Source organism: Acidimicrobiales bacterium (genome assembly GCA_036270875.1).
GTDB lineage: Bacteria > Actinomycetota > Acidimicrobiia > Acidimicrobiales > AC-9 > AC-9.
The window spans coordinates 1-40,689 of sequence record DATBBR010000097.1; the positions used below are offsets into that span (position 1 = coordinate 1).

Here is a 40,689-nt window from a genome sequence, read left to right on the forward strand (position 1 = left end):
GCTGATACAGCGCGCCCCAGGCCGAGTTGCTGTAGCGAGGTGGTCCCCCGAGCCATTCGGCAAAGAATCGCTTCTGCCTGTTGCGGCCATTCGCGAGGTCCCTGCCGAAGAACGGTCGGATCACGGCGTCGGCCTCGAAACGGTCGTAGAGGGAGTCCACGAGCCGGTCGACGGTGCCCTGTCCACCAATGCGGTCGAACAGGGCGCGGTCCTCGAGCGGCCGAAGGCCAGGCTCGAGGTCCAAGAAGCGACGGTGGCCCACCTCCGGGTCGACACTCAAGCCTTGTCGCATCACTCCGTGACGCTATCCCATCGGTGTTCGGCGCGGCCTCAGCGACGAAACGTTCGATGAAGTCGAATCCCCTCGACCCCGCCCATAACGTCGCGGCATACGCCCAACATGGCCACCGACCGAGCTATCCCACACCGCCGGCTGAGAGACGTATGGCAGTCGAAGCGATTCGGTAGGCTTCTGATAGTGAGAGTGTTCTTGCTGGGGGGGACCGGCGCAATCGGCCGCCACGCTCTGCCGGCACTCGTCGCGGCTGGCCACGAGGTCTCCGCGCTCGTGCGGACCGCAGAAAAGGCCGCAGCGGTCAAGGCCCAGAGCGCGACCCCGGTGTTGGCGTCGATCTTCGACCGGGCTGTCCTCTTCGAGGCCGTCCGCAACCACGAGGCGGTGGTGAACCTCGCCACATCGATGCCCTCTACGGCGGCCTTCGCGTTCCGACACGCCTGGGAGCCGACCGAGCGGGTCCGCATCGGAGGCTCGGCGGCGGTGGTCGACGCTGCGCTGGCCGCTGGCGTTCCACGCCTGGTGCAGGAGTCGGTCAGCATGATTTACCCCGACTCAGGCGACCAGTGGATCGACGAGGATACCTTGCCGGACCGGTACCCCAACACAAGCGGCAACCTCGGTGCCGAGGCCAGCGCGCAACGCTTCACCAAGGCGGGCGGCACCGGGGTCATTCTCCGGCTGGGCCTCTTCTACGGCCCAGGTGCCCGCCACAGTGAACAGTTCCTCGCAATGGCACGCCACCACGTCACGCCCCTCATGGGACACCCCGAGTCGTACGTGTCGTCGATCGACGTCGCCGATGGCGGGGCAGCAGTCGTAGCGGCGCTGCAGGTTCCCGCCGGTGTCTACAACGTCGTGGATGACGAGCCGCTCACCAAGCGCGAGTACGCACAGGCGTTGGCCACCGCGGCTAGCAAGCGGCCGTGGCTGCGTGGCCCGGGTCGGCTGGCGCTACTACTCGGCAATCGACTTACATCGTTGACCCGGTCTCTGCGGGTGAGCAATCGGAGGTTCTGCGAGATCAGCAGATGGCAACCGCGGTACCCAAGTGCCAGGCAGGGCTGGGTCGCCATGGCCGAGAGCATCTACGGGGCGTCCCCAAACGCGCGGACTATCAGCGCCAAGTAGCCCGCCACCTCACTCGCCCAGAACGCCGACGGTGGGCGGCATCATGGATCCGGACCTCAGCCCCGGGGGCGTCGTGCTCGCCAGTCGACGGCGGTCACGCGGTAGAGCACGAATCTGCGATGCGGATGCCCTACGGGATACCACGGCCCATCGAAGTCGTCGTCAGTGTTGTGGCGCATACCGAGTCGGCGCATGACTGCTTGGGACTGCTCGTTGGCACTCGTCGTGTGGGACACCACCTCAGGGAGTCCAACCACCTCGAAGACGTAGTCCAGAGCCCCCGTGGCGCCCTCTGTAGCGTAGCCGTATCCCCACGCATCACGATCCAGGTGCCAGCCGATATGAACCTGCGGCGAGAAGGGAGAGTCGTCGTCCGCGACTTCCAGTCCGATGAAGCCGATAACTCGCCGGTCCTCGATGCGCTCGACAGCCCACTGGCCGAAGCAGTGCTGGTCGAAACAGGCCTCAATGTTGTCGATCAGGTCGTAGCTCTCCTGGCGAGTCAGCGGCTTGAAGCGGTAGCGCATGACCTCTGGATCGGCGTTGATCTGCGCGAAGACCTCACGGTCGTCGCCCGCCCATCGGCGGAGCAGAAGACGCTTCGTGTGGAGGGTCGGGGGTTTCATGGGCCAGCAGCACGGTAATCCGATCTGGCTCACCGTGGTCTCCATTACCGCCGGGCTCAGCTTGGGACGACCACGGCCGCGCCGTATGCCCGATCCGCGCCCGGGGCCCCGACGTCCGCTGCTCGGTACAAAGGGACGTGGAAGGACGGTTCCCGCACGACCAGCCGACACGACCGGGGTGTCCCATATTCGCGGCCTATCTCCGTGGAGGTCAGGGCGCCCCGAACGCCGGCTCCGAGGCGCGTTACCTGACCGAATTGCTCATGACCGAGCGCGGCCCACGACCTGGCTACCACTCAGTCACTCCACGACTTGTGGTGACCGATGTGGCGGCACAGGTTGATTTCCTGCGCCGGGTCTTCGGCGCTCAGCGGGAGTTCGAACCAGGGCGCCCAGCCGAGGTCCACATCGGTGACTCACTGATCATGATATCCCCAGCGACCGAGCGAGACCCGTTCCCGGGCTTCCTATACGTCTACGTCGACGACGCAGACCGATCCTACGAGAATGCCCTGAACGCTGGCGCCGTCTCGCTGGAAGCGCCGCTCGACACTCCCTATGGCGATCGTCGGGCCATGGTGCGCGATTACTTTGGGAATGTGTACCAAATCGCCCGGCCCGCAGGAGAGACCTGAACCAACGCCTTCACAACGCCCGACTTGTCTTGGTGGGGCGCACATAACGTACGCCCGACCACGCGCGCGAACGCCCCAGTACGCCGGAACCTGGTGAGCACCGCTCGTTCTCAGGAGAACGATTATTACGCGTACGGTTGAAGCCAGGAGTCGATGGTGAGTTGCCTCCACCAGGCAGGTCGGTAGCGCTTGGCCGCCCATAATGGGGGATGGACGTCACGTCTGATCCGGCAGGAGGGTGATTCGTAATGTGCACTGACTACACGGACCCAGCGCACCTGCACCAGCCAGATCCAAAGGTGTTGCACGACTTCGAGCCCCGGGTGCTCTTCGACTTGGAGCCGGTCGACGCGGTCACCGTCACCACGCTCATGGACAACGTCACCGACATCTTCATGCCCGATCAGGGACCGGCCCACCGTGCACCGATTGGGGTCGGCGGCCGCCAGCCGGCCGCCATCATGGAAGGCGGAAACGCTCCTGTGGCGCTGCTGGCCGAGCACGGGTTCTCGGTCCTGGTGACGTTGACCAAGGACAGCGTCCAGCACCAGATCCTCTTCGACGCCGGCACAACCCCCGAGGGGATGGTCGAGAACATGGGCCGCCTGGAGGTCGACCCTTCGGGCATCGAGGCCATCGTCTGCAGCCACGGCCACTTCGACCACACCACTGGGCTCGACGGCCTGATCCGCCGGCTCGGGAGGGTCAACCTGCCGGTGCTCATCCATCCCCAGTTCTGGCGCCGGCGGCGGGTGAGCCTGCCCGGACGGGATCCGATGGAGATCCCGAGCACCAGCCGAGGGGCCCTGGTCGACGCTGGCTTCGAGGTGATCGAGGAGCAGCAGCCCAGCTTCTTGTTCGATCGCTCTGTACTGGTGACCGGCGAGGTGCCACGCACCACCGGATACGAGCCGGGCTTCCCCCCACAGCAGGCCTGGGTGGACGGGCGCTGGGAACCGGACCCCCTGGTCCTCGACGACCAAGGCTTCATCGTCGACATCAAGGACAAGGGGTTGCTGGTGATCACCGGCTGTGGCCATGCAGGCATCGTCAACATCTGCCACTACGCCCGACGGCTAACCAAGGACCGACCGTTGTACGCCGTCATGGGCGGCTTCCATCTCAACGGGCCGATCTTCGAACCTCTTATCCCCCGGGTCCTCAACGACCTGGGCGCCCTGGCCCCCTCCGTGGTCGTCCCGGCCCACTGCACCGGATGGCGGGCCCAGCACGCCATGAGTGCCCGCTTCGGCGATGCCTTCATCCCCAACAGTGTCGGGACCCGCTTCGCGTTGTGATGCAGTGCAACGAACCCAACACGAAACCCAACAAGGGGGGAGCGGGCCGATACGGCCTGACCAACATCAGAAACGGTCTGACTGGGCATTCGCGTGGGCGCTGAGGGACTCGAACCCCCGACCTGCTGGTTGTAAGCCAGCTGCTCTGACCAGACTGAGCTAAGCGCCCGACAATGTGACTCTGATCCGCACTGCGTCATACGCTCCCCACTGAGTTGGGGAGCGATCCACCAGGTTAGTAATGCAGTGCCATCGGCGAGAACCCCAGCAATCTTCGCACCACGGACGTTGACCACATGCATGAGGCTGACAAGTTGACGGGTCCCCTCCGACCAATAGCCCCGTTTGTGATCGCCTTTCGGCGCTACGACCGAAGCCAGGGCGATTCGTAGCTCCAGGCTCACGCGCGCGGGATGGCAGACGTGGCCGGCCCCCTTGCCGGGTGCAGCCGGGTGGCAACCGGCAACCGTGGCCCTCGCCGAGCTGGAGGTAGCGGTCTAACTGCCCACCGGGACCTCGAGGGCCTCGGTGCCCGTCAGCCACGGGCGGCCGGCGGCGGCCAGCTCAGACCACTTGCCGAGGTCGTCGCCGGTCTGGCCCAGGTCCTCCGGGGTGGGCCCGAAGCGGTCGGCCAGGGGGAGCAACGCCGCGGTGTCGAACTGGTAGCAGGAGGCGGCGTTTCCCCCCAGCATCTGCTGGGTCTCGTCCACGGGGATGTCGTGGAAGGCGCTCCGCAGCCATTCCCTCGTGTGTGGCCACGTGCCCTCGGGGTGGGGGAAGTCGTTGCCCCACATGAGGTTGCCGACACCGATCTCGTAGCGTCGGGCCAACTCCCGCCGGCGGGTGTTGGACGCCCCGATGAAGCAGTTGCGGTCGAAGTACTCGCTGGGGCGCATGCTCAGGTGCGAGGTCAGCTGCTTGCCCAGCTTCTTGGCCGCGTGCTCCCGGTCGTAGACGATGTCCGATGTCCACAACAGATCGGGTGCCCAGAAGGCTCCGCACTCGGTGGTCACGAAGCTCAGCGTCGGGAAGCGCTCGAAGACCCCGGCCCACAGCAGGAACCACAGAGGCCGGATCGACCACCACCGGACCTCTGCCACGTAGATCCCGACGTGCTCGCCGTACGACGCCCGGTCGGCCGCCCCCGAGTGTACGTGCACCGGCATCTGCAGGTCGGCGCACGCGGCCCAGACGGCGTCGTATTTCGGGTCGTGATAGGGCTCGTGGGGCTGCCACATCGACGGGATGAGGATCCCACCGCGCAGTCCCGACTGTCGTGCCCGATGGATCTCGGCCACCGCCGCCTCGACGTCGAAGATGGGCACGATGGCCACTCCGGCCCGGCGCGCCGGGTTGGTCGAGCACAGCTCGGCCAGCCAGCGGTTGTGAGCTCGGGCCCCGGCCATGAGCAGGTCGGTGGGCACGTCGGCGCTGGCCCCCAGGCCGGCGCCGAACGGTGCCGACGCCCCGCCCGTCACCGCGTCAGCGTCGGGGAAGATGACCTCGCCGACGACCCCGTCTGCGTCGAGCTCGCGGTCGCGCCGAGCGGCGTCCCAGCCCCCGTGCAGGCCTTCGGCGTTCTCGCTCTCCCACTCCTCGGCGAACTCTTCGTTGCGCAGCCCCTGCTCGGCCAGGTCGGCCTCGACCGCGGCGCGCGCCGTGAGGTACTGCCCGAACACCTCGCGATACGCGGGGTCCAACCATTCCCGGTACTCCTCGCTCGGCAGCCCGGCATGGCAGTCCGACGAGATCACCATGTACCTGCTCATCCATGTGCTCCTTCCGCCGACACCAGCGGCGTCGTCATCCCGGTACCGCCCGCAGGTAGGTGGGATTCTCCCGCTTGAGCATCGACTCGGCCCGACCCTGGATCTGGCTGTCGGTATGGGCGCTCGGTGGCAGGATCCAGAAGTCACCAGCGACGACAGCGGTGGCGACCTGCTCCGCGACCTCATCCGGCTCGGTGTAGTTGGGCTCGATGCCGGCGGCCCGCATCTGGGCCTCGATGTCCTCGATCGTGGCGTAGGGAGTCGCCCGCGGCCGCTGCTTGGCCAGCTCCGCCGGCCGGTTGCGCCATGAGGTGAAGATCCCGGTTCGCAGCATGTTCGGTCCGGGGAACAGGACCGAGGCACCGATCGGCGCCCCCGAGTCCTGCAGCTGGGCGTAGAGGCACTCGGTAAGGGTCACCACGGCAGCCTTCGTCACCGCGTACTGGGGAGTGCCAGGCAGCGGCGACACGCCCCCGTTTCCCGATGACGTGTTCACCACGTGGCCTGCCTCGCCGCCGGCCAGCATGACGGGCACGAAGGCGTTGATGCCATGGATCACGCCGTACACGTTCACGCCGAACGCCCACCGCCAGTCGTTCAGCTCGTGCTCCCACAGCGCCCCCTCGGCGCCGGCGCCGATCCCGGCGTTGTTGCACACCAGGTTGACTGAACCGTAGCGCTCGAGCGTGCGGTCGCGGAGCGCCTCGACAGACTCGTAGCGGGCCACATCCGTGAGGACCCCTGTCACCTCGAGTGACTGAGAACCCAGCTCAGCGACGGCCCGATCGAGGGCCCCCTGCTCGACGTCGGCGAGCACCACCTGCATCCCCGCCCGGGCGAACCGCTCTCCCATGGCCCGGCCGATCCCGCCGGCACCGCCGGTGACGACGGCGACCCCCTCCAGCTCCACCGCGCTACTCCTCGCCCACCGGCGACAGGTCGTCGTAGCGCTGGTGGACGAAGGGCCGGAGCCACTCCCCCGGCACCGTGCCGTGGATCTCGCCCCGCTGGACGCTGCTCCGCTCGCCGAGGAGGATCGGGCCAGGCCGGCGCACGGGCAGGTCCGCCACCGGGTCGAAGCGCGACTCGCGCAGGATGACCTCGCCGTCGACACCCTCGAGCTTGCGGGTCTGCTCTCGCCGATGGCAGTACACGAGCGCCGGGTCGGTATCGAAGCCCTTGCCGTCAGGCGACGGGAGGAACTTGAAGTAGAAATCTGTGCGGTTCTCCTCCGCCGGCGGCTCCAGCTCTCCTGCCACGTGCCCGGTCACGGTGACGATGTCCGCGCCCATGCGGGAGATGCGGCCCGTCACCCGGTCGCCGTCGCGCTCCAGGGTGACCTGTCCGAGCTTCTTGGGCTCACCGAAGGTCTCCCGTCCCCCGATCACGGACTGTTCGGTGGTCATGGGCATCAGCAGGGCGTAGTAGCCGTCGGTCCCCTCGTGCCGAGCGCGCACCGAGAAGCTGCCGGCGCCAAAGGTCGGATAGCCCGAGATGTCGACGGTGGCGATCGTCACCTTCACCTGCGGTTCGCCACCGGGCTCGATCGGCGGCGGCAGCACGGCGGCGATGACGTCGGGATCCGTCAGGTAGGTGGCGACGAGCGTCGTCGCCCACACGTCGACCGAAGTCGCCTCCACCTCCCGGTTACGCAGCTGCTCCTCCGACCTCGCTCCGTACCTGACCTTGGCCATCACGCCCCCTTGCGTCAATCAGCCGGCGAACGCCGGACACCGCTTGGCCTCTGCTGGGATCTCCTCGACCGGCAGGACCTGGTCGATCTCCTCGTGGGTCGGGCCCACACGCGCCCCCACCTCGGCGAGACGGGCCATATCGAACTGGTAGAGCTCGGCCGCGTTGCCGCCCAGCATCTGCTGCACCTCGGCCGGGTCGATGCCCGCAAAGGTACGCCGGAGGGCGGCCCGGCTGAACGGAAAGCTCGACTCCCTGTGGGGGTAGTCGCTTCCCCACATGATCTTGTCCAGCCCGACGACGTCGCGTAGCGCAGCCTCCGCCGGACGCATGAAGCTCGACCCGACATGACACTGCCGCGCCCAGTACTCGCTCGGACGGAGGGAAAGCTTGCCGACGACCTGGGCGCCCCACTCCTGCTCCTGCGAACCCGTCGACGAGCCCATGCGCGAGAAGAAGTAGTCGAGGGTTCCCAGCGTCTCGGGGATCCACGAGGTTCCCTGCTCGGTGAACACCAGCTGCAGCGAGGGGTGGTCCTCGAGGACCCCTCCGAAGATCAGGTGCCAGAGCGCGCGGTGGGCCCACCAGGTCACCTCGAGCAGGAACATCACGTTGTCGACGGGCTGGTCGCCCAGCGGCGGCACCGCGCTCCCGCTGTGATGGTTGAGCGGCAGACCCGTGTCGGCGCACGCCTTCCAAAGCGGCTCGTACACCGGTGAGTACAAGGGCTCGAGCCCCGATCCGGGGGGCGCGCCAGGAAGAAGTATGCCGCCTGTGAGCCCGGCCTCCGCCGCCCACTCGACCTCCCGAACAGCGGCGTCGACGTCGTGCAGCATGATCTGGGCGATCCCGGCCCGCCGACCAGGAGCGGCGGCGCAGAAGTCGGCCAGCCAGCGATTGTGGGCCCGCAGCCCGGCCCACCGCAGCCCGAGGTCGCCGTCGGTCGCCCCCGGCATCTGCACCTTGAGCGAGGGTTCGGGGTAGAAGGGTGGGATCGTGTTGGGGAACACGACCTCGGCGACGATGCCGTCGCGCTCGAGGTCGGCCAGCCGGCGATCGTGATCCCAGTTCCGGCCGCCATCGTCGCCCATGAGATCCTCGTAGGGGATGGCGTAGTCGCGGGCCCAGGTGTCGAAGCGCTCGTGGTAGCGGTGCTCCAGATAGTCCTTGTACTCGTGCAGCTCGGCTCCGCCATGACAGTCGGCCGAGATGATCACGTAGTGGTCCATGACAATGTAGCATTGTTACATGGGTGGTCGAAAGGGTCAACCCGGTCGAGCTCGAGGGCCGCGACCAGGCACCCGGGACGTCACGTTGTCGCGCGACCACGTCCTGGACACCGCCTTCGAGATCCTCGAGAGCGACGGGATCGAGCGGCTCACCGTCCGCGCGCTGGCAGCCAAGCTGGGGGTCGCCGTCACCGCCATCTACTGGCACGTCGGGGACAAGCAGGCCGTCCTCGACGGCCTCGTGGAGCGGATCATCGCCCAGCTGGGACCGGTCCAGGTCCGCGGCCGCGCCCCCGAGGCACGGATCATGTCGATCGGCCGCTCGCTGCGCCAGACGCTGCTGCGACAACCCGACCTGGTGGCTGTGGTCCATCGACAGGGCCGGACGGCGGCGCTCTTCCAGCCGGCCCGGCAGGTGCTGGTCCGCGAGCTCGCCGGGGCCGGTCTCCACGGCGCCGACGCCGCCCTGGCCGTCCAGGCCGTCCTCAACCTGATCATCGGCTCGGTCCTCGTCGACCGGCAGCTCGAACGCCAGCCGGCCCAACAGCAGACCCCCGAGGAGCTCTGGACAGCAGATGACGTACCCGACGCACCCGAGCTCCTCGAGCACCTCACCCACCCCGTCGACGAGGAGAAGGTGTTCGACTTCTCCCTCGGAGTGCTCGTCCGGACACTCGTGCGCGGGTGAGCGCCAGGCCGCTGGCGTCGGGCTCGATCTCGATCCGCCTCTACCCCCATACCGACCTGCCAGCATCAGCCATCGTCGACGAGCTCCGGGCCCAGGCCGCCCTGGCCGACGAGCGTGGTTTCGACGGGGTCATGACGAGCGAGCACCACGGTGGGCTCGCCGGTTACTCGCCCAATCCGCTCCAGCTCGCCGGGTGGCTGCTCGAGGCCATGCATGGCGGCTGGGCGGCGGCGTGCCCCCTCCTGCTCACCCTGCGGCCAGTGGCACTGGTGGCCGAGGAGGTGGCCTGGCTCGCCGCCCGCTTTCCCGAGCGGGTCGGCGTCGGGGTGGCGGCGGGTGCCCTGGCGAGCGACTTCGAGATCATGGGCGTGGCCCATCATGACCTCGCGGCGCGGTTTTCCAGGTCGCTCGGCGAGCTGGCCAGGATGCTCGGGGGCACCAGCCTCGGCCGCCTCGCCGACGATCCGGCCATCGCCCGCTGCCGCCTCCATCCCGTGCCCGTCGTCAGCGCGGCCATCGGCCTCACCGCCGCCAGGCGGGCCGCCGACGCGGGCGTCGGCATCGTGCTCGACTCGCTGGCCACCACCGAGCGCTGCCGCCGGCTCACCGACACCTACCGCCAGGCCGGGGGCACCGGGCCTTGTGTCCTCATCCGCAGAGCCTGGCTTGGCGATCCGCCGCGCGATCGCCTCGAGCGCCAGGTCGACGTCTACCGCGGCTATGCGTCGCCCGCCGCCCAGTCGCATTGGAGTAGCGACCAGCTCGTGAGCGGGACCGACGCCGGCCTGCTCGCTGACCAGCTGGCCGACACCGCTCGCCGGGCCGGCGCCGACACACTCAACCTGCGGGTGCAGGTCCCCGGCGTGTCGCCAGCCGACGCTCGAGGCCAGATCGTGCGCCTCGGAGACGAGGTGCTACCGGAGCTCCGCCAGCAATGGCCGTTACCAGGGGCGCCTGACCAGGGCAGTTAGACTCCCGGCCGTGCGCTCGCCGACACGGACGCTCTACCTGGGTCTCGACGCCTGCGACCTGGACCTCGCCAAGGAGTTCGCGGCGGACGGTGACATGCCCTCGCTGGCCGGCCTGTTGGACACGGCGGCGGCGGTCGAGACGGTGGCGCCGCTCGGCTCCTTCGTCGGCGGCAACTGGCCGACGATCTGCTCGAGGATGAGCGAGCGCGGGAACGCCGTCGCCGGCCGGGGCTAGCCCGAGATGGACAGTGCCCGGCTGGAGGCCTTCAGCGACGGGGTCTTCGCCGTGGCCATCACCCTGCTCGCCCTCGACCTGGTGGTGGCGGGACCCGGCCACGGCACCCTCGCCCATCAGCTCGCAGACAAGTGGCCCGCGTTCGCCGCCTACTTCATCAGCTTCCTGACCATCGGCATCATCTGGGTCAACCACCACACGATCTTCAAGAACCTGGCCGACATCGACCGGACCCTTCTGTTCCTCAACCTCCTGCTGCTCTTCTTCGTGGTGAGCATCCCCTTCGCCACCTCGACGATGGCGACCTACCTGACCCTGGGCGGCACCGACTCCCACATCGCCGCCGCCATGTTCATGGGGGCGTACGAAGGCATGTCGATCGCCTTCGCCCTGATCTTCTGGTGGTCGATCCGCCACGAGCACCTGAAGGTTCCCCTGCCTCCCGCCGACGCCCGCCGGGCCATGGTCCGGTTCGGCATGGGTCACATCTTCTATATCGCGGGGATCGGCATCGCCTTTGTCAGCGCGACCGCCACGCTCGTCATCAGCGCCGTCGTCGCCGCCTACTACGTCGTCGAGCAGACCCCCAGGCGGGACGCGGCAGCGGACGCGGGCTAGAACGGTCACACTTCCGCTACCAGACTCGGTCTGACCGACGAGCGTGAAGGTAGTGCGGGGTCGCGCCAGCCCCGGCGAACGCCGACGGCAGACAGCGGCGCCACTGGGGCTAGGCCGTCATCTGGGCTGGAGGGTTCTTCGGGGGACGCCCGCGCTTGCGCTTGAACGGCAGGATGCGGCCGTTGGCCAGGAGCTGGCCGCCCCAGACACCCCAGGGCTCGCGCCGGCCGAGCGCACCCTCGAGGCACGGGCCGGAAAGCGGGCAGCCGGCGCAGATGGCCTTCGCCCGGGCGATGTCGTCGAGCTGTTCGGAGAAGAACAGCTCGACCATGCCGGCAGTTCCGTCGCGACAGCTGGCCTCGTCCCAGTCGGCGCCTGACCGCGCGTCGGTGAGCAGGGCCTCGATGCCTCTGGCTTCTTGGGCTGCGGCGAGCATCTCGCCATCCCCTTTCGGTCAGGATCGGATCTCCAGACAGCCGCAGCGAGCTGCACGGAGGGAAACAAAAAGGCCGCCGGAGATTCCGGCGGCCTCTGAGCCAAGCTCTGGAGCGGAGGATGTCTATCCAGTGGCTGCTCCAGGCGGGCTCGTCGGCCGCACGGCCTTAGAGGCGTTGGCGGTCATACGCCCCTTGTGGTCTGCCGCAAAGGGCGAGAGGGGGTGACCGCCGCCCGGCCGCGTCCAGATGAGGGCGTGGCGACCGGCCGTGAGGTCGATCACAGCGACGTTCTGCATCAACGCGCTCCCTCTTGCCTGGCGCGAGGACCTTCCCCGCAGCAGCCATCCGACCACGACCCCCGGGGCACCGTCAACCGATTTTCCGGTCCGGCCCGATCACTCCCCCGGCAGGGACACCCTCGCCGTCACCAGGGGGCTCAGCAGCGCCGAGGTGGCCGCCGCCACTGGCGCCCGGCGGTCGGCATGGCCCAGGGCCACCAGCGCACGTCCCCGAGCGTCGACGATCGCCGCACCGGCCTCGAGGCACACCAGCGTGCCACCCAGATAGTCCCAGGGGCCCTGGCCGGAGCGGCTGCAGTCGACATAGGCGTCCACGGTTCCCTCGGCGACGGCGCACAAGTCCAGGGCGGCGGCTCCCAAGGCCCGGAACTGCCCCCAGCCGAGGTGGCGCGCCGGATACCCCGACAGGGCGACGACCGCTCGGTCGAGGATCTCGCACCCCGACGCCGTGAGCGGCCGCCCGGCTCGCCGGGCCCCGCCCCCGCGCACCGCCTCGAACCGGACGCCGCTGGCCTGGTTGGCCACCACCGCGACCCGTGGACCCTCCGCATCGACCGCGCACAGGCTGGTGGCGTACCACGGCAGCCCGTGGGCAGCGTTGGTCGAGCCGTCGACAGGATCCAGCACGGCCACGACGGGGCGCCCCATCCCGGCCAGGCCCGACTCCTCGCTCAGCACTCCCAGGCCCGCTTCCAGGAGGATCGGAACGGCGGCCGCGTCAGCGACCAGGTCCGACCGGTATTGGCTGGGCCGGGTGCCGGCCAGACCCCAGTCGTCGAGGTCGGCCAGGGCCGCGGCCACGGCCGTCACGGCCTCGTGGAAAAGCTCCAGCAACTGGTCGTCGTCCACCGGTGGGCGACGTTAACCGCGCGAGAGTCCTGCGACCCACCCCCCCACTAGGCTGGCGGCTCGTGGCGGTCATCGACGTCGCTGGCTATGTGGCCGAGCTCAAGGACCACGCCGTGGACCACGGGTTTCACGTGCACGACGAGCGGCATTTCGTGGAGACCTACTCACTGCGCCAGGTGTGGGAGGTCGACCTGCACCCCGAGGAGGGCTGCGGGGGACCGCTGGATCTCCACCTTGCCCTGGAGGTCGACCCCCGCGTGCTGCTGTCGTTCGAGGACGCCGTCGTGGACCTGCCCGAGGACTCCGACCCGGCCGACGAGTTCCACTTCCCCCTGACGTTCACGTGGGCGCTCCCGCCGCTTCCGAGCGGCCCCGACCTTCTCCGCCTGGCCATCGATCTCGCCGGGGTGGGGGGCCTCGAGCTGCCGCTGGAGGCGTCGGCGATCGACTCCTTCGCATCGGCCACCGACGCCCCCGAGCGGCGCCTCACGGTCGTGGCCCGTCATCAGGTGTCCCTGGCGCGGGTCCTCGCCGGCGAGGAGCTGCTCTGTGAGGTGTTCGACCGCTCGCTGGCGGTGAGCCGGTTCCTGCTCGAGGCAGCACCCGCTTGGCTCGGAGAGTAGGTTCCCGGGGCCCACGCATGCATGGCCGACCTCGAAAGGTGACGATCGGCCTCTCGGTGCTGGCGCTAGGGTCCCTCGCCGTAGTGACCGGCTGCAGCGGGAACCCGGACACCACCGCCAAGCAGGCCTGTCAGCACGTGGAGCGCTCGCTGCGCCTCTATGCCCAGGCGTCGTCCGAACCCGATCCCGCCGCCGCCGATCGTGAGCGGGTTGGTGCCCTCGTCGAGCTGAGGACTGCCCTTCCGTTGGCGTCCGTGGCGGCGGCCGGCTCGGGACAGTGGGAGGCGCTGCGAACGACCCTGAGCGAAAGCCCGAACGTCGACGAGAGTCGCCTCGTGCACGCGCTCACCCAGCAGTGCCAGAGCGCGCTGTCACCCCCGAGCGCCCGCACCTACTGACTCACGAACCGGGCCGCGAGCGCCGCCTACCATTCCCCTACCTCATCGAAGAGGTCGCACGTAAGGGAGGACGGGATGCGGCGCCTGGTTGCCACGACCGGGCTGCTCACCATGGCGGTGGCGGCCGGGTGCGGCGGCGGCTCGTCGGGGTCTGGGCAGAGCTCGTCGGCCGACATCGCCTCCGCCGCTCGCATCAACCTCCGACAGCGCGACTTTCCCGCAGGCTGGCAGGCTCACCCCAACCCGGTGAGCGCGGCGGCCAACGCCAACGTGGAGCGCACCCTCTACGGCTGCCTGGCGACGCCGCCTCCCGAGTCGCACACGACCGCCAACGTCAACTCCCCCGCCTTCGTCCTCAGCGCCCAGCAAGCCAGCTCCAACGTCAAGGTCGCCCACACGACGGCCGAGAGCCAGGCCGACTACCGGGTCCTCGCCCAGCCGACCTTCGGGGAGTGTGCCCGTCGGGTCCTGCTGAGCACCCTGCCCGGAGCCCTACCCGCCGGGTCCACTGTGACCTCGAGCGCGGCGAGGACCGTGCCAGCCACGGCTCCCGCGGGCGACCAGGTGACGGCGACCGCCGTCACCGTCAACGTGGTCGTCCAGGGAGGCCGGACGACGGTCGACGCCGGGTTCACCAGGATCCTCCGGGGTCGAGCCCTCGTCGCCGTGCAGACGATCGGCCTGGGTCAGCCCTTTCCGGCCGACCTGGGGCGGGCGATCGTGTCCAATGTCGAGAACAGAGCCAATCAGCTACCTGCCTAGGAGAGGTCATGGGCACCATCGTGATCACAGGCGCCTCCAGCGGTATCGGGGCGGCCACCACCGAACGGCTGGTGGGTGACGGCCACCGGGTCATCGGCGTGGACGTGAAGGACGCCGACGTCGTGGCTGATCTGGGGACACCAGCGGGGCGGCGCGCCGCGGTCGACGGCGTGGCCGCGCACGCCGACGGCACGGTGGACGGCCTTGTCACCTTCGCCGGCCTGGCCGGGCTCACCGCCAGACCGGGAGCGCTGTTGGTGGCGGTGAACTACTTCGGGACCGTCGAGCTCCTGGCTGGCCTGCGAGGGATGCTCGCTCGCGGCACGGGCCCAGCCGCAGTTGCCATCAGCTCCAACTCGACGACCTGCCAACCGGGGGTGCCGACCGACCTCGTCGACGCCTGCCTCGCCGGTGACGAGCTCGCGGCCCAGGAGATCGGGGACGCGGTCGGCTCGCTGGCCGCCTATCCGGCGACGAAGATGGCGATCGCCCGCTGGGTCCGTCGCCACGCGACAAGCGCCGACTGGATGGGGGCGGGGATCACGCTCAACGCGGTCGCGCCCGGGCTCACCCAGACACCCATGACCGACGAGATCCGGCGCGACCCGACCATCGGGTCGGCGCTCGACCAGTTCCCCGTCCCCGCTGGGCGCGTCGGTCGGCCAGAGGAGATCGCGGGGCTCGTCGCCTTCCTGCTGGGCCCCGATGCCAGGTTCCTCTGTGGGTCTATCGTGTTCGTGGACGGAGGTACGGACGCGCTCCTCCGTCCCGACGACTGGCCCGCGCCGATGCGGGCTGGCTGACAGGTGGCCACATGCGGACCTCACGATCCCCTGCCGGGACGGCGGACTTCGAGAACCTCCTGACAACCAGCGGCAGCACCGACGGAGCGACAGGCGAGACGATTCGTCTGCCCGATCCGTTCTCGGACGTGTCGCCGGAGCTGCCGCGGCCGGTCGAGGACCGAGCCCCCGAGTCGAACCCGTTCCCTGATCGGCCGCGTGGTCCCTACCGCCCGTACTGGCGTGAGTCGACCTTCCTTCGAGCCGTCGGCCTCGGGTTCGCCCCGTGCCTGGCCGCCGTGCACGAGTGGGGCCAGCGCGCTGGCGAGCGGGGCGTCATCGAGGTCGGGCGCGGCCAGCTGGAGGTCGCCTCTGACCTGGGGCGGCAACCTGGCCGATGCGCGCTCAGGGCCCGGCTGCACCGAGGCTCGGTCTGTTCATTCGCCGTGCCGATGGAGCTCGAGCTCATCCCGTGGCCGGAGGTCTTCGCCACGACGTGGTTGGCGCTGTGTCCCCGGCGGCGAGTCCATCTCAGCGGGCGCTACTTCCGAGCTGGGCACGCCCTGCTCGACCAGGTGTCGGCGGGACTCCTGCTCCTCGCCGGCGGAACGCCGCAGCCTCATCGGGAGCAATCCCGGCAGGTCGGTGACCCAGGGCGCCCTGGCGGTGGGCCCGCCTAGCTCCAGAGACGACGCCGGGCCTAAGCTCGCCGACGTCCGAAGGGATGGGTGTGCTCATGTATCGGGGGGGAAGTCATTGATTCGTGCGACCGCGATTGAGTCTCCGGTCAGCACGGCTCGACTCCCGACTGATGGTGGTACCAGCAGAGAACCGACGAGGCGGCCGGCTCGGTCCCGATCGTGGCGACCACACCCGCTGAGTGTCGTCGTCCTTTTTGTCAGTCTTGCCCTGGTTGGCCTCCTCACCTGGGCGTCGTGGGAAGACCACAACAACAACGAGCAACGTCTCCTCGACGTCCGCGTTCGTGAGGCCGGCTCTGTGCTCACTGCCGCAACTTCGACGGTGCAGACGCCGCTGGCGTCGGCTGCCGAGCTCGCGCAGGCGACCAACGGTGACCCACAACGGTTCAGGGGTTTCATTGCACCGTACGTCGGAGCTGGACGCCCCTTCGTGTCTGCCTCTCTCTGGTCGTTGCCACCAGGGACCACTCCGGCGATAGCCGTCGTCGGTACTGGCCCGGCGGTCGCCGCCTCGCTCCCGCAGGTCCAGGCGCTTCTCGTCCGTGCGGCGCGGTCTCCGGTGCTGAGCGTGACGGGAATGCTCAACCAGCCCCAGCCGCGCCTGGGATACGCATTCGCGGCCCCCGGTGCGGGCGGGGGCTTCGCCGTCTATGCCGAATCTGCCATCCCGCCCAACCGCCGGCTGCAGATCGAGAGCAACTCTGCCTTCTCCGACTTGAACTACGCGCTGTACCTGGGCAGGACACAGCGGCCGGCCAACCTCGTCGCGACAGACCTGAGTCACCTGCCCGTCAGCGGGCGACACGCCGTGACGACAGTTCCGTTCGGCGACGCCGCGTTCACGCTGGTGATGACGGCCCGGGGCAACCTCGGTGGAGGGCTCTCCCAGGACCTCCCGTGGGTCGTCGCCGTGCTGGGAGCGCTGCTGGCTGTCATCGCGGCCCTGGCGACCGAGCGACTCATCCGGCGGCGCACGAACGCGGAGGCGGCCGCCACCGAGCTGGGCGTGGTCGCAGGCGAGAACCAGCGGCTCTATTTCGAGCAGCGCGGTCTTGCCGAGGCGCTGCAACACGCGCTCCTTCCGCTCGAGGTGCCCGGCTTCGCCGGCGTCGAGATCAGGGTGGAGTACCTACCTGGAGTCGGTGGAGTCGAGATCGGCGGCGACTGGTACGACATCATCCACCTCGACGATGGAGCCTTCCTCCTGGTAGTGGGTGACGTATCTGGCCGCGGCCTGCGCGCGGCCACCGTCATGGCGTCGCTGCGCTATGCCATTCGGGCGTACGCAGCCCAGGGAGATCAGCCCTCGATCATCCTCGACAAGCTCTCGGAGCTGTTGAGCGTCGCCGGCGATGGCCACTTCGCCACGGTCATCTGCGCGCTCGTCGACATCAAGCGCCACCAGATGATCGTCGCCAACGCTGGGCATCTGAACCCCTTGCTCGTCGTCGGCCACGAAGCTCGCTTTGTTGCGACCGATGTCGGTGCACCGGTCGGCGTGTCCGAGCACACTTCCTATCACTCGGTGACCGTTCCCGTTCCTGGCGGCGCGACGCTCGTGACCTTCACTGATGGCCTCATCGAACGACGCGGAGAAGACCTCGACGTCGGCATGGAAAGGATGCGTCGAGCAGTGCTGGCCAGCAACGGCTCGCTCGACAACATGATGCGAAACGTCCTCCACGACCTGACGCCCGATGGATCCGACGATGACATTGCTCTCGTGGGGGTGAAATGGCAGGCCTAGATGACAGCGGCGGTCCCGAGGGGTCCGTCGAGACGTCACTCGACGAGACCGGTACACCAGTCGTCAGGCTCAGCGGTGAGATCGACATGGCGAATGCCGATTCCATCGCCGCCGCCATCGAGCCCATCATGGCCAAGGGACCCGAGCGACTCATCGTCGATGCGAGCGGCCTCGATTTCATGGACAGCTCCGGAATCGCCCTGCTGCTGCGCTGGGCCCGAGACTCGGTCCGAGTCGAGCTTCGGCACCCGTCCCGGATCATCCGCCGAACTGTGGAGAGCATGGGTCTGACTGACGTTCTCCACATCGAACCATGAGATCCACGCGCAGCTTTACCGCCGGGCCCGCCTCGATCGGGGCGGCTCGCCGCTTCGCGTCAGACAGTCTCCCCGAGCTCCCGCCGGACGCACTGGACGCTGTCGTCCTGATGGTCTCCGAGCTTGCGACGAACTGCATCCGGTTCACGCCGGGCGCCTTCAGTATCAGCATCGAGGACGACACCCGTAGCACTCGCGTCGATGTGACCGACCGCGGAGGGGGCAAGCCGACCGTGCGCTCCCCGCGCGCCACCGACCTGTCTGGTCGCGGGCTTCAGATCGTCGAGGCCATGTCGGACGACTGGGGAGTCGTTCCGGCGAAGTCGTGTCCGGGGACAACTGTCTGGTTCACCTTGGGGCACCGTGAGAACCCGGCTGACAAGCCGGGTCTGCGGCCTCTGCCCCTCGCCGATTGACCGCTGCCGGCTCAGGGGCAGCACAGGTCGTCCGAGGGGATCGCCCTCCCTGCTACGACCTGCGGACTACGACGGACGAGCGAGTATCCCTCTGCTAGGTGGGCCGGGCAGGGATCGAACCTGCGACCAAGGGATTATGAGTCCCGTGCTCTGACCACTGAGCTACCGGCCCGATTGGGCTGCGACGCGACGAGCTCCGGGGGCGAGACTCGAACTCGCAACCTAGTGGTTAACAGCCACCCGCTCTGCCGATTGAGCTACCCCGGAAGCGACTCGACCATAGCAGCGCTCCAGTTTGCCCCACGATGGCCCCGAGCAGCGACGATACGCTTGGGTGCGGGCCCCAGGCCCCCCTCCCAAGGAGTACGGAGAACGTATGAGATTACGTATCGGGTTCATCGCCGGCTTTGCCCTCGGTTACTACCTCGGGTCCATGGCGGGGCGTGAACGCTACGAGCAGATCAACCGGCTGCTGCGCCAGGCTCAGGGCTCGAACGCCCTCGAAGGGGCGGCGGGCAAGGCCCGGGCGGTCGTCGACCTCGGCCGAGAGCGGGCACGCGATGTCGTCGGGGCCAAGTCGCCGGACGGGGCGAGCTCGAAGGGCACCGAGACGCCGATCTGAGGTTTGCTACTCGGCGTCGAGATAGTCGCGCAGCGGCTGGCTCCGCATGGGGTGACGCAGCTTGGCGAGCGTCTTGGCCTCGATCTGGCGTATGCGCTCCCGCGTGACCCCGAACGTCCGTCCAACCTCTTCCAGCGTGCGGATGTGACCGTCCTCCAGCCCGAAGCGGAGGCGGACGATGTCCTGCTCGCGGGGGCTCAGCTCCGAGAGGGCCTTCTTCACCGCCTCGTTGAGCAGCACCCGCGTGGCCGCGTCGGGTGGTACCACGGCGCCCTGGTCCTCGATGACGTCGGAGAGGCTGAAGTCCTCCTCGTCTCCCATCGGCTGCTCGAGCGACACGGTGTCCTGATTGATGCGCTGGATGTCGCGGACGCGCTCCACGGCCAGCTCGAGCCGGAACGCAAGCTCGTCGATGCTCGGCTCACGACCGAGCTCCTGGAGCAGCTGCCGTTGAGCTCGCGCCACCTTGTTGATGGTCTCGACCATGTGGACCGGAATGCGGATGGTGCGCGCCTGATCGGCGATCGCTCTGGTGATCGCCTGACGGATCCACCACGTGGCGTAGGTCGAGAACTTGAAGCCCCTCGTGTAGTCGAACTTCTCGACCGCGCGCATGAGGCCGAGGTTGCCCTCCTGGATCAGGTCCAGGAACGCCATGCCCCGGTTGCGGTACCGCTTTGCGATCGACACCACCAGACGGAGGTTGGCCTCGACCAAGAGGTCCTTGGCCTCGAGTCCGCTGGCCACCAGGCGCCGTTGCTTTCTCAGCGTCTCGCGCGGCACGCCGTCGGGACCGTGGCGCTCCTCGAGCTCGGCGATGCGCTCGCCGGCGGCAAGGCCCTTCTCGATCCGACGAGCGAGCACGACCTCGAGCTCGGCGGTGAGCAGCGGGACCTTCCCTATCTCACGGAGGTAGGTCCGCACCGGATCGATCGCCGCGCCCGGGTCTCCTGACAGATCAACCGGTGGACGCGCCAACGCACGATCGGGCACCGCCTCGGCAACGCCTCGGCCGCCGGACGCCTGGCTCGGAGTCAAACCGACGTTTGACGGGGCGCCAGGAGCGACCCCCCCTTTGGGGGGCGTCGCTACCCCGGGTCGCCCATTACCGCCGACATCGACGTGCGGGTCGTGATCGTCGTGCTCGTCGACGTAGCTGATCCCCTCGGCCCTGACCCTGCTGATGAGCGCGTCGATCAGAGGAGCGCTGAGCTCGATGCTCTCCAGCACCGTGATCAGGTCGTCCTGGGTCAGGACGCCACGAGCTCTTCCCCGCTCCAGGAGCCGGGAAAGCCCCCCCTCTGGCAAACCGTCCCATGTAGACAGGGCCGGTACCGCTTCGCTCACGCGTCCTCCCGCGCCGATTCCACAAGCCAGGGTAGCAATCCGTTCACGGCTTCGACGGCGGTCACGGGTTGGCGCAACTCCTCGATCTTGAGACGGAGCCAGGTGGTGAGCGGTGCAAGCTCGAGAAAGCGCGCCTCTGACGCACGGGCTTGGGACTCGAGATCGGCCAGTGCACGCAAAGCCGCCAGCTCCACCAGCCGCGTCACCACCTCGTCGGCGTTGGCGTCGGTATCCTCGACGGCGAGGCGCTCCAGGAGCGCCGCCGCGGCCGGCTCGGCCCCGTCGATCGCCTCGTGCAGTGTGGTCGACGAGGCCAGAGCCTCGAATCCCGCGCGCTGGACCTCGTTCGAGAAGAGCACCGACTCGATGCGGTCGGCGACCTCCTCCGGACGGTGAACGGCCAGCCGCAACGCCTCGATCCCGGGACCATCGTGATCCGGTACTGGACGTCGGCGCGGTTGGCGGTCAGTGTCGGGCGCGTGCGACAGGACGTCACGACGGGCGTCATCGATGTCGTCTCCGCCAGCGCGATCAACTGCCTGCTGGGATCCTGATCGGGCCCCCCGTCTCGTCGTCCTCGTGACGCGCGTCCGCTCACGCCGGAGCTCGTGAAGTCGCGAACGCAACCGATCCGCGTCGATGCGACATCGGTCCGCCACGCTCATGACGTACTGGTCGCGTACGAGATCGCTCGGATGCTCCGCCACCACGATCAGGGCCGCTTCGGCAGCCTTGGCCCGACCCTCCGCGCTACGCAGATCCGCCTCCGACAGCGCCCGCTCCAGCCGGAAGGCCAGAAACGGCTTGGCTTCAGCGACGGCGGCGCGCAGAGCGTCCGGATCGGTCCTGGCCATCTCGGCCGGGTCCGTGCCGGCGGGCAGATCGGCGACCGCCACATCGAGCTCGTGGCGGCGCTCCCATTCGTAGACCCGGCCGGCTGCGGTCTGCCCCGCCGTGTCGGCGTCGTAGGCCAGGACCACGCGCCGGGCAAAACGACGCAGGATCTGGAAGTGGTCTTCACCGAGCGCGGTACCGCACGTGGCCACGGCGCGGCGAAGCCCGATCCCGAACAGGGCGATCACGTCGGTATAGCCCTCGCACACGATCGCTTCTCCGGATTGGACGATCTCGCCCTTGGCCCAGTTGAGCCCGTACAAGGTGCGGCGCTTCGAGTAGATCGGCGTCTCGGGCGAGTTCTTGTACTTGGGACCATCGGCGGCGCCGCCGCCGTTGTCGCGGACCGGGAGGACCCGCCCGCCGAAGGCGACGGGTCGACCGCCGGTGTCGAAGATCGGGAACAGCACACGGGCCCGAAAGGCGTCCTGCTGGCGTCCCAGGCGATTGACGAAACCAAGTCCGGCGTCGGCCAGTACCTCGCCCGGCACCGCCAGCGCCCGAGCCAGCGCATCCCAGTCGTCGGGCGCCCACCCCAGCGAGAAGGCTCGCACCGTCGACGCGTCGTAGCCGCGCGAGCGGAGGTAGTCCCGGGCCCGACCACCGTCGGGGTGGTGGAGCAAGCGCTCGTGGTACCACTCCACGGCGGCGCCCATGGCAGCCAGGAGGCGATCGCGGCGCTTGCGCTCCCGTCCGCCGCCAGCATCGTCGTGCCGGATCGGGATGCCGGTCCGCTCGGCGAGACGCTCGACGGCCTCCACGAAGTCGAGGTGGTCGACGGCGCGGACGAAGCTGATGGCGTCGCCTGCGGCCTGGCACCCGAAGCAGTAGTAGAGGCCCTCCTCCGCGTTCACCGTGAACGACGGCGTCCGCTCGGAATGAAATGGACACAGGCCGACCCAACGCCGGCCCTGGCGCCGCAGGGCGACGTGCTCGCCCGCCAGGGCCACGAGGTCGGTCGCCGCCCGCACCTGGGCCACGGCCTCGTCGGGGATCGCCACGGTTTGGACGGTACCGGTCGGCGGGCGCCTTCGCCGCGATTGCCTCAGCCCCTGGCCCCTCCGGTGAAGTTCCACGAGGCGAGGTGCAAGCTGGGGACGAAGGCGCTGCTGTTGACGAGGCGGGCGTCAGGAGCGATCCCCTTGACGTGGCCGGGCGCCACGGCTCCGGCATAGGACTGGGTGAAGCGGAGGTTGCGCACCCCCCGGGACAGCTGTCCGTCCTCGATGAGGAAGAGCCCGTTGCGGGTCAGGCCGGTCACGACCTGGGTCTTGGGGTCGAGGATGCGGGTGTACCAGAAGTCGGTCACGAGCAGTCCCCTCCTCACGGCCCCCACGACCTGGTCCAGGGTTCCCCCGCTCGCCGGCGCGCCGGTCCCCGAGCCGACGTCGCCGGCGGCCCCGAGGAAGACGTTCGTCGGATAGGCACCGAACCGCTCTCCGCCCTCGATGGCGTGGCCGGTGGAAGTGGTGCCCGCCTTGGCAGCCGTGCGCCGGTCGTGGACCAGGCCCACCGACACCCCGGACTCCACCATGGGGACCCGGCGCTTGGGGGTGCCTTCGGCGTCGAATCCGAGGCCCACGGCGCGGTTGTCGGTGGCGTCGTCCCACAGGCTCACGGCGGGATCGAACTGCGCCTCGCCCAGGTGCACGAAGGACCGCCCGTCTGCGTGCATCTTGGCGTTGAAGCCGAGGCCGGCCAGGAACTGGCAGATGTCGGCCACGCAGGCGGGCTCCAGGACGACCTCGTAACGGCCTGGTGGCAGCTCGATCGCCTCCGCTCCCAGCGCCGCCCTCGCCGCCGCGTCCTGGCCCGCGCTGGCGCCGTCCAGCGAGGCCAGGTCGACCGCCGTCTGGGAGCCGCTGCCGTCGGCCGAGCCCTGCCGCAGGATGCCGTCGATCGTGGCCTGGGTGGACCGCCCGGTGAGCCGCTGGCCGTCGCTGTTGGCGAAGCCCGCCACCTCGCTCGTCGTCTGGCAGTACCCCGCCCCCAGCATGCCGGTTCCGCCGCCCGCGTCCAGGAAGGCCGCCACCACCTCGGCCCGCTGCCGGGGCGAGGCCTCGTCGGTGGCCCGGTCGTAGTGGTCGACAGGGGCGACCGGCGCGGGCGGGGCCAGACCGGGCCAGTCCGGATCGGGTGGCCGGAGGCTGGCCGCCTCGCGGGTCCGCTCCACGAGTGCCCGCAGGGCATCGTCGTCCACCCGGTTGGTGCCCGCTCGGGCCAGCCGTCCGTCGGCCACCAGGGTAAGGGTGACGGCGCACTTGTCCTCGGCGACGTTCTGATGGATGAGGGAGTTGGCGAAGCGGGTGAGCGACCGCCGACCCGACGACACCCGGACCTGGGCCGCGGCGGTGGCGCCGACGATCTCGAGCACCCGGTCGCAGACGGCCAGCTCCCCATCGGCCGCTGCCGAGCCCAGCTCGGCGCTCAACCCGCCACCCCGACCCGCACCCCACGAAACCGGGCCGGCACCGCCGGATGACCGGTGTGGCCCACCTGGCTGGGCTGGCCCTTGCCGCAGTTGGGGGTCCCCCAGAAGGCCCACTCGTCCGGACCACCCAACCGGTCCAGCGATCCCCAGAACTCCGGCGTGATGCCGGTGTAGGTCGGGTTGCGCAGCATCCGCCGCCGCCTCCCACCCTTGACCTCCCACGCGATCTCGCAGCCGAACTGGAAGTTGAGCCGCCGGTCGTCGATCGACCAGGAACGGTTGGTGTCCATGAAGATGCCGTCCTCGGTCTCGGCGATCATCTCCTCGAGGGAGGAGTCGCCGGGCAGCAGCCCGATGTTGGTCATGCGCACCATCGGCAAGCGGTTGAAGCCGTCTGCTCGCACCATCCCTCCGGGCGGCACCCCGGCCAGGCGGGCCGAGTCCCGGCCCGACAGCACGCCGACCCAGACCCCGTCACGGACGATGTCGACCCGCTGGGCGGGAGTGCCCTCGTCGTCGTAGCCGAACGATCCCAGGGCTCCCGGCAGGGTGGCGTCGGCGGTGATGTTCATCAGCTCCGAGCCGTAGCGGAGGCGGCCCAGGTGGGAGAGGTCCAGGAAGGACGTCCCGGCGAAGGCGGCCTCCCAGCCGAGGATCCGGTCCAGCTCGACGGCGTGGCCCACCGACTCGTGGATCTGGAGGGCGAGCTGCTCGCTGCCGAGGATGAGGTCGGTGGTGCCGGCCGGGCAGGGTGGAGCGTGCAGGAGCGCCACCGCCTCCTCGGCTATGCGGCCCGCATTTCCGCCCAGATCGATGCCTAGGACCAGCTCCCAGCCCCGCGTGCCGTACTGGCCCCGTATACCGGGGTAGGACCGGCGCTGCGTCTCGCTGTCGCCAATGGCGGTGGCCGTCATCGACGCCCCGCACTCGACCAGGCGCTGGGAGATCCGGTGGCCCTCGCTCGAGACGAACCACTTCTCGGTGTCCCACACCGTGGCGTCGGCTTCGGCGAGTGAGATCCCGGCGACCGAGCGCATGGTCGTGGTCGCCTCGATGAGCAGATCTGCCTTCTCGCTCAGCGAGACCTCGAACGGGTGCACCTCGTAGCGCGACTCCCAGTGGGCGACCACCGGAGGCACCTCCGCCAGGCCACCGGGCCCAGGGCCACGGCCCGATCCGGCCACCAGCGCCGACGCCCTGGCGATCTCGGCCGCCCGCTCCCCTGCCTGGCGCGCAGAGGCAGTGCTCGTCTCGGGTGTAGCGAAGAACCCCCACGACGAGCCGATCAGTGCCCGCGCCCCGACGCCGATCGCCTCACCCTGGCTCAGGGTCTCCACCGTCTCGTCGCGAGCGCTGATCAGCTGGGATCGAGAGAGCACGACCCGGGCGTCGGCGTAGGTGGCGCCGGCAGCGAGGGCACCCTCCACCGCCGCCTCGGTGACGTCGAACATCGCCGCCGCAGCCTCAGCCGGCGGCGTCAGACCTTGCCGTCAGCGGCAAGGACGGCCTGGGCGGCGGCGAGGCGGGCGATGGGCACCCGGAAGGGGGAACAGCTGACGTAGTCGACGCCGGCCCGGGCGAAGATGGCGATCGAGTCGGGGTCGCCACCATGCTCGCCGCACACGCCCACCTTGAGGTCGGGCCGGGTGTGCCGCCCCCGCTGCACACCGATCGATACCAGCTCGCCCACGCCGCCGGCGTCGACGGTCTCGAAGGGATTGTGCGGAAGGAGCCCCTTCTCGAGGTAGGCGCTCATCAACCGCCCCTCCACGTCGTCCCGACTGAAGCCGAAGGTCATCTGGGTGAGGTCGTTGGTCCCGAAGGAGAAGAAATCCGCCTCCTCGGCGATCTCGTCCGCCCGGAGCGCGGCTCTCGGAGTCTCGATCATGGTGCCGATCGAGACCTCGAGGCGCCGCCGTCTCGCCTTGGCGCCGTTCCCCGCAGAGCCTCCCGCGCGACCCTTGGCGCTGGCAGGCGAGTCGCCCACCACCTCGGCGACCGCGGTCGTGACCCACGATCGGGCCAGCGCCAGCTCCTCCCGGGAGACGGTCAGCGGGATCATGATCTCCACGATGGGCGCCCCCCCGGCGGCGGCCCGCTCGACAGCGGCCTCCATGAGGGCGCGGACCTGCATGGCGTACAGGCCGGGCTTGATCACCCCCAACCGGACACCGCGCGTGCCGAGCATGGGGTTGACCTCCTGCCAGGCCAGGGCCGCATCGAGGAGCAGCCGCTCCTCGGCTTCGAGGCCCTCGGTGGCCACCTTCACCAGCAGGTCTTCGGTCTTCGGCAGGAACTCGTGGAGGGGTGGGTCGAGCAGCCGGACGGTCACCGGGAGACCGTCCATGGCCTCGAGGATGGTGGCGAAGTCAGCCTTCTGCGCCACCCGGAGCTCCTCCAGAGCCGACTCCTCTTCCTCTGGGGTAGCGGCGAGGATCATGCGACGCACGATCGGCAGCCGTTCGTCGCCCAGGAACATGTGCTCGGTCCGGCACAGCCCGACGCCTTCGGCACCAAAGCTGCGGGCGTTGGCGGCATCGGGCCCGGTGTCGGCGTTGGCTCGGACGCCCAAGCGCCCGCGGCGGATCTCGTCCGCCCAGCCGAGGACGGTGACAAACTCGGCCGGCGGGGCCGCCGCCGTCAGTGGCACCTCACCCACCACGACCTCACCGCTGGTGCCGTCGAGCGAGATGTAGTCACCTTCCGACACGGTGACATCGCCCACGGTGAAGCGCGTACCCGAGATGCGGACCGCCTCGGCGCCCACCACGGCGGGCTTGCCCCATCCTCGGGCCACCACAGCGGCGTGGCTGACCAGCCCACCGCGTGCGGTGAGGATGCCCTCGGCGGCCATCATCCCGTGGACGTCCTCGGGCGAGGTCTCGGTCCTCACCAGCACGACCTGCTCTCCCCTCCCGGCGGCGGCCACGGCCGCGTCGGCAGTGAAGCAGGCACGTCCGACAGCTGCACCAGGCGACGCCCCGAGGGCCTTGGTCAGCACCGTGACGTCGCCGGAGGCGAACCGGGGGTGGAGGACCTGGTCCAGGTGGTCGGCATTGATGCGTCCCACCGCTTCGGCCCGGGTGAGCTTGATGCGGCGGTCTTTTGTCATGTCCACGGCCATCTTCAGCGCCGCAACTCCGGTGCGCTTGCCCACCCTGGTCTGGAGCATCCACAGCTTGCCCTGGTCGATGGTGAACTCGGTGTCGCACATGTCCCGGTAGTGCTGCTCGAGGCGCTCGAAGATCGCCAGCAGCTCCTTGTAGATCTTGGGGAAGCGGTCGTCGAGAGCAGCCAGTGGCTCGGTGTTGCGGATGCCGGCGACGACGTCCTCGCCCTGAGCATTGACGAGGAAGTCGCCATACGCGCCCTGTGCTCCGGTGGCCGGGTCCCGGGTGAAGCCCACGCCGGTACCGGAGTTGTCGTCGCGGTTGCCGAAGACCATGGCCTGCACGTTGACGGCCGTGCCCAGATCGTGGGGGATGCGCTCGCGGTTGCGGTAGGTGACCGCCCGGGGCCCGTTCCAGGATCCGAAGACGGCCTCGATGGCACCCCGCAGCTGCTGGGTCGGCTCCTGGGGGAACGGCGATCCGGTGGAGCGCTCGACGATCTGCTTGAACGACGTCACCAGGTAGCGGAGCAGCTCGGGCGGGACGTCGGCGTCGGAGGTGGTGTTGGCCAGCTCCTTGGCCGCGTCGAAGAGCCCGTCGAACTCCTCGCCCGGCAGGCCGAGCACGATGCGGCCGTACATCTGGATGAACCGCCGGTAGGAGTCGTAGGCGAAGCGCTCGTCGCTGGTCTGCTTGGCCAGACCCTCGACCGACTCGTCGTTCAGGCCGAGGTTCAGCACGGTGTCCATCATCCCCGGCATCGAGAACTTGGCCCCCGAGCGCACGCTCACCAGGAGCGGGTCCCCGGGGTCGCCGAGGTGCTTGCCCATGGCCTTCTCGAGCTTGTCCAGGGCCCGGTCGATCTCCTTGGTGAGCCCGTCCGGCCAGCCGCCGGCCATATAGGCGCGACAGGCATCGGTGGAGATCGTGAACCCGGGCGGCACCGGCAGCTCCAGCACCGACGTCATCTCGGCCAGGTTGGCACCCTTGCCGCCGAGGAGGTCCTTCATCTCCATCGGCGGCTTGCGGTGCTTGTGGTCGAAATTGAAGACGTACGCCATCCGGGCCCTCCTGCCACGTTCTACGCCCCGAGCCTACCCACAAGGCCGGCGCGGCCGGGAGGCCCTCAGGTGAGCGGGAGCCGAGCCCTCAGCTCGTCGATCAAGCTGTCGATGGGCACACGGACCTGGTCGGTGCTGTCCCGTTCCCGGATGGTCACCGCCATGTCGTCGAGGCTGTCGAAGTCGACCGTGACGCAGTAGGGCGTGCCGATCTCGTCCTGGCGACGGTAGCGGCGACCAATCGACTGCGTCTCGTCGTAGTCGCACATGAAGTGGGGCTGGCACAGCGCGAGCACCTTGCGGGCCACCGGCGTCAGCGTTTCCTTCTTCGACAGCGGGAGGATGGCGACGTCGTAGGGCGCTATCCGGTGATGGAGGCGCAGGATCGTTCGATGCTCGCCGCCGACCTCGTCCTCGTCGTAGCCGGCCAGCAGAAAGGCCATCATGGCCCTGGTGGCGCCAGCGGCCGGCTCGATGACGTAGGGGACGTAACGCTCCCCTGTCGATTGGTCGAAGTACTCCAGCCGCTCCCCCGAGGCGGCGGAGTGCGCCTTCAGGTCGTAGTCGGTGCGATTGGCCAGACCCTCGAGCTCGCCCCAACCCCAAGGAAAGGCGAACTCGATGTCGGCGGTGCGGGCCGAGTAGTGGGACAGCTCCTCGGCGTCGTGCTCCCGGAGACGGAGGCGATCCTCGGGGATCCCCAGGCCCCGGTACCACGCCATGCGCTCCGCGCACCAGTACTCGAACCAGGTGTCCGCCTCCGCCGGAGGCACGAAGTACTCCATCTCCATCTGCTCGAACTCACGGGTGCGGAAGACGAAGTTGCCTGGGGTGATCTCGTTGCGGAACGACTTGCCGATCTGGGCGATACCGAACGGCGGCTTCTTCCGCGTCGTCTGGAGCACGTTGTTGAAGTTGAGGAACATGCCCTGGGCTGTCTCCGGTCGGAGGTAGGCCACTGAGGCCTCGTCCTCAACCGGTCCCACGAAGGTCTTGAACATCATGTTGAACGCTCGGGGCTCGGTGAGATCCTTCGAGCCACAGTTGGGACAGACCCCGCCGATCTCATCCGCCCGCCAGCGCTCCTTGCAGTTTCGGCAGTCGACGAGCGGGTCGGCGAAGTTGGTGAGGTGGCCCGAGGCCTCCCAGACCTTGGGGCTGGTGAGGATGGCCGCATCGATGCCGACGACGTCGTCGCGCAGCTGGACCATGGACCGCCACCAGGCATCCTTCACGTTCCGGAGGGCGAGCACGCCGAGCGGCCCGTAGTCGTAGGTCGAGCGGAACCCTCCGTAGATCTCGGCCGACGGGAACACGAAGCCCCTGCGCTTGCAGAGGTTGACAACGCGCTCCATCAGGTCCTCGGGGGGCATGGGCCGAGGATACCGGAGGCCTCCAGCCATCCCTCCGGCGTATATCTTCCGACGTCGTCAGGTGCGTTCGAGCATGCGCAGGGCGCGCAGACGACGCTCGAGATGGTGCTCGAGGGCGCTGGACGCCAGCACCTCGACCTCGTGCGTGGCGGGTCCGGCCGGCTCCTCGAGGGCGCCGGCCAGGTCACCGCCCAGGATCCGACGGACAAGGTCCAGCGCGTGGGGGCTCACGGCGGCGCCGCGCCGACAGGACCGGCACAGCGTCCCACCCTCGGAGAGGTCGAAGGCGACGAGCGGCGCTTCGGCCCCGCAGATGGCGCAGGCGTCGAGGAGGGGCTGATAGCCCTCCAGGGCCAGCAACTTCCAGAAGAAGGCCGGCACCACCAGGGGTGCGTCCCGCGCCGCCAGCGCCCGGAGGGCGCCGACGAGCATCTCGTACAGGCGAGGATTGGCTTGGCGCTCCTGGGCGACCTGGTCCACGGCCTCGAGCATGGCGGTGGCCCGGGAGAGGCGGTTCAGGTCCTCGCGCACGATCCGAAGGTGGTCGAGCACCTCCGCCTGGGTGACGACGTCGAGCTCCCGACCCTGCCAGCACAGGAGGGCCACGTGGCTGAGGGGCTCGAGCCTGGCACCGAACCGGCTCTTGGTCTTGCGCACCCCCTTGACGACCGCCCGCACCTTTCCATGATCTGCCGTCACCAGGGTGACGATGCGATCCGCCTCACCGAGCCGCATCGTGCGCAGCACCACCCCCTGGTCCCGGTACAGGCTCATGGAAGGGCAAGGCTCATCGGACCTGGCCGCCCACGATGATGAACGCGACGAGCGCGAATACGACCACAAGGATGGCCACGGCCGCCGAGAAGCCCTCGACGGCCAGGAAGGCGACGAGGACCACCCCGACGAACACGGCGATCACCGCCACGGGGATGGCCAGGCGGGCGTTCACGCCTCGACCCCGCCGTACCGTCGGTCGCGCCGCTGGAACTCCCGCACCGCCTCGAACAGATGCTGGCGGCGGAAGTCGGGCCACAGCACGTCGCTGAACACGAGCTCGCTGTAGGCCAGCTGCCACAAGAGGAAGTTGGAGATCCTGAACTCTCCCGAAGTGCGGATGACCAGGTCGGGATCGGGCGCGTCAGGGTAGTAGAGGTGGGCCCGGATGGCCCGTTCGTCGACCCGGGAGGGCGAGACGCCCGAGGCCACCAGGTCCCGCACGGCGTCGACGATCTCGGCCCGGCCGCCGTAGTTGAAGGCCATGGTGAGCGTGAGGCGCCGGTTGTGCCGGGTCAGGGCTTCGGACTCCTCGATTCGGCGGAGGAGGCGGCGGGGCACGCGCCAGTCGCGGCGCCCGGCGAAGCGGATGCGCACCCCCTTGCCGTTGAGCTCGTCCCGCCGGCGGACGAGGAGACCCTGGTTGAAGTTCATCAGGTACCGGACCTCGTCCGGGGGCCGCCGCCAGTTCTCGGTGGAGAAGGCGTACACCGTGAACCACCCGATCCCGAGCTCCAGCATCCCCTCGACGGCGTCGAAGAGGGCCTCCTCGCCGGCGCTGTGGCCCTCGGTCCGGGGCAGGCCCCGCTTCTGGGCCCACCTGCCGTTGCCGTCCATCACGCAGCCGATGTGGACCGGAAGGCGCCTGCTGTTGATGCCGTCGAGGTCCACAAGGCGAAGCTACCCCCGGTCAGGCCGGACCGGGGCTACCCCCCGAGCTGGGGCACGACCTCTTCGGCGATCAGCTGAAGGTGGTCGAGATCGGTTACGTCCAGGATCTGGAGGTAGACGGCCTCCGCGCCCACCTCCCGATAGGCGTTGAGCCGTTCGGCCACCTCGGTCGGGGTGCCGGTGGCGCCGTTGCGCCGCAGCTCACCGACATCGCGGCCCACGGCCGTGGCTCGTCGGACCACCTCGTCGTCGTCCGACCCGCAGCACACCGTCACGGCTGCTGACCGCACGAGCCCCGCCGGATCCCGCCCCAGCTGCTCGCACGCCGCCCGTACCCGCTCGTACTGACGCTGGCAGTCCTCGGGCGAGTGAAACGGCAGGTTGTACTCGTTGGCGTACCCGGCGGCCAGCCGGGGCGTCCTGGTGGCGCCGGCCCCACCCAGCACGATTGGCGGGTGAGGCCGCTGGACGGGCTTGGGGAGGGCCGGGCTGTCCTCGAGGGCGTAGTGACGGCCGCGGAGGGTGAACCGTTCGCCCGGCGGTGTGCTCCACAGCCCTGACACCACCGCCAGCTGCTCCTCGAGCAGCTCGAAGCGCTCACCAAGGGGCGGGAACGGGATGCCGTAGGCCCGGTGCTCGCCGTCGTACCAGCCGGCACCGAGACCGAGCTCCACCCGCCCGCCGCTCATGATGTCCACCTGGGCGACCGAGATGGCCAGGGGCCCCGGAAGACGGAACGTCACCGGAGACAGGAGGGTGCCCAGCCGGATCCGGCTCGTCTCCCGGGCCAGCCCGGCCAGCGTGATCCAGGCGTCCGTCGGGCCGGGCTCGCCCGTGCCCCCGGTCACCCCGGGGATGTGCAGGTAGTGGTCCGAACGGAAGAAGGCGTCGAAGCCGCACTGCTCCGCGGTTCGGGCGACCGCCAGCAGCTGGTCGTAAGTAGCCCCTTGCTGGGGCTCGGTGAAAATCCGGACTCGCACGAACGATCCCTCTCAGCCCGACGGGGCCCGTCACACTCCAACCAGCGCCGAGGCCCCGGCCGAGACGGATGCTGCACGGCGCGCGGGCCCGCGCACCAGTATGACGACCTCGCAATGCCGCTGTGAAGCCGCTGGACTGAGCGGTCGAGAACGAACTCGCGGACCGCTCACATGGCATCTCGTCGTCACCGGTGCTCCGTGGTCACACCGTGTGGCTACATTGACTGGGTGCCCAGATCGGACGTCTCGAGCGCGCTGGACCGGGTTGTGGGGGCGCTTCCCCAAGGCGGCGAGGCTCGTGAAGGTCAGCGGGCAATGGCCCAGGCGGTGGCACGCGCGATTCAGGATCGTCGTCATCTCGTCGTAGAGGCCGGAACTGGGACGGGGAAGTCGCTGGCCTACCTGGTCCCTGCCATCCTCTCGGGGAAGAAGGTGATCGTCGCCACCGCTACCAAGGCGCTGCAGGACCAGCTGGCCAGCAAGGATCTTCCATTTCTCGCCCGCCACCTGGGCCACCCATTTCGGTTCGCTGTCCTCAAGGGCAGGTCCAACTACCTGTGCCGCCAGCGAGCCGCCGAGGTCGCCGGAGGCGCCGAGCAGCTGGGCCTGGAGGAGGCGGCCGACTGGAGCGAAGGGGGCAGAGGGGCAAGCTCCGGCGAGACTGCGGGCGTCGCCGCGCAGGTGCGCCGCCTGGTGAGCTGGGCTGCTCGATCACCCAGCGGAGACCGCGCCGAGCTGGACTTCGAGCCGAGGCCCCAGGCGTGGGCGATGGTGAGTGTCGGTCACAGAGAGTGTCCGGGAGCACACCGCTGTCCATCCGGTGAGACCTGCTTCACCGAAGCAGCTAGAGAGCGCGCCGCGGAGGCCGACGTCATTGTGGTCAATACCCATCTCTACGGGTCGCATCTGGCCAGTGGGGGTGCCGTACTTCCCGAGCACGACGTGGTGATATTCGACGAGGCTCACGAGGTCGAGGACGTCGTTATCGCCAGCTTCGGCACCGAGGTGGCGGCCGGGCGCTTCCGCGCCCTCTCTCGACTGTTGCGCGCCGTGCTGCTCCGGGACAGTTCGACAATCCCCGACGAGATAGCCGGTGCCGGCGACACGCTGGAGACCGCCTTGGAACGCCACACCGGCCGGCGCGTGGCGGCGGACATGGATCCCGCATTGGCGGGTGCACTAGAGGTGGCGGCCGGGCGCCTCGCCCGCGCCACTTCAGCGCTCAGGCGTGACACCGCTCCCGCTAGCGACGAATCGGCCCAAGCAACTGCAGTGAGGACGAGGGCGCTGTTAGCCGCTGGCCATCTGGCTGACGATGTCGCTACCGCCTCCAATGTCGGTCCGGCCCAGGTCGCCTGGGTCGAGGGACCCACGGAAGCGCCGGTCCTGAAGGTCGCGCCGCTCGATGTCGGCCCCGTGCTGGCCGAGGCCCTCTGGGCTCGCGCCACGGTCGTGCTCACCAGCGCAACCATCCCGCCGGGGATCGGGCGGCGGCTCGGCGTATCCGATGGGGCGAGCGACGACCTGGACACCGGCAGCCCGTTCCCCTACTCCAGCAACGCCATGCTGTACTGCGCCGCCCACCTGCCGGACCGTCGCCTCGAGGGCGCCGAGGCCGTCCTGCACGACGAGCTGGAGGCCCTGATCGAGGCTGCCCGAGGCCGCACCTTGGCGCTGTTCACCAGCTGGCGCGCCATGGAGGGGGCCGCGAAGGCGCTGCGCGAACGAATCCCATTTCGCCTCCTGACCCAATCGGAGCTCCCGAAGCCGGCGCTTATCGAGGCCTTCTCCAGCGAGGAGTCGTCCTGCCTGTTCGCCACCTTAGGCTTCTGGCAGGGCGTTGACGTCCCCGGTCCGGCTCTCTCCCTCGTGGTCATCGATCGCATTCCGTTTCCGAGGCCCGATGAGCCCTTTCTCCAGGCCCGCCGAGAGCGGTTCGGCCAGGCAGCCTTTCGAGAGGTGGACCTTCCCCGAGCCGCCACCCTCCTCGCTCAGGGGGCTGGACGGCTGATCCGTTCCGCCAGCGACCGCGGTGTCGTCGCCGTGCTCGACTCGCGTTTAGCCAAGGCCAGCTACCGCTGGGAGCTCGTCGAGGCGCTCCCGCCGATGACCCGGACGCGCCACCTCCACGATGTGGCGGCATTCTTGACAGATCCGAAGGCGCCTCAGTGCGGGATGGGCTCAGCCGCGCCGGCGACGCGCTAGGGCCCCAAGCCGCTGGAGGTGGCGGGGTCGAGACGGGGCCGGGAGCGGGCGAGCCCGGAGATTCTCGGTCACGAAGTCGGCGAGATAGCTGTCGACCTCCTCCGGTCCCACAAGAATCTGCTCCCTGAACTCGAAGCCGTCTTCCCACCACATGCACTGGACCCGATCGTCCTGTGAGAGCCGCTCGTGGAAGCCCGGAGGAAAGTGGTCGCTGGGCCGGTTATGGAGCACGTGATGCTTGAAGGCGAAACGAACCTGTCCGGGCACGATGTCGACGAGCCAATGGTGATGCCCCCATCCCACCCAAGGACCCTGCACCCCATAGCTCTGCTCCTCCAGTCGAGAGGGCACCTCGATATAACCAGCCTTGGCGACACGTACCAGCTCGTGACAGACCCAGATCGGGTCTCTCACGTCCTCGAGGGTGTGGGAACAGACGGCGTAGTCGAATTTCTTGTCGGGGAACGGCCATGGGGTGTGGTCGCATATGTCACGGCGGACCCACGTCTCGCTGCTAAATCGCTCCTCCTCGACGCCGTCCCGCCCGTAAAGGCCACGGGTCTCATACGGCATCTGGTCGAGCACCCAGTCGGCCCTGGTGAACGGCTTAGCCCAACCGCCGACGTCCAATACAAGAGCTTCATCGCCAACGCGCTCGATTATCCTCCCGAGACTGGAGAGGATCACCAGGCACGCTCATCTCGACGCCAAGTTCCACGCGGCCGTAGCCACACCCAGCAAGCCTCGATCACACCCATGACTTCGACAAGGCCGTCCAGGCCTCCTCCGACGGCGACGCCGCGGCAACCATTGCCCCGTTTCGCTTTTAGTACCCCAGCCGCTCCAGGGCACGTGGGCGGCGCTGCCAGTCCTTGTCGACCTTGACGAACAGCTCCAGAAAGGCCCCGGGCTCCAGCTGCGCCCGCACGGCCTCGCCGACCGCCTTGAGGACGGCGCCGCCCCGGCCGATCACGATCCCTTTCTGGGACTCACGCTCGACGAGGATCTCACAGCGGATGCGCGGCCACTCCCATTCGGTGACTCGGCAGGCGATGGAGTGGGGCAGCTCCTCGCGCGCATGAGCCAGTAGCTGCTCGCGGACCAGCTCGGCGACCCACACGGCCTCGGGGATATCGGCGGCGACGTCCGACGGGTAGTAGGCCGGTCCCTCCGGCATCCGCGCCAGGAGGGTGGAGACGAGGGCCTCGACTCCCTCGCCGGTGACCGCCGACACGGGGTGGTACTCGGCCAGCTCGAGGCCGGCGGCCGCCTGCAGCTGGGCCAGTACCTGGGCGGGCGATGCGACATCGATCTTGTTCACCACGACGACGGAGTCAGGCGGCACCTGCGCGGCCACGAAGCGGTCCCCCCGTCCCAGGGGGGCAGTGGCGTCGAGCACCAGCACGACGACGTCAACGCCGTTGATCGAGTCGGCAGCGAGGTCGTTGAGGCGCTCGCTCAGCGCGGTCCGGGGCTTGTGGATGCCCGGGGTGTCGACAAGGACCATCTGAGCCCCGGGTCGGTTGAGCACGCCACGAATTCGCAGCCGCGTTGTCTGGGGCTTGTCCGACGTGATGGACACCTTGGTTCCGAGAATGCGGTTGACGAGGGTGGACTTTCCGACGTTGGGCCTTCCCACCAGGCCGGCGAACCCTGTTCGCACGTGTGCTCCCTACTCCGGGGGCTTGTCAGCCGTCTCGGCGGGTTCACCGGGCAGCTTGGCGATGCGGACCCGACCGATGCGGCGACCCTGGATCTTCTCGGCTGCCAGGCGAACACCGTTGGCCTCGACGCTCTCGCCCTCGGTCGGCACGTGGCCGAGGAGGCTGAACACCAGTCCGCCCACGGTGTCCCAGTCGCCGTCTGGCAGCTCGGCGTGGAGGAACTCGTTCACCTCGTCGACGGGCATCCGGGCGTTGACCCGGTACTCGCCGTTGGCCAGCGGCTCGATGGCCGGCTCCTCGACATCGTACTCGTCGACGATCTCACCGACGAGCTCCTCGATGAGGTCCTCGAGGGTGACGAGCCCGGCCGTTCCTCCGTACTCGTCGATGACGATGGCCATGTGGAACTTCTGGTCTTGCATCTCCCGCATGAGCTCGGCAATCCGCTTGGTCTCAGGCACGAAGTGGGCCTCTCTAACCAGGTTGCGCACCGGGGTCTCGTCCCGGTCGTCGAGGTCCGCCCGCATCAGGTCCTTGGCATAGACGATGCCGATGATGTTGTCGATGTTGTCCTCGTAGACGGGGATGCGGCTGTAGCCGCGCTGCATGGCCAGCTCGATGACGTCCGACACCGGCTGGCTCGCCTCGGCGGCCACGATGTCGGGCCTGGGGACCATGACCTCCCGCACCACGGTGTCGCCGAACTCGATGATGGAGTGGATCAGCGCCCGCTCCTCGGTCTCGATCACGTCCGCCTCCTCGGCCACGTCGGCCATGGCCAGGAGCTCGCGCTCGGAGACGTAGGCGTCAGGACGGCCCTTGCCGCCGGGCAGGATCAGGTTGGCCAGGCCGATGAGGATGCCCGACAGGAGGCGAACCGGTGGGAACCGGATCAGGGCCGCCACGATCGGCGCCGCGAAGAGGGCCGCCCGTTCCGGGTGCCGCACGGCCCAGTTCTTGGGCACGGCCTCGGCCAGAACGAAGATCACGGTCACCTCGAACACGGTGGCCAGGGCCACGCCCAGGGCGCCGAACAGGTGCTCTGACACCACGCCGACCAGCGTGGCGGCAACAAGCTGGCACACGAGCACGAGCAGCAGGACCGGGTTGAGGAAGCGCTCGGGGTTCTCGACGAGGCGGGCGAGCCGGCGAGCGCCTCGGCGTCCCTCCTCCTCGAGGCTCAGCGCCTTCACGCGGCTGGTGCGGACCAGGCTCGTCTCGGCCAGGGCAAGCACGGCGGCGAAGAGGAGCAGGACCACGATGGCCACGACAAGCACGGAATCGGTCGTCTCCCACCCGGTCGTGGCAAGGAGCACGATCAGACCTCCGTCGGCGACGACGAGGCTCCGGACGGTCCTCGCCGGTGGTAGCGGTCGAGCAGCTCGCGCTCCCGCCGCTCCATCGCCGTCGCCTCCTCCTCGTCGACGTGATCCATCCCCAAGAGATGGAGGATGCCGTGGACGATCAGGAGGGCGAGCTCGTCCTCATAGGTCCCAGCGTGATCGGGGGCATTGCGCCAGGCCACGGCGGGACAGATCACCACGTCGCCGAGGAGGTTCGGCACGTCGGTGGGCTCGGGTGGGACCCAGCCGGGACCAGTGCCACCCGAGTCGGGCGACCGACCGCTCTCAAGCGGCTCTTCGTCGATGGCGAAGGCCAGCACATCGGTCGACCCCTCTTCGCCCAGGAAGCGCTCATTGAGCTGGGCCATGTCCTCCTCCTCGACGAAGAGGACCGACAGCTCGGTGTCACCGGTCACGCCCTCAGCGGACAGGACCGCCTCGGCCAGGCCCATCCACCGAGAAGGCTCGACCGGACGGGTCGATTGCTCGTCTGCGACGAAGACCTCGATGGCCACCCTCGCCAGCTGCCCCTCTCAACGCGGCCCGGCCGAAGCCGGGCCAGGTGCCCACTCGGGCTCGGCCTCGGTCGCCAGCCCGCGGGGCGACCCGCCGTCGGGGAGCGCCGTCCGGGACGTTCCCGCGGTATGTCCGGTCGCCGGCCCACGGCCGCCGTGACTGGTGCCGCCCACCCGCTCGTAGGCCGAGACGATGTCAGCCACGATGCGATGCCGCACGACGTCGCGCTGGGTGAGCCACACGAACTCCAGGTCGTCGATGCCGCCGAGGATCCGGTCGAGCCCGACCATCCCCGAGCGTCCCCCCGCCAGGTCGACCTGGGTCACGTCGCCGGTCACCACCGCCTTCGAGCCGAAGCCGATCCGGGTGAGGAACATCTTCATCTGCTCAGGAGTGGTGTTCTGCGCCTCGTCGAGGATGATGAAGCTGGAGTTGAGCGTCCTCCCCCGCATGAAGGCCAAGGGAGCTACCTCGATGGTGCCTCGGTCCATGAGACGCTGCATCGCCTCAGGCTCGAGCATGTCATAGAGGGCGTCGTACAGCGGTCGGAGATATGGGTCCACCTTGGCCATGAGGTCGCCGGGCAGGAAACCGAGCCTCTCCCCAGCCTCGACGGCGGGGCGCGTGAGGATGATCCGGTTCACCTGTTTCGCCTGGAGGGCCTGAACGGCGAGGGCGACGGCCAGGTACGACTTCCCGGTGCCGGCCGGACCGACGCAGAAGGTGATCACGTTGTCGCGGATCGCGTCGGTGTAGCGCTTCTGCCCGGCAGTCTTGGGCCGGACGGTCCGCCCTCTCGCGGACCGCAGCACCTCGGCGCTCAGCACCTCCGAGGGCCGCTCGTTGGCCTTTACCATGTCGATGGTCCGGCCCACGTTGACGGCGTCGAGGCCGTGGCCCTTCTCCAGCAGGAGCACCAGCTCCTCGAAGAGGCGGCCCACCCGCTCGGCGTCCTCGCCTTCCACGGTGATCTCGTTCCCCCGAACCAGGATTCGGGCTCCCCCGAAGGCCTCCTCCACCAAGCGCAGCAACTCGTCGCGCTGCCCCAGGAGGCCGACCATGAGATGGTTGCCCGGAACGAGGATCTTGACTTGGGTCGAGGACACAGGTATCCGCGACGAGGCTACCAGCGGGGGCAGCTCGTGCCGGTGCTGTGCTGCACTCCGCAATCAGCCCCGTCGTCGCCGCGACGAGGTTAGAGCGCGCAGAGGGGCCGCCGACCCGGTCCTCGAGCGGAGGACGTCGCGGATGAGCAACACGGCTGCGCTCGCCAGCGCCAGGACTGCCATCGCCAGGCCAGCGGCGGCGCCATTGGCCGTGCTCGGAACTTGCCGGAGAGCGACCAGCCCACTCTCCACCGGCTTCGAGGGGCCGCTCGACGCCTTGTCAGAGCCGTCGGCAGTCGAAGAACCGACGGCAGCGGGTCCGAGGAATCCCGTGCCGGAAGCTGCACCGGGCCCGCTTCCCGCGGAGCCGGCTCCATCCGAGCTCGGAGATCCGCCCGAGGGAGCGGGTCTAGTGACCGCATGGGGGCTCGGGCCGGGCAGTGACGTGCCAGGCGTCCATGCTGAGGGCGCAAGACCTGGTCCCCCACCAGCGTTCACGGACTGGACGCCGATCAGGCTCTCGGCAGGCTTGCTCTCGGGACTTCGGGGATCGCCATCATTCCAGGCCCACCACAGCACCCCGCCCCACCAGGGCTGGCCGACAAAGGTGTCCAGCAGCGCTCGGTAAGCAAGGTACTGCAGCGCCGGATCAGCGGGGTTCGGGGCGTTCCACCAGGGCTGGTTGGCGGGGTAGGTGGTAGCGGTATACCCCGCCTCGCCGAAGATGATCGGCTTGTCCCATCGTCGGGCGAACCCGGCAACCGTAGTGAAGGCATCGTAGGTCTGGCTCTGGCCTGGATACTGGTAGGCGTGCCAACCGGCCTCGAGCTGACCAAGCGTCGGGTACTGCTCGTTCGAGAGCGGGAAGTAGGCGGAGAGCAGCAGATCGTCCAGTGCGTCGCCCCAGCTGAATTGGGGGATCTCCCGCCAGTCGACCTCATAGGCGATCGGCCCCATGAAGTACCGGCGGGCAGAGGCGATCACCTGGCGCCAGTAGCCGGCATATCCGTCAGAGGCGATCATCTCGCTGCCCACGAGGAACATGGAGATCCCTGCCTGCTGGGCCAACGAGGCGTAGTGGTCGACCATTGTCTGGTAATTGGAGAAGAAGGTGGCCGGATCGGGAGGGTTGTACTGGCCACGCCAGCCACTGTTCCCGCTGTTCGAACCGATCACGACCTTTGGCGTGAGGGTTACCTTGAGGCCGGCATTGTGTGCTTCCTGCGCCGCTGCGAGTATGTCAGCGTCGGAATCGGTGCCACCGGGTACGGGGGTCACCGTGCTCGAGGACGACGTAGGAACCTGCCACCAGACGTCGAACGAGACCGTGTTCGCTCCATCTGATCTGATCCGCTGGAACTCCGAGGCAGCCTGGCCGATCGTCCTGTAGCCGGTGAGGAAGTCGACGCCTGATAACCGGCCGTCGGACTGCCCAGTGCTCGCTCGCGCCGCGGGCGCTGGAGCCTCCACCAGCAGAAGTCCGGTGAGGAGGACCGCCCCAATCGCGAATCGAAGGATCGGCCGACCCATTTCGACCCGATTGTACCGACACCCGTCCAGCTCGGTCCAAAAGGCACGAAACCCAACCCAACGGCGCGCCAGTTCCACCTCGTGGTCCAGCCTCCCGTACCTCAGCCCACGCCAAGCAAGCCCGACAGCACTGCTATCCCCGCCGGGGTGGGGCGATAGCTCGCGCCAGGACCGACGTCGGCAAGCAGGTCGAACTTGCCCGACGTAGTCCCGTCCCATGCGAAGGCCGTCCACCCCCAGCCGTGGGCCTCCGCGAACTTGACGACATTGGTGATATACCGACCGTCGTTCGGATCCGGCCAGCCGAATTCCGTGATCACGACA

Annotated in this window: 42 protein-coding genes and 3 tRNA genes; 17 read left to right on the plus strand and 28 right to left on the minus strand. The window is 68.9% G+C overall.

All coding sequences use genetic code 11. The annotated features are described in order from the left end of the window. Window positions 1-292, minus strand: a 292-nt coding sequence (locus VH112_10820; protein HEX4540727.1) for a hypothetical protein, incomplete at its 3' end; no start/stop codon positions are given. 186 nt (window positions 293-478) lie between these two features. Here VH112_10820 and VH112_10825 point away from each other — a divergent pair. Next, window positions 479-1,426, plus strand: coding sequence for an NAD(P)-dependent oxidoreductase (locus VH112_10825; protein ID HEX4540728.1), 948 nt, complete (start codon window positions 479-481; stop codon window positions 1,424-1,426). 56 nt (window positions 1,427-1,482) lie between these two features. Here the strand turns inward: VH112_10825 and VH112_10830 are convergent, their stop codons facing one another. After that, complete coding sequence (locus VH112_10830) at window positions 1,483-2,097, minus strand: GNAT family N-acetyltransferase (protein HEX4540729.1); 615 nt, start codon at window positions 2,095-2,097, stop codon at window positions 1,483-1,485. A 272-nt stretch (window positions 2,098-2,369) separates the two neighbouring features. Here VH112_10830 and VH112_10835 point away from each other — a divergent pair, with 272 nt between their 5' ends. Both VH112_10835 and VH112_10840 read left to right on the plus strand, forming a co-directional pair. Beyond that, the gene (locus tag VH112_10835) at window positions 2,370-2,687 is read left to right on the plus strand and encodes a VOC family protein (protein HEX4540730.1); all 318 of its coding nucleotides are present in this window, start codon (window positions 2,370-2,372) and stop codon (window positions 2,685-2,687) included. A gap of 248 nt (window positions 2,688-2,935) precedes the next feature. Further along, complete coding sequence (locus tag VH112_10840) at window positions 2,936-3,985, plus strand: MBL fold metallo-hydrolase (GenBank protein HEX4540731.1); 1,050 nt, start codon at window positions 2,936-2,938, stop codon at window positions 3,983-3,985. A gap of 94 nt (window positions 3,986-4,079) precedes the next feature. Here the strand turns inward: VH112_10840 and VH112_10845 are convergent. The 5 genes from VH112_10845 to VH112_10865 form a co-directional block, all read right to left on the minus strand. After that, window positions 4,080-4,154 (minus strand) — tRNA-Val (locus tag VH112_10845). A 328-nt stretch (window positions 4,155-4,482) separates the two neighbouring features. Then, a complete protein-coding gene (locus VH112_10850; protein HEX4540732.1) occupies window positions 4,483-5,754 on the minus strand; it encodes an amidohydrolase family protein in 1,272 nt (423 codons plus the stop codon). A 34-nt stretch (window positions 5,755-5,788) separates the two neighbouring features. Then, the gene (locus VH112_10855) at window positions 5,789-6,664 is read right to left on the minus strand and encodes an SDR family NAD(P)-dependent oxidoreductase (protein HEX4540733.1); all 876 of its coding nucleotides are present in this window, start codon (window positions 6,662-6,664) and stop codon (window positions 5,789-5,791) included. 4 nt (window positions 6,665-6,668) lie between these two features. After that, window positions 6,669-7,448, minus strand: a complete 780-nt coding sequence (locus VH112_10860) for an acetoacetate decarboxylase family protein (protein HEX4540734.1) — start codon at window positions 7,446-7,448, stop codon at window positions 6,669-6,671. A gap of 18 nt (window positions 7,449-7,466) precedes the next feature. After that, window positions 7,467-8,675, minus strand: coding sequence for an amidohydrolase family protein (locus VH112_10865; GenBank protein ID HEX4540735.1), 1,209 nt, complete (start codon window positions 8,673-8,675; stop codon window positions 7,467-7,469). A 19-nt stretch (window positions 8,676-8,694) separates the two neighbouring features. Here VH112_10865 and VH112_10870 point away from each other — a divergent pair, with 19 nt between their 5' ends. Genes VH112_10870 through VH112_10885 form a run of 4 tightly spaced genes read left to right on the plus strand, consistent with a single transcriptional unit; the run spans window position 8,695 to window position 11,187 of the window. Continuing rightward, window positions 8,695-9,363, plus strand: coding sequence for a TetR family transcriptional regulator (locus tag VH112_10870; GenBank protein HEX4540736.1), 669 nt, complete (start codon window positions 8,695-8,697; stop codon window positions 9,361-9,363). Further along, a complete protein-coding gene (locus tag VH112_10875) occupies window positions 9,360-10,334 on the plus strand; it encodes an LLM class flavin-dependent oxidoreductase (protein HEX4540737.1) in 975 nt (324 codons plus the stop codon). The genes VH112_10870 and VH112_10875 overlap by 4 nt, the downstream gene beginning before the upstream one ends. Before the next feature lie 10 nt (window positions 10,335-10,344). After that, window positions 10,345-10,569 carry a hypothetical protein gene (locus VH112_10880; protein ID HEX4540738.1) on the plus strand — a complete coding sequence of 75 codons (225 nt, stop codon included), beginning with the start codon at window positions 10,345-10,347 and terminating at the stop codon, window positions 10,567-10,569. 6 nt (window positions 10,570-10,575) lie between these two features. Then, the gene (locus VH112_10885; protein ID HEX4540739.1) at window positions 10,576-11,187 is read left to right on the plus strand and encodes a TMEM175 family protein; all 612 of its coding nucleotides are present in this window, start codon (window positions 10,576-10,578) and stop codon (window positions 11,185-11,187) included. Between the two features lie 109 nt (window positions 11,188-11,296). Here the strand turns inward: VH112_10885 and VH112_10890 are convergent, their stop codons facing one another. Next, complete coding sequence (locus VH112_10890; GenBank protein ID HEX4540740.1) at window positions 11,297-11,623, minus strand: WhiB family transcriptional regulator; 327 nt, start codon at window positions 11,621-11,623, stop codon at window positions 11,297-11,299. A 396-nt stretch (window positions 11,624-12,019) separates the two neighbouring features. Then, complete coding sequence (locus tag VH112_10895; GenBank protein ID HEX4540741.1) at window positions 12,020-12,772, minus strand: inositol monophosphatase family protein; 753 nt, start codon at window positions 12,770-12,772, stop codon at window positions 12,020-12,022. A 62-nt stretch (window positions 12,773-12,834) separates the two neighbouring features. Here VH112_10895 and VH112_10900 point away from each other — a divergent pair, with 62 nt between their 5' ends. The 8 genes from VH112_10900 to VH112_10935 all read left to right on the plus strand — a co-directional run bounded on the left by VH112_10900 (window position 12,835) and on the right by VH112_10935 (window position 18,518). Continuing rightward, entirely contained in the window at window positions 12,835-13,395 is a 561-nt protein-coding gene (locus VH112_10900; protein HEX4540742.1) for a hypothetical protein, read from the plus strand. 38 nt (window positions 13,396-13,433) lie between these two features. Further along, window positions 13,434-13,793 carry a hypothetical protein gene (locus VH112_10905; protein ID HEX4540743.1) on the plus strand — a complete coding sequence of 120 codons (360 nt, stop codon included), beginning with the start codon at window positions 13,434-13,436 and terminating at the stop codon, window positions 13,791-13,793. A gap of 75 nt (window positions 13,794-13,868) precedes the next feature. Beyond that, window positions 13,869-14,555: a hypothetical protein gene (locus VH112_10910; GenBank protein HEX4540744.1), complete on the plus strand. Its 687-nt coding sequence runs from the start codon at window positions 13,869-13,871 to the stop codon at window positions 14,553-14,555. Between the two features lie 8 nt (window positions 14,556-14,563). Then, window positions 14,564-15,358 carry an SDR family oxidoreductase gene (locus tag VH112_10915; protein ID HEX4540745.1) on the plus strand — a complete coding sequence of 265 codons (795 nt, stop codon included), beginning with the start codon at window positions 14,564-14,566 and terminating at the stop codon, window positions 15,356-15,358. Between the two features lie 11 nt (window positions 15,359-15,369). After that, window positions 15,370-16,017 carry a hypothetical protein gene (locus tag VH112_10920; protein HEX4540746.1) on the plus strand — a complete coding sequence of 216 codons (648 nt, stop codon included), beginning with the start codon at window positions 15,370-15,372 and terminating at the stop codon, window positions 16,015-16,017. A gap of 451 nt (window positions 16,018-16,468) precedes the next feature. Continuing rightward, window positions 16,469-17,785 carry a SpoIIE family protein phosphatase gene (locus tag VH112_10925; protein ID HEX4540747.1) on the plus strand — a complete coding sequence of 439 codons (1,317 nt, stop codon included), beginning with the start codon at window positions 16,469-16,471 and terminating at the stop codon, window positions 17,783-17,785. Continuing rightward, window positions 17,773-18,102 carry an STAS domain-containing protein gene (locus VH112_10930; GenBank protein HEX4540748.1) on the plus strand — a complete coding sequence of 110 codons (330 nt, stop codon included), beginning with the start codon at window positions 17,773-17,775 and terminating at the stop codon, window positions 18,100-18,102. Before VH112_10925 ends, VH112_10930 begins: the two co-directional genes overlap by 13 nt. Next, a complete protein-coding gene (locus VH112_10935) occupies window positions 18,099-18,518 on the plus strand; it encodes an ATP-binding protein (GenBank protein HEX4540749.1) in 420 nt (139 codons plus the stop codon). Before VH112_10930 ends, VH112_10935 begins: the two co-directional genes overlap by 4 nt. Before the next feature lie 99 nt (window positions 18,519-18,617). Here the strand turns inward: VH112_10935 and VH112_10940 are convergent. Together VH112_10940 and VH112_10945 are read right to left on the minus strand one after the other, a co-directional pair. Then, window positions 18,618-18,690, minus strand: a tRNA-Ile gene (locus VH112_10940). Between the two features lie 22 nt (window positions 18,691-18,712). After that, window positions 18,713-18,785 (minus strand) — tRNA-Asn (locus VH112_10945). 109 nt (window positions 18,786-18,894) lie between these two features. Here VH112_10945 and VH112_10950 point away from each other — a divergent pair. Further along, window positions 18,895-19,140: a hypothetical protein gene (locus VH112_10950; GenBank protein HEX4540750.1), complete on the plus strand. Its 246-nt coding sequence runs from the start codon at window positions 18,895-18,897 to the stop codon at window positions 19,138-19,140. A 6-nt stretch (window positions 19,141-19,146) separates the two neighbouring features. On the opposite strand, the gene rpoD is transcribed toward VH112_10950, so the two are convergent. The 10 genes from rpoD to VH112_11000 form a co-directional block, all read right to left on the minus strand. Next, the gene (rpoD, locus tag VH112_10955) at window positions 19,147-20,487 is read right to left on the minus strand and encodes an RNA polymerase sigma factor RpoD (protein HEX4540751.1); all 1,341 of its coding nucleotides are present in this window, start codon (window positions 20,485-20,487) and stop codon (window positions 19,147-19,149) included. Beyond that, complete coding sequence (gene dnaG, locus VH112_10960; GenBank protein HEX4540752.1) at window positions 20,484-22,382, minus strand: DNA primase; 1,899 nt, start codon at window positions 22,380-22,382, stop codon at window positions 20,484-20,486. Before dnaG ends, rpoD begins: the two co-directional genes overlap by 4 nt. A 44-nt stretch (window positions 22,383-22,426) precedes the next feature. Then, window positions 22,427-23,812, minus strand: coding sequence for a metallopeptidase TldD-related protein (locus VH112_10965; protein HEX4540753.1), 1,386 nt, complete (start codon window positions 23,810-23,812; stop codon window positions 22,427-22,429). Next, window positions 23,809-25,263, minus strand: coding sequence for a TldD/PmbA family protein (locus VH112_10970; GenBank protein ID HEX4540754.1), 1,455 nt, complete (start codon window positions 25,261-25,263; stop codon window positions 23,809-23,811). Before VH112_10970 ends, VH112_10965 begins: the two co-directional genes overlap by 4 nt. A 26-nt stretch (window positions 25,264-25,289) precedes the next feature. Further along, complete coding sequence (ppdK, locus tag VH112_10975) at window positions 25,290-27,983, minus strand: pyruvate, phosphate dikinase (GenBank protein HEX4540755.1); 2,694 nt, start codon at window positions 27,981-27,983, stop codon at window positions 25,290-25,292. 65 nt (window positions 27,984-28,048) lie between these two features. Beyond that, window positions 28,049-29,356 (minus strand): glycine--tRNA ligase, encoded by a 1,308-nt coding sequence (locus VH112_10980; GenBank protein ID HEX4540756.1) that lies wholly within the window; start codon window positions 29,354-29,356, stop codon window positions 28,049-28,051. A 57-nt stretch (window positions 29,357-29,413) separates the two neighbouring features. Continuing rightward, a complete protein-coding gene (gene recO / locus VH112_10985) occupies window positions 29,414-30,130 on the minus strand; it encodes a DNA repair protein RecO (protein ID HEX4540757.1) in 717 nt (238 codons plus the stop codon). A 13-nt stretch (window positions 30,131-30,143) separates the two neighbouring features. Further along, window positions 30,144-30,305, minus strand: a complete 162-nt coding sequence (locus VH112_10990; protein ID HEX4540758.1) for a hypothetical protein — start codon at window positions 30,303-30,305, stop codon at window positions 30,144-30,146. After that, the gene (uppS, locus tag VH112_10995; protein HEX4540759.1) at window positions 30,302-31,021 is read right to left on the minus strand and encodes a polyprenyl diphosphate synthase; all 720 of its coding nucleotides are present in this window, start codon (window positions 31,019-31,021) and stop codon (window positions 30,302-30,304) included. Before uppS ends, VH112_10990 begins: the two co-directional genes overlap by 4 nt. A 35-nt stretch (window positions 31,022-31,056) precedes the next feature. Continuing rightward, entirely contained in the window at window positions 31,057-32,001 is a 945-nt protein-coding gene (locus tag VH112_11000; protein ID HEX4540760.1) for an LLM class F420-dependent oxidoreductase, read from the minus strand. Window positions 32,002-32,229: 228 nt separating this feature from the next. On the opposite strand from VH112_11000, the gene VH112_11005 reads away from it, so the two are divergent. Continuing rightward, a complete protein-coding gene (locus VH112_11005) occupies window positions 32,230-34,206 on the plus strand; it encodes an ATP-dependent DNA helicase (GenBank protein HEX4540761.1) in 1,977 nt (658 codons plus the stop codon). Here VH112_11005 and VH112_11010 read toward each other — a convergent pair. The 7 genes from VH112_11010 to VH112_11040 all read right to left on the minus strand — a co-directional run. Next, window positions 34,183-34,836 carry a methyltransferase domain-containing protein gene (locus tag VH112_11010; GenBank protein ID HEX4540762.1) on the minus strand — a complete coding sequence of 218 codons (654 nt, stop codon included), beginning with the start codon at window positions 34,834-34,836 and terminating at the stop codon, window positions 34,183-34,185. The two genes, VH112_11005 and VH112_11010, sit on opposite strands and share 24 nt — an antisense overlap. A 196-nt stretch (window positions 34,837-35,032) precedes the next feature. Then, window positions 35,033-35,869: a GTPase Era gene (gene era / locus VH112_11015; GenBank protein HEX4540763.1), complete on the minus strand. Its 837-nt coding sequence runs from the start codon at window positions 35,867-35,869 to the stop codon at window positions 35,033-35,035. 9 nt (window positions 35,870-35,878) lie between these two features. Beyond that, window positions 35,879-37,186 carry a hemolysin family protein gene (locus tag VH112_11020; GenBank protein HEX4540764.1) on the minus strand — a complete coding sequence of 436 codons (1,308 nt, stop codon included), beginning with the start codon at window positions 37,184-37,186 and terminating at the stop codon, window positions 35,879-35,881. 2 nt (window positions 37,187-37,188) lie between these two features. Then, complete coding sequence (gene ybeY / locus VH112_11025; GenBank protein ID HEX4540765.1) at window positions 37,189-37,728, minus strand: rRNA maturation RNase YbeY; 540 nt, start codon at window positions 37,726-37,728, stop codon at window positions 37,189-37,191. Window positions 37,729-37,746: 18 nt separating this feature from the next. Beyond that, window positions 37,747-38,835 carry a PhoH family protein gene (locus VH112_11030; GenBank protein HEX4540766.1) on the minus strand — a complete coding sequence of 363 codons (1,089 nt, stop codon included), beginning with the start codon at window positions 38,833-38,835 and terminating at the stop codon, window positions 37,747-37,749. Between the two features lie 63 nt (window positions 38,836-38,898). Next, window positions 38,899-40,305: a hypothetical protein gene (locus VH112_11035; protein ID HEX4540767.1), complete on the minus strand. Its 1,407-nt coding sequence runs from the start codon at window positions 40,303-40,305 to the stop codon at window positions 38,899-38,901. Window positions 40,306-40,466: 161 nt separating this feature from the next. Next, on the minus strand, window positions 40,467-40,689 hold a 223-nt coding region (locus VH112_11040), incomplete at its 5' end, for a hypothetical protein (GenBank protein HEX4540768.1).

What these genes read in the sequence shown, in the direction of transcription:
- VH112_10930 (HEX4540748.1), top strand. Translation starts at nt 17,773, where the DNA reads ATGGCAGGCCTAGATGACAGCGGCGGTCCCGAGGGGTCCGTCGAGACG.
- VH112_10935 (HEX4540749.1), top strand. Translation starts at nt 18,099, where the DNA reads ATGAGATCCACGCGCAGCTTTACCGCCGGGCCCGCCTCGATCGGGGCG.
- recO (HEX4540757.1), bottom strand. Translation starts at nt 30,130, where the DNA reads ATGAGCCTGTACCGGGACCAGGGGGTGGTGCTGCGCACGATGCGGCTC.
- VH112_10910 (HEX4540744.1), top strand. Translation starts at nt 13,869, where the DNA reads ATGCGGCGCCTGGTTGCCACGACCGGGCTGCTCACCATGGCGGTGGCG.
- VH112_10885 (HEX4540739.1), top strand. Translation starts at nt 10,576, where the DNA reads ATGGACAGTGCCCGGCTGGAGGCCTTCAGCGACGGGGTCTTCGCCGTG.
- VH112_10980 (HEX4540756.1), bottom strand. Translation starts at nt 29,356, where the DNA reads ATGCCCCCCGAGGACCTGATGGAGCGCGTTGTCAACCTCTGCAAGCGC.
- VH112_10865 (HEX4540735.1), bottom strand. Translation starts at nt 8,675, where the DNA reads ATGGACCACTACGTGATCATCTCGGCCGACTGTCATGGCGGAGCCGAG.
- VH112_10840 (HEX4540731.1), top strand. Translation starts at nt 2,936, where the DNA reads ATGTGCACTGACTACACGGACCCAGCGCACCTGCACCAGCCAGATCCA.
- VH112_10915 (HEX4540745.1), top strand. Translation starts at nt 14,564, where the DNA reads ATGGGCACCATCGTGATCACAGGCGCCTCCAGCGGTATCGGGGCGGCC.
- VH112_10920 (HEX4540746.1), top strand. Translation starts at nt 15,370, where the DNA reads ATGCGGACCTCACGATCCCCTGCCGGGACGGCGGACTTCGAGAACCTC.
- VH112_10860 (HEX4540734.1), bottom strand. Translation starts at nt 7,448, where the DNA reads ATGGCCAAGGTCAGGTACGGAGCGAGGTCGGAGGAGCAGCTGCGTAAC.
- VH112_10890 (HEX4540740.1), bottom strand. Translation starts at nt 11,623, where the DNA reads ATGCTCGCCGCAGCCCAAGAAGCCAGAGGCATCGAGGCCCTGCTCACC.
- VH112_10850 (HEX4540732.1), bottom strand. Translation starts at nt 5,754, where the DNA reads ATGAGCAGGTACATGGTGATCTCGTCGGACTGCCATGCCGGGCTGCCG.
- VH112_10970 (HEX4540754.1), bottom strand. Translation starts at nt 25,263, where the DNA reads ATGTTCGACGTCACCGAGGCGGCGGTGGAGGGTGCCCTCGCTGCCGGC.
- ppdK (HEX4540755.1), bottom strand. Translation starts at nt 27,983, where the DNA reads ATGGCGTACGTCTTCAATTTCGACCACAAGCACCGCAAGCCGCCGATG.
- VH112_10870 (HEX4540736.1), top strand. Translation starts at nt 8,695, where the DNA reads ATGGGTGGTCGAAAGGGTCAACCCGGTCGAGCTCGAGGGCCGCGACCA.
- VH112_10830 (HEX4540729.1), bottom strand. Translation starts at nt 2,097, where the DNA reads ATGGAGACCACGGTGAGCCAGATCGGATTACCGTGCTGCTGGCCCATG.
- VH112_10950 (HEX4540750.1), top strand. Translation starts at nt 18,895, where the DNA reads ATGAGATTACGTATCGGGTTCATCGCCGGCTTTGCCCTCGGTTACTAC.